This is a genomic window from Aquimarina macrocephali JAMB N27, assembly GCF_000520995.1.
Lineage (GTDB): Bacteria > Bacteroidota > Bacteroidia > Flavobacteriales > Flavobacteriaceae > Aquimarina > Aquimarina macrocephali.
Genome location: NZ_JACA01000013.1, coordinates 115343 through 173013, shown reverse-complemented (window position 1 = coordinate 173013; position 57671 = coordinate 115343). Strand labels below are relative to the sequence as shown.

At 34.1% G+C, this 57671-nt stretch carries 44 protein-coding genes (2 of these 44 running past the window's edge); 28 read left to right on the top strand and 16 right to left on the bottom strand.

Features of this window, described 5'->3' with window-relative positions:
• From Z054_RS0110195 to Z054_RS0110155, 9 genes are all read left to right on the top strand, one after another.
• Nucleotides 1–324, top strand: the 3' end of a protein-coding gene (locus Z054_RS0110195) for a DUF6734 family protein (protein WP_024769967.1). Its footprint begins 546 nt before the window's first position; 324 of the gene's 870 nt are visible here — the last part of the coding sequence; its start codon lies beyond the left edge, outside the window; it ends in the stop codon at nucleotides 322–324.
• 39 nt (nucleotides 325–363) lie between these two features.
• Nucleotides 364–1833, top strand: a complete 1470-nt coding sequence (locus Z054_RS30095; protein ID WP_024769966.1) for an eCIS core domain-containing protein — start codon at nucleotides 364–366, stop codon at nucleotides 1831–1833.
• A gap of 49 nt (nucleotides 1834–1882) precedes the next feature.
• Complete coding sequence (locus tag Z054_RS0110185; RefSeq protein WP_024769965.1) at nucleotides 1883–2533, top strand: hypothetical protein; 651 nt, start codon at nucleotides 1883–1885, stop codon at nucleotides 2531–2533.
• Nucleotides 2534–2560: 27 nt separating this feature from the next.
• On the top strand, nucleotides 2561–6454 hold the full coding sequence (locus Z054_RS30090; protein ID WP_024769964.1) for an eCIS core domain-containing protein: 3894 nt from the start codon (nucleotides 2561–2563) through the stop codon (nucleotides 6452–6454).
• A gap of 16 nt (nucleotides 6455–6470) precedes the next feature.
• On the top strand, nucleotides 6471–7034 hold the full coding sequence (locus Z054_RS0110175; RefSeq protein ID WP_024769963.1) for a hypothetical protein: 564 nt from the start codon (nucleotides 6471–6473) through the stop codon (nucleotides 7032–7034).
• A 95-nt stretch (nucleotides 7035–7129) separates the two neighbouring features.
• Nucleotides 7130–7948: a peptidoglycan-binding domain-containing protein gene (locus tag Z054_RS0110170; RefSeq protein ID WP_024769962.1), complete on the top strand. Its 819-nt coding sequence runs from the start codon at nucleotides 7130–7132 to the stop codon at nucleotides 7946–7948.
• Between the two features lie 11 nt (nucleotides 7949–7959).
• Entirely contained in the window at nucleotides 7960–9303 is a 1344-nt protein-coding gene (locus Z054_RS0110165) for an ATP-binding protein (protein WP_024769961.1), read from the top strand.
• Nucleotides 9304–9614: 311 nt separating this feature from the next.
• Nucleotides 9615–10598, top strand: coding sequence for a toll/interleukin-1 receptor domain-containing protein (locus Z054_RS0110160; RefSeq protein ID WP_024769960.1), 984 nt, complete (start codon nucleotides 9615–9617; stop codon nucleotides 10596–10598).
• A gap of 2 nt (nucleotides 10599–10600) precedes the next feature.
• Nucleotides 10601–11677 (top strand): isoaspartyl peptidase/L-asparaginase family protein, encoded by a 1077-nt coding sequence (locus Z054_RS0110155; protein WP_024769959.1) that lies wholly within the window; start codon nucleotides 10601–10603, stop codon nucleotides 11675–11677.
• A gap of 98 nt (nucleotides 11678–11775) precedes the next feature.
• On the opposite strand, the gene Z054_RS0110150 is transcribed toward Z054_RS0110155, so the two are convergent.
• Nucleotides 11776–11961, bottom strand: coding sequence for a hypothetical protein (locus Z054_RS0110150; RefSeq protein WP_024769958.1), 186 nt, complete (start codon nucleotides 11959–11961; stop codon nucleotides 11776–11778).
• A 392-nt stretch (nucleotides 11962–12353) separates the two neighbouring features.
• Between Z054_RS0110150 and Z054_RS0110145 the strand changes: the two genes are divergently transcribed.
• The 8 genes from Z054_RS0110145 (at nucleotide 12354) to Z054_RS30085 (ending at nucleotide 26512) form a co-directional block, all read left to right on the top strand.
• Complete coding sequence (locus Z054_RS0110145) at nucleotides 12354–13286, top strand: hypothetical protein (protein WP_152538520.1); 933 nt, start codon at nucleotides 12354–12356, stop codon at nucleotides 13284–13286.
• A 150-nt stretch (nucleotides 13287–13436) separates the two neighbouring features.
• The gene (locus tag Z054_RS0110135; RefSeq protein ID WP_024769956.1) at nucleotides 13437–18962 is read left to right on the top strand and encodes an alpha-2-macroglobulin family protein; all 5526 of its coding nucleotides are present in this window, start codon (nucleotides 13437–13439) and stop codon (nucleotides 18960–18962) included.
• A 59-nt stretch (nucleotides 18963–19021) separates the two neighbouring features.
• Nucleotides 19022–19534 carry a hypothetical protein gene (locus tag Z054_RS0110130; RefSeq protein WP_024769955.1) on the top strand — a complete coding sequence of 171 codons (513 nt, stop codon included), beginning with the start codon at nucleotides 19022–19024 and terminating at the stop codon, nucleotides 19532–19534.
• A 29-nt stretch (nucleotides 19535–19563) separates the two neighbouring features.
• Nucleotides 19564–19857 (top strand): antibiotic biosynthesis monooxygenase family protein, encoded by a 294-nt coding sequence (locus tag Z054_RS0110125; RefSeq protein ID WP_024769954.1) that lies wholly within the window; start codon nucleotides 19564–19566, stop codon nucleotides 19855–19857.
• Between the two features lie 81 nt (nucleotides 19858–19938).
• Nucleotides 19939–20709, top strand: a complete 771-nt coding sequence (locus Z054_RS0110120) for a 5'-nucleotidase C-terminal domain-containing protein (RefSeq protein WP_024769953.1) — start codon at nucleotides 19939–19941, stop codon at nucleotides 20707–20709.
• Entirely contained in the window at nucleotides 20699–21616 is a 918-nt protein-coding gene (locus tag Z054_RS0110115) for a bifunctional metallophosphatase/5'-nucleotidase (RefSeq protein ID WP_024769952.1), read from the top strand. The genes Z054_RS0110120 and Z054_RS0110115 overlap by 11 nt, the downstream gene beginning before the upstream one ends.
• A 43-nt stretch (nucleotides 21617–21659) precedes the next feature.
• On the top strand, nucleotides 21660–24011 hold the full coding sequence (pbpC, locus tag Z054_RS0110110) for a penicillin-binding protein 1C (RefSeq protein ID WP_024769951.1): 2352 nt from the start codon (nucleotides 21660–21662) through the stop codon (nucleotides 24009–24011).
• Between the two features lie 209 nt (nucleotides 24012–24220).
• A complete protein-coding gene (locus tag Z054_RS30085; RefSeq protein ID WP_024769950.1) occupies nucleotides 24221–26512 on the top strand; it encodes a GEVED domain-containing protein in 2292 nt (763 codons plus the stop codon).
• Between the two features lie 92 nt (nucleotides 26513–26604).
• Here Z054_RS30085 and Z054_RS0110100 read toward each other — a convergent pair whose 3' ends face one another.
• Both Z054_RS0110100 and Z054_RS0110095 read right to left on the bottom strand, forming a co-directional pair.
• Nucleotides 26605–27111 (bottom strand): YciI family protein, encoded by a 507-nt coding sequence (locus tag Z054_RS0110100; protein ID WP_024769949.1) that lies wholly within the window; start codon nucleotides 27109–27111, stop codon nucleotides 26605–26607.
• An 89-nt stretch (nucleotides 27112–27200) separates the two neighbouring features.
• A complete protein-coding gene (locus Z054_RS0110095) occupies nucleotides 27201–28922 on the bottom strand; it encodes a sensor histidine kinase (RefSeq protein ID WP_024769948.1) in 1722 nt (573 codons plus the stop codon).
• A 410-nt stretch (nucleotides 28923–29332) separates the two neighbouring features.
• Between Z054_RS0110095 and Z054_RS0110090 the strand changes: the two genes are divergently transcribed.
• Entirely contained in the window at nucleotides 29333–30778 is a 1446-nt protein-coding gene (locus Z054_RS0110090; RefSeq protein WP_024769947.1) for a sensor histidine kinase, read from the top strand.
• A complete protein-coding gene (locus Z054_RS0110085; protein ID WP_035091340.1) occupies nucleotides 30775–31176 on the top strand; it encodes a response regulator in 402 nt (133 codons plus the stop codon). The genes Z054_RS0110090 and Z054_RS0110085 overlap by 4 nt, the downstream gene beginning before the upstream one ends.
• Nucleotides 31177–31271: 95 nt before the next feature.
• On the opposite strand, the gene Z054_RS0110080 is transcribed toward Z054_RS0110085, so the two are convergent.
• The 3 genes from Z054_RS0110080 to Z054_RS0110070 form a co-directional block, all read right to left on the bottom strand.
• Nucleotides 31272–32177 (bottom strand): hypothetical protein, encoded by a 906-nt coding sequence (locus Z054_RS0110080; protein WP_024769945.1) that lies wholly within the window; start codon nucleotides 32175–32177, stop codon nucleotides 31272–31274.
• A gap of 221 nt (nucleotides 32178–32398) precedes the next feature.
• Nucleotides 32399–33457 carry an SH3 domain-containing protein gene (locus Z054_RS0110075; protein WP_084050240.1) on the bottom strand — a complete coding sequence of 353 codons (1059 nt, stop codon included), beginning with the start codon at nucleotides 33455–33457 and terminating at the stop codon, nucleotides 32399–32401.
• A 38-nt stretch (nucleotides 33458–33495) separates the two neighbouring features.
• The gene (locus Z054_RS0110070) at nucleotides 33496–33963 is read right to left on the bottom strand and encodes a CYTH domain-containing protein (protein ID WP_024769943.1); all 468 of its coding nucleotides are present in this window, start codon (nucleotides 33961–33963) and stop codon (nucleotides 33496–33498) included.
• A gap of 98 nt (nucleotides 33964–34061) precedes the next feature.
• Between Z054_RS0110070 and dinB the strand changes: the two genes are divergently transcribed.
• Complete coding sequence (gene dinB, locus Z054_RS0110065) at nucleotides 34062–35168, top strand: DNA polymerase IV (RefSeq protein ID WP_024769942.1); 1107 nt, start codon at nucleotides 34062–34064, stop codon at nucleotides 35166–35168.
• Between the two features lie 158 nt (nucleotides 35169–35326).
• Here dinB and Z054_RS0110060 read toward each other — a convergent pair whose 3' ends face one another.
• Entirely contained in the window at nucleotides 35327–36472 is a 1146-nt protein-coding gene (locus tag Z054_RS0110060) for a methionine aminotransferase (RefSeq protein ID WP_024769941.1), read from the bottom strand.
• A gap of 207 nt (nucleotides 36473–36679) precedes the next feature.
• Here Z054_RS0110060 and Z054_RS0110055 point away from each other — a divergent pair, with 207 nt between their 5' ends.
• Genes Z054_RS0110055 through Z054_RS0110045 form a run of 3 tightly spaced genes read left to right on the top strand, consistent with a single transcriptional unit; the run spans nucleotide 36680 to nucleotide 40134 of the window.
• On the top strand, nucleotides 36680–37351 hold the full coding sequence (locus Z054_RS0110055; RefSeq protein WP_024769940.1) for a succinate dehydrogenase cytochrome b subunit: 672 nt from the start codon (nucleotides 36680–36682) through the stop codon (nucleotides 37349–37351).
• Between the two features lie 14 nt (nucleotides 37352–37365).
• Nucleotides 37366–39381, top strand: a complete 2016-nt coding sequence (locus Z054_RS0110050; protein WP_024769939.1) for a fumarate reductase/succinate dehydrogenase flavoprotein subunit — start codon at nucleotides 37366–37368, stop codon at nucleotides 39379–39381.
• Nucleotides 39382–39387: 6 nt separating this feature from the next.
• Entirely contained in the window at nucleotides 39388–40134 is a 747-nt protein-coding gene (locus Z054_RS0110045) for a succinate dehydrogenase/fumarate reductase iron-sulfur subunit (RefSeq protein ID WP_024769938.1), read from the top strand.
• Nucleotides 40135–40390: 256 nt separating this feature from the next.
• On the opposite strand, the gene Z054_RS0110035 is transcribed toward Z054_RS0110045, so the two are convergent.
• Nucleotides 40391–42784 (bottom strand): M28 family peptidase, encoded by a 2394-nt coding sequence (locus tag Z054_RS0110035; protein WP_024769937.1) that lies wholly within the window; start codon nucleotides 42782–42784, stop codon nucleotides 40391–40393.
• A gap of 213 nt (nucleotides 42785–42997) precedes the next feature.
• Between Z054_RS0110035 and Z054_RS0110030 the strand changes: the two genes are divergently transcribed.
• On the top strand, nucleotides 42998–43468 hold the full coding sequence (locus Z054_RS0110030) for a CBS domain-containing protein (protein ID WP_024769936.1): 471 nt from the start codon (nucleotides 42998–43000) through the stop codon (nucleotides 43466–43468).
• A gap of 41 nt (nucleotides 43469–43509) precedes the next feature.
• Here Z054_RS0110030 and Z054_RS0110025 read toward each other — a convergent pair whose 3' ends face one another.
• The 6 genes from Z054_RS0110025 to Z054_RS0110000 all read right to left on the bottom strand — a co-directional run bounded on the left by Z054_RS0110025 (nucleotide 43510) and on the right by Z054_RS0110000 (nucleotide 50738).
• On the bottom strand, nucleotides 43510–44064 hold the full coding sequence (locus Z054_RS0110025) for a pyridoxamine 5'-phosphate oxidase family protein (protein ID WP_024769935.1): 555 nt from the start codon (nucleotides 44062–44064) through the stop codon (nucleotides 43510–43512).
• 57 nt (nucleotides 44065–44121) lie between these two features.
• Nucleotides 44122–44469 (bottom strand): DUF2116 family Zn-ribbon domain-containing protein, encoded by a 348-nt coding sequence (locus Z054_RS0110020; RefSeq protein ID WP_024769934.1) that lies wholly within the window; start codon nucleotides 44467–44469, stop codon nucleotides 44122–44124.
• A 64-nt stretch (nucleotides 44470–44533) separates the two neighbouring features.
• Nucleotides 44534–45436, bottom strand: coding sequence for a histone deacetylase family protein (locus Z054_RS0110015; RefSeq protein ID WP_024769933.1), 903 nt, complete (start codon nucleotides 45434–45436; stop codon nucleotides 44534–44536).
• Nucleotides 45437–45441: 5 nt separating this feature from the next.
• A complete protein-coding gene (metG, locus tag Z054_RS0110010; RefSeq protein ID WP_024769932.1) occupies nucleotides 45442–47508 on the bottom strand; it encodes a methionine--tRNA ligase in 2067 nt (688 codons plus the stop codon).
• 103 nt (nucleotides 47509–47611) lie between these two features.
• Nucleotides 47612–49222 (bottom strand): DUF1501 domain-containing protein, encoded by a 1611-nt coding sequence (locus Z054_RS0110005; RefSeq protein WP_024769931.1) that lies wholly within the window; start codon nucleotides 49220–49222, stop codon nucleotides 47612–47614.
• Between the two features lie 7 nt (nucleotides 49223–49229).
• Nucleotides 49230–50738, bottom strand: a complete 1509-nt coding sequence (locus tag Z054_RS0110000) for a DUF1800 domain-containing protein (protein ID WP_024769930.1) — start codon at nucleotides 50736–50738, stop codon at nucleotides 49230–49232.
• A gap of 209 nt (nucleotides 50739–50947) precedes the next feature.
• Between Z054_RS0110000 and Z054_RS0109995 the strand changes: the two genes are divergently transcribed.
• Nucleotides 50948–51844, top strand: coding sequence for a S66 peptidase family protein (locus Z054_RS0109995; protein ID WP_024769929.1), 897 nt, complete (start codon nucleotides 50948–50950; stop codon nucleotides 51842–51844).
• A 2-nt stretch (nucleotides 51845–51846) separates the two neighbouring features.
• On the top strand, nucleotides 51847–52206 hold the full coding sequence (locus Z054_RS0109990) for a YraN family protein (protein ID WP_024769928.1): 360 nt from the start codon (nucleotides 51847–51849) through the stop codon (nucleotides 52204–52206).
• 130 nt (nucleotides 52207–52336) lie between these two features.
• On the opposite strand, the gene Z054_RS0109985 is transcribed toward Z054_RS0109990, so the two are convergent.
• Entirely contained in the window at nucleotides 52337–54055 is a 1719-nt protein-coding gene (locus Z054_RS0109985) for a DUF3472 domain-containing protein (RefSeq protein ID WP_024769927.1), read from the bottom strand.
• Nucleotides 54056–54398: 343 nt separating this feature from the next.
• On the opposite strand from Z054_RS0109985, the gene Z054_RS0109980 reads away from it, so the two are divergent.
• On the top strand, nucleotides 54399–55517 hold the full coding sequence (locus tag Z054_RS0109980; RefSeq protein ID WP_024769926.1) for a helix-turn-helix domain-containing protein: 1119 nt from the start codon (nucleotides 54399–54401) through the stop codon (nucleotides 55515–55517).
• 79 nt (nucleotides 55518–55596) lie between these two features.
• Nucleotides 55597–56529, top strand: coding sequence for a virginiamycin B lyase family protein (locus tag Z054_RS0109975; protein ID WP_024769925.1), 933 nt, complete (start codon nucleotides 55597–55599; stop codon nucleotides 56527–56529).
• A gap of 153 nt (nucleotides 56530–56682) precedes the next feature.
• Here the strand turns inward: Z054_RS0109975 and Z054_RS0109965 are convergent, their stop codons facing one another.
• Nucleotides 56683–57671: the 3' portion of a serine hydrolase domain-containing protein gene (locus Z054_RS0109965; protein ID WP_024769924.1), read on the bottom strand. 202 nt of this gene lie beyond the right edge of the window; 989 of the gene's 1191 nt are visible here — the last part of the coding sequence; its start codon lies beyond the right edge, outside the window — the gene reads right to left on this strand; its stop codon occupies nucleotides 56683–56685.

Here is a 57671-nt window from a genome sequence, read left to right as displayed (position 1 = left end):
AAACATCAATTTAGTCCTTTGAAAAAGAAAGGATACGAACCAGTTATTCTGATAGAACAATATACACTTGCCTGTATGCTGGACTACGAGAACATTAAACCATCATTGCTGCTTAGTGGAAGAAGTATTAAAGAACATTCTAAGCAAGCTGAAGAAATCGGTTATAGTCATCTTTTTGGGGTAACAAAGTATAAGAAAAACATTATACAAGAAATAGAGTACAGATTGTTTAAAATCTTTCCATACTGGTATGATCAGGTTAAAACAGCCTTAGAAAAACAAAAAATAGTTCAAAAAAAATACTCCAATAATCAAGTAGTTTAAACACTATTTGATAATGTCTGAACTTAAAATAATAGAATCATGAGATTACAAAGGAGAAGAAAATCGAGCCCCAAACTACAGCAGGAAAAACCCTTTATTCAACCAAAGCTTAAGGTTGGGAAACCAGGAGATAAGCATGAGGTAGAAGCCGATCAAATGGCCGATCAAGTGGTTAACAATGCTAATGATTCTGGAAGTGCCGTTCAGAAAAAAGAAGCCATGGAAGAAGATAAGGTGCAAGCTAGTATGTTTAAAGATAAGAGTGAGGGAACAGTAAGAAGAAAAGAAGAAGAGGAACCAGTGCAAGCAATGGAAGAGGAAGAACCTGTTCAGAAACAGGAAGAAGAGGAGCCAGTACAAGCTATGGAAGAGGAAGAACCTGTTCAGAAACAGGAAGAAGAAGAACCAGTTCAGAAGATGGAAGAGGAAGAACCAGTTCAGAAGATGGAAGAGGAAGAACCAGTTCAAAAGATGGAAGGGGAAGAGCCAGTTCAGAAAAAAGAAAATATGCAATCTGGTAATGACAACATTGAATCCAGATTAAAAAGCAGAAAAGGTAAGGGGGTAAAGCTGGCGGGAGATATAAAAAAGGAAATGGAATCCGGTTTTGGAGCTGATTTTAGTGCCGTAAACATACATACAGATGCCGAAGCAGTACAAATGAGCGAGGCTTTGGGGGCACAAGCTTTTACCCATGGGAATGATGTTTATTTTAATGAAGGGAAGTATAATCCAAATTCTAAAGGTGGTAAACATCTATTAGCTCATGAACTTACGCATACTATTCAGCAAAAAGGGAAAGTAAAAAAGAACATACAGAAGCATTGGAAAAAAAACCAAAACCATAGTGTTGTAAACAGTAGAAAAGTAAAAGTTGATATTGACTTGGATTTTAAAGGTGCTGTGCTAAACAATAGTAGCAATACGACTCTTAATACTGCTGGATTGGCAAATGCAGCAAAAACTCAAATTGAAAGTAGCTTTAAAGGAAATATGACGAAAAGTATGTTGGGATTAGAGTTTGAGTATAATATAAAAACCACTGCAAATATTAGGGTTATTAGTAAGTTGACCGATCTTCAGTTTACTAAAGAGCACCTGTTTGTGATATTGGATGATTCCAATCCAATAATAAATGGCTACAGAGGAATTGGACCATTTTACGGAACAATAGTATATCTGAATGAAGGATCTGTTGGAGAAATGATTTCTGGAGCCAATCAAAAAACCATTCCACATGAAGTAGGTCATACTTCTGGATTAAAACATCTCATAGAAGAAAGTGAAGAGTCATCTATATTCGGAAAAGTAGTGAAAGAACTGCATGGAAAAATGAATCAAGACAATTTGATGTGGAGAGGAGGAGGTCATCCCACTTATAACACTCCATCAGAAAAACAAAACCTTACACAAGTTAATAAGGACCAAATGGCAACATTAATAGACAATATAAATAAAGGAAAATTAAATCAACTCAACTTTTTTGAATTCATGAATATCATAAAATAGAAAGAATCAGTAAAAAGGAGACATGTCTAACCATGTAAATTTTAAAATTATGAAAACATTATCAGATGATTTATACGTATACGAATTAGTATTGTTAGGCTTGGGAGTACTACTGTTTTTTATACTTAGTGTTGGACTTGTGTATTATATAGTTAAGAAAGAAGAAATCAAAAAATTATTATTCTTTTTTCCAATTTCAATTATAATGATTGGATATCCAAGTATTCAGGAGTTTACAATTTCTAAGGATAAAATAGCCTTTACTAAACATCAGAATGAGGTGATGAAAAATCCTAAAGATTCGGTAGCAAGACAAAAGTTTTCAGAGGTTACAGAAAAGTTAGAAAAACGTGCAAAAACTGCAGAAGACATAGTTCGAATAAGTGAAGCTAAACTATTATTAGGAAACTCAGAAGAAGCAATTGAATATGCAGATAAAGCTATTCAAGAACAAGAAAAGGAAAGATTAGAAAGAGAAATAACAAGTTCAGAGGTTCTTGATCGTACGCAAATAAGTACAACTACAAAAGCAATTCAGTTGAAGAATTTAGCAAAAATTCAGAACATAAATGTAAAAGAAGTAGATAAAAATGCTCTTCAAAATCAAATAAGAAATATAGAAGTTTCCAAGGATCTGGAGGCTGTAAAGAAAGTAGTCGCAAAAAAAACATTACAAAAATATCGGAGAAGTAATAATTAAAATTTAGACAAAACATTTTTATAATATATGTTTCGATCTGCATCGGTAAATACAGCAAGCGCTAAATCAGGTAATTCTTCCTTATTTCAAAAAGATAAGAATGAAGAAGGGTTTGTGCAACCTAAACTTACCGTTGGTAAACCCAATGATAAGTATGAAGTTGAGGCAGATAGAGTTGCAGATCAAGTGGTGGCAAAAACGTCAGAATCGACTACTCCTTTCTTTAGTCCGGCTCCTTTTGTACAACGCCAAACAGATGAAAAAGAAGGTGATGTTCAACAAAAACCGATTGCAGAAAGCATTACCCCGGCAGTTTTAAGACAACCTGAAGAAGAAACAGCACAAAAGAGCATAGAAGTCCAAAATAAGGGAGGAGTAAGTGATGGAGTATCTATGAAACCATCAGATCACTCGTCAACTAATTTTGATACGCAAAAACAGGAAGAAGAGGTTCAGGAAAAAGAAGAGGAAGAGGTTTCAGAAGTACAACATAAAAGTAAAATACTTCAAAGAAAAGAAATAGGTGTGCCTACTGTAACCAATACAATTGAATCCAGGATTCAAAGAGCTTCAGACAATGGTAAACCCATGAATAAATCGGTTAAAGGTTCTATGGAATCTGGTTTTGGAACAGATTTTTCTGGAGTTAAAGTTCATACAGATAGCGAATCTTCTAGTCTTAATAAGCAGATGAGTTCCAAAGCTTTCACCTATAAAAATAATGTCTTCTTTGGCGAGAATCAATATCAACCTGAGACTAAAGAAGGTAAACATTTGATCGCTCATGAGCTTACTCACGTGGTACAACAAGGACATGCTCAGAAAGGGGAAAATGCAGTTGCTACAGAAACTGTTCAACCTAAGGTACAACGATTAGGGATTAGTGATGCGCTTGATTATTTTGCAGATGCAGCACATAATATCCCTGGTTTTAGAATGTTCACTATTATTTTAGGGATCAACCCGATTAATATGAGTAGTGTGGATCGAAGTGCGGCCAATATTATGCGAGCTATTGTCGAGTTCTTACCTGGAGGAAACCTGATCACCAGAGTATTGGATAAATACAATGTATTTACCGATGCTGCAGAATTAATGAATCAAAAAATAGAAGCGTTAAATCTATCTGGAGCATCTATAAAAAAGGATATTGACGATTTTCTGGATGATCTTGGTTGGAGCGATATTTTTAATCTTGGCGGTGTCTGGCGTGACGCCATGGGGATCATCTCTAGACCTATAAATGCAGTAATTGAAATTGGTAAAAGTGCATTGTCATTTATATGGGATATTGTTAGAAAAGCTATCCTAACTCCATTAGCTGTCCTAGCACAAAATACTGACGGATATGACCTATTAAAAGCTTTGATAGGTGAAGATCCGATTACTAAAGAAGCCTATCCACCAACTGCCGAAAATCTGATAGGCGGATTTATGAAATTTATTGGCCAGGAAGAAATCTGGACCAATATACAACAAGGAAATGCTGTTGGTCGAGCATGGGTTTGGTTTCAGCAAACAATGTCAGGAATCAAAGCAATTATGTCTGCAATTCCTGGTACCATTATTACTACAATTAAGTCTCTTACCTGGGAAGACATCATTATACTTCCGAATGCCTTTATCAAAATAGGAAAGGCCTTTGCCAGTATCGCCGGTAGTTTTTTAAGTTTTGGGCTTTCAACGGTTATAGAACTTCTAAAAATACTATTTAGTGTAGTAGCACCAGGAGTATTAGTATATATAGAAAAAGCACAAGGAGCGTTTAATCAAATACTAGAAAATCCAATTGGGTTTGTAGGTAATCTGATCAACGCAGCTAAACTTGGATTTAACAAATTTGCACGAAACATTGGTAAGCATCTTAAAAATAGTCTATTGGATTGGTTGTTGGGATCTTTGGCTGGAGCTGGTATTTATATTCCTCAGGCGCTCAGCTTTCAGGAGATTATCAAGTTTGTATTATCTGTATTAGGGCTTACTTGGGAGAATCTGAGAGCCAAATTAGTGGAGCAATTAGGTGAACCTGCAGTGGTAGCATTAGAGACAGGATTCGAATTAGTAAAAATCCTGGTAACAGAAGGACCAGCCGCTGCTTGGGAGAAGATCATGGAGCATCTTAGCAATTTACAAGAGATGATTATTTCGGAGATCAGTCAGTTTGTAATTGTAAAAGTTGTGCAAAAAGCGGTAACCAAGCTTGTAACCATGCTAAACCCTGCAGGAGCAGTGATTCAAGCAATTATTGCTATATATGATACCGTTACATTCCTGATCGAAAAACTACAAAAAATAGCAAGTGTAGCGGCGGCTATTATAGATTCAATTGCAGCCATTGCAAATGGCGTCATTACACAAGCAGCTGCCAAAGTAGAAAGTACATTGGCTGGAATGTTAACCTTAGCTGTCAACTTTTTAGCAAAATTTACGGGATTAGATAAGGTCTCTGAAAAGATTATAGAAATCGTAGAAAAAATCAGAGAACCGATCGATACTGCCATGACCAATGTCGTTACTTGGGTTGTGACTACAGCTAAAAACTTCCTTAAGAAAATATTAGGTGGAGGAGATGAAGGAGAAAACCCTGAAGATAATGATGGTGTTGTTGGAGATGGAGAAATTGGTCAAGAAGTTACATTTAGTGATGGAGAAGAAGGGCATAAATTATGGGTTGAAGATGGAGGGTCTCCTGTGTTGAAAGTAGCTAGTGCTAATCCTAAAGCGGTGGGTGATAAGTTAAGTGAATGGAGTAATGCAATTAAGGATAAAAATTTCGAAGACAATAAAGAAACAGAAGTCAAAGGATGGATAAGTAGTGCACAAGGTTTAGTTACTGCAATAGATCAGTTGATTGCAACATATCAACAACAGGAAGCAACGGCAACACCTGAAAATGATGCTCCCGTAGAAGCAACAGATACCAATATAGAAAATAAACAAACTGAGCTTAAAGGGTTGCTTCAGAAATTGTTTAGTGCTTTTAATGAAGAAAATACCTTAACGGTAGAAGTATCGGAAAATGATAAGATTAAAGCTCCGTACAAAGGGAGTAAGAAGTTTAGAGCAGTGGTTAAGAAAGTGGATGACAGTAATGAAGATCCAGAAAAAAATAAGGTAGAACATCAATTTAATTGGGATAAATTGAAAGAGAGAAATCAAAACAATACTTTCCCGGATTTTAATAGTAAATGGGATTCTAAAGAAATAGAACCTGATACAGGTGGAACCAGCGAACATAGTGATTACAAACCACAAAATATTGTGCCGTCAGTAGAAGGTGATTCATTTGTGTTGAACTATGATTATGGCCCTGAAGGATTAGGTAAAGATGAACTCGAAAGTATAGAGGTTAAAATGAAGATTGATAATGTCTCTGAGAGAAAAATAAATCACTCCGTGACCGGAAGGAATTTAGGTATTAAAGCTTCTGGTTCCAGAGGGAGAACCGATAGTGCCGGAAAATTAATGAGGGAAGGTGTAGATACTACCAATTTGCCTCAAATGAATTCTGCTCATATTATAGCCGACTGGTTCCAGGGTAGTGGATATAAACAAGGATTAAATTTAATACTCACCAGTGATACTTATAACCAAACAACTATGGCTGGTGCCGAATCAAAAATTGTCGCTGGGATTCAAAAAATACAATCAAAACAAGAACCATTATTGATTACCTTTGACTTACAGGTAACAGCAGTTTATGAAGCTACCAGTGATGATAAAGTGGTAGAAACTCTTAAAGGCCTGAAATCTGATATGACAGCAGAAGCTTTAGCAGAGATGCATCAGGCTTTAGCAGGAGACCAGGATCCTAGACGATGTGAAAGCGTAACCTATGACGTATTAACGGTTAAAGCAGGAGGTGTTGTAGTACCACATAGTATTATTGTACCACCCTTAGGACCAGATGTTAATTTGTAAAATAAATAGTATATAAATGAAGGAAATTGAAGAATTTTTAAACCATTTTTTCGAAGAAGAACAAAAAATTTTGAATGCTTATTTAAAGCCCAATCTTGAAAATTATAACAACACTATTGACAATATTGCAAGATTCGTTGTTAGCAAACTTGAAAATGGTTTTGGGGCAAAATTAAACTCTTTGCGAGATGATTCTTTCTATGAGAGAGTAAAGAATTTTCCGTCTCCTCAAAAACGATTTCTATTTAGAATTGACCAATATGAAACAGATAATAATGATCATTTATATCACTGTTTTGCATCAGATAGTAATCCTGATGACTGGAAAAGTTATTTAAACTCATTTGTAGTTGGCAAGGTAGGAGGTGAACTTAAAATTTTATCAATGTTTTTCTTTTCTGATAAAGGTATGGGCGGTGAAAAAAAATGGCATTTCAATGCAGGAGAAGATAAATTTATGAATAAAGAGAATGGACAATATTTGTTGAATATAGAATCATTAGGTGATCGAATCGAAATCAATAGAATTACAGAACCTTCTGATGACGCAGATAGCATGAAAGAATATAATAAAGATTAAGTATTCAACCAGAAAACACCCCATAAAAGAACCGTTGTATACCCCCGAAAAAAGTCGGGATATAGCATTAGATTTATATACAAATCCATAGTAAGATGAAAAAAACGGCATATAAAAAGGAGTTGGTAATTAGAAATACACAGCAAAGAAATGGCTCTTCGAACAGTAGAAAAGAGGTAAGGAAGATTCAATCCTGGCTAACCTTATTTAGTATTCAACATCCTAGTAGTGGTACAGCAACCAGTATTGATGGCGATTTTGGTCCTGCAACCGAAAGAGCCGTTAAGAATTTTCAACGTATAAAAGGGGTGTCAGAAAATGGCGTAGTAGATCAAGGTTTGTTTAGTGAATTGTCTGCTAACTTAAAAGATGCTTTTGAAAGACCATTACAGAGTACTGATGTTAGAAGTTTGATTGCTGAAGTGGCAGAGAATCACCTACAAAATCATCCTTTTGAATTGGTTATTAATAGACAATCTAATAGTGGTCCTTGGGTGCGGAGTTATATGGATGGAGGTGATGGAGAAGATTTTTTTTGGTGTATGGGATTTGCACAAACTATTCTTGATCAGGCTGTAAGTCATGTGGGTAAAAGATTTACTTCGTTAATGCCTTCCACATTTAGTTGTGACTCGGTAGGTAATGCCGGAATTACAAGAGGATTACTTTTTAAAAATAAAGAAATCAGAAGGAATTCTGACTTAGTAAAACCTGGAGACTTGTTTTTGATTGAAAGTAGCCCGCTGGATTGGACACATACAGGAATTATAACATCGATCCAAGGTGATGTAATTGAAACCATTGAAGGGAATACTAATTTTCAGGGCTCTAGAAATGGTGTTACTGTGCGTAAACGGATGCGTAATTATATGAGATCTAAGATAGATGTATTCTCAATCGAACCTTTAACTTAAAATACCTGTCGATGGAACATGTTTTTACAAAAAATACTACTCATTTTAATGGCAAATTTTCCTTCTTACAAGAGGTGATAGAATATCGTTTGCGACACGAGTATACCAGTGAAGAAGCTGTTTTTCCTGTTTTTGATACAATGGTGTCAGATGATTCCTCGTTTTCTCAATTTGTCAACAAACTTGATTTGTCTCAAGAAGAGATCATTATTTTATTAACAGCATTAATTCCACATGTTTCGCCCTATTTTTTTATAGATATTATTACTGATTTTTTTCCAAATGGAGGTGAACTTCCAGAATTTGGTGGTGTAAAAGGGAAAAATCATAGAGGTATTATCCCTACCGGAGAAACTATTCAATTTATGTTAGCTGGCAAGGATCTGCAAAAACGAATAGAGGTCACATCCTATTTTGAACCTACCCATCCATTCGTGAAAAAAGGCGTTCTAAGATTAGATGCTGTACCTACAGGAGAGCCAATTATGAGTGGGCGATTGATTCTGGATCAGGAATATGTAGAGCTGTTTACTACAGGGAGAATGGTAAAACCTACTCTTAGTAAAGATTTCCCTGCCGAAAGGATTGAAACGTTGCTTTCCTGGGATGATCTTGTGCTTAATACAAAAACCCTTAACCAGATAAAAGAAATTGAAACCTGGCTTCAGTATAATCATGTGGTTTTGGATGATTGGAAGATGGGAACCAGAATTAAACCTGGATATCGTGTCTTGTTTTCTGGCCCTCCGGGAACCGGAAAAACCTTAACTGCTACATTGCTAGGTAAATATACCGGTGAAGATGTATATCGTATTGATCTTTCTATGGTCGTTTCAAAATATATAGGAGAAACAGAAAAAAACCTTTCTAGACTTTTTGATAAAGCTAAAAATAAATCCTGGATACTGTTTTTTGATGAAGCGGATGCCATTTTTGGTAAAAGAACGAATGTAAGAGATGCACATGATAAGTATGCTAATCAAGAAGTATCGTACTTACTACAACGTATAGAATCCCATCCTGGATTAGTTATTTTGGCTTCTAATTTTAAAAACAACATAGATGTAGCCTTTACTCGTCGATTTCAAACAATTATAGAGTTTGAAAATCCATCTTATCAAGAACGACAGTTATTATGGCAAAAAAACCTTCCTGCCGCTATAGCTTTAGAAGAAACGGTTGCGTTAGAAGAGATTTCCAAAAAATATGCGCTTACTGGGTCGAATATCATCAATATTATACAATATACCTGTCTTAAGACCATAGCCCAAAATCATAAGGCTATCCAATTAGAAACTATTCTCGAAGGGATCAAAAAAGAATATTTGAAAGAAGGAAAAATGATTACGATCTAATACCAAATGAATTATATGGGTTGTTTTTAATGTTTATTTGGTATAAGGTGCTGGTTTAGATTAAAACCAATACCTATCTCTTCATAAAGTATCATCATATTTCTAAATGCTATAGCTACAACTTTTTTCCTTTATTATCTATCAAGGCTTCATGGTTCTAAACACCTCTTTTTACGGTTTAAAAGTAAAACTTTTGTTGGAATATTTCCTATTAAAATTGGAAATATTCCAAATAAACAAAGTAATTTTGTAGTAGCGGTTTTTTAGTAAGAATTAGTCAGTTTTAGGTTAAAAAGAAAAAGAAGTCAGTGATGAAAAACAAGAATTATGAATATGATGTTGCGCTTTCTTTTGCTGGAGAGAATAGAGCATATGTAGAAGAGGTTGCAAATAGCCTTAGGATAAGAGGAATCAAGGTGTTTTATGACCTGTTTGAAGAAACAAATTTATGGGGTAAAAACTTATATGAGTATTTGTCCGAGATTTATCAAAACAGGGCAAGATATACGGTATTATTTATATCTGGGTTTTACAATCAAAAATTATGGACAAACCATGAGAGAGCCTCTATGCAGGCAAGGGCATTTCAGGAAAGTAGAGAATATATTTTGCCAGCTAGATTTGACGATACAGAGATTCCTGGGATATTGAAAACAGTAGGGTATATCAACTTAAAAGATAGAAGCCCAGACGAATTTGCTGGGCTGATCGAGAAAAAAATAAAAAAAGATCAAGCTTTTTTGAAAGGCAAATGGTCAAAGATCTCTACCCTGATTAATCCAAAACCTTTCATTTTTACTATTAAAATGGTAAATGAAAAAGAAGAATCGATTAAAAATGCCAAAGTAGTATTAGTGGCTAATAATTCTACATATCTTGAAGGGTTTTCTGATGAAAAAGGTCTTGCACATTTTATTATTCGAACACGTAAATTGTATACGGTGCTTATTGCACATCCAGAGTATCCTGCAGTATTGTTTAAAGATATTAACCCAAAGGAAGACATAGAAGTAACTGTTGAAAAATCAAAAGGATCGGGATCTATAATCCTTAATAAATCTGGTGAAACACCAGGAGTTATGGGCCGAATAAAACCTGTGTTAAAATCAAACAACAAAATATCACTATATGCTGATAATATAGCCATCGAAGGAGGACAGCATCAACCCTATGATATTGAGTTAAATAAATCAATAACTTTGGAAGATAATGGTGGAAATAGTATACATTTAACCTTCAGATTCTTTCAAGGGAGAATCGCTTTAATCGATTATTGTAAACACAAATTATCTTAATTATGAAAAGAGTAATTATCTTTTTTAGTTTTATTTTGTTTTTGGCATGTAAAGAACAGCCAAAGGAAACAGCAGAAACACCTATTGTTGAAACTGCTAAAGAGGAAATTAAAAAACCAGAAGATAGCTTTGGAATTGTAATTCATGGTGGAGCAGGAACTATCTTGAAAAAGAACATGACTCCAGAAAAAGAAGCGGCTTACAAAGCTAAACTTGAAGAAGCAATAAAAGTAGGACATACCATTCTTAAAAATGGAGGAACAAGCCTTGAAGCAGTTGAAAAAACAATAAACGTTCTTGAGAATTCTCCATTATTTAATGCAGGTAAAGGAGCAGTATTTACTAATGATGGGACTAACGAACTGGATGCTTCTATCATGGATGGTAGTAACCTAAATGCTGGGGCAGTAGCAGGAGTTAAAACAGTTAAAAATCCAATCAATCTCGCCAGAGAAGTAATGCTTAACTCTCCTCACGTTTTATTATCAGGGAGTGGAGCCGAATTGTTTGCTAAAGAAAGAAATCTGGAGATTGTTGATCCTGCATATTTCTTTACAGAAGATAGAATGAAATCGCTGGAGAGAGTAAAAGAAAAATTAAAAAACAAAGAAGCTAATAAAACAACCGCTTTTTATGATCCGTTTATAAAAGATTCTAAGTTCGGAACGGTAGGTTGTGCAGCATTAGATAAAAATGGAAATTTGGCAGCAGGAACCTCTACAGGTGGGATGACCAATAAAAAATGGAATCGTATAGGAGATTCACCAATTATTGGTGCAGGAACATATGCCAATAATGCTACCTGCGCAGTATCAAGTACAGGATGGGGAGAATATTTTATACGAGCGATGGTAGCACATGATATTTCTGCATTAATGGAATATAAAGGGCTTTCTCTTCAGGAAGCAGCAAAAGAGGTGATACAGAAAAAACTAACTGATCTTGGAGGTACAGGAGGGATCGTAGCAATTGATAATAAGGGAAATGTAACGATGGAATTTAATACTGCAGGAATGTATCGTGCCACAATGAATGCTACAGGAGAGCTTACTATAGGAATTTATAAAGAGAAAGAGTAGAATATACTTGTTAATATTCAGTCTATAAATACACACAAAAAATATAAAAAGGAGAACGATATCGTCCTCCTTTTTTATTAAAACGATACTATCATATTTTATAGCAATGGGGCTGGACATTCTGGGGTCCCATCACAACAATTATAATAATCAGACCAACAGCATCGTTTAACAGGATGCCATTCATACCTTCTGCAACCTCCGTCAGGTTCTCTTCCTCCATTAACTTGTTTTTGTTGAGCTTTACTTAATGCTTCACCTAAATTTGAAATTTTTTTTAACATAATTAGAGTTTTAAGATTATACTCCTATGACTATTTATAGACATTCATAGTATTTGTCTATTTTGTTTAGTGTAATTTTTATAGCTGTGATATAAATATATTAAATGGTTAATATTACTAAAGTTATAGTTTTTGAAAAGAGTAACTTTCTCTTTAACACAAAATTAGTACGTGAAGAAAAGATCACAATCACAGGTTTTCAATAGTAATGACTTCAGTTTATTAAAAAGGAAATAGCAAAGAAAGTTTTTAAAACATCAAATATTTTTAATGTATAATTTTTAGTATTAACTGAAAACAAGGGGTCTTAAATTCACTATTTTCAGGGGGAAACGAGGTCAAGAATCTAATTACTTTTATCAAATGATTACGCTAATATAAATGATAGACTAATGAAAAGAATATTGGTTTTTGTAATAATTTGTATGATGAACAAAGGTATGGCTCAAAATAAGGAAGATATAGTCGGTTTGTACGCATTAGGTTCTCATTCTCCAGAAGGAGGAAGTCATCTATTCGTTTTAGAAAATGGCAAATTTGTGATTACTTACTTTGGAGGAGTACAGGTAGGAAGTTGGCGTATAGATAGAGATCATACTTTCTTGTTTACCCCAAACACCAAAAAAAATGAATTCGAACTTTATGGGAGATATAATAAAAACATAAAGGACAGTTTAAAAATCTCTTTTATGGGGTTTGAAGAATCACGAAGTTTCGTGAGTTTAAAAAAATCAAAAGATGATCACTATGTAATGAAACAGGTATTTAATGATGAAGCTAACTGTTTTGGTTATCCTTATGTAGAAACTTTTAAAAAGAATACCGATATGATTTCTTTTATGGCCATAAATGAAGGAATAAATACTACTATAATTGATTTTAATATAAAAGGGCTTAATGATTTTATTGTTTATTTTTTTACTAGAGAAAATGAGACATACCCTTTTTATGCCATGTTAAAAGAAAATAAATTATATATAGATGAAAACGAATATTCAGGAAAACGACCTTTGCCAACAGAAGGAGAAGACATAGAATTTATTAGAGCAATAGCCAATAAGAATACTTCTGAAACTGTACTCCTTTATAACCCCTCATATAACCACTTTAAAGAGGATATTAATGCAAACCATATTTTTGATAAAGGAAAACAAGCATATATTGATCTAGAGTTTTATAAAGAAGGAAATGAAAATAGAATAGATGATGAAGCATTTTTTGATATGTCCATCATCTATAAGTATGAATTGTGTACTGGTAGCTATATTAAATCAGATAATTTCAAAATTGAAGATAAACCTATTTTTCAGGTTAATTGTAAATAAATGAATGTAGAAATGTTGGATGAAGATCAAAAAAATGGACTAAAAAACGGATTAAATAATAGAATTGAAATTTACAATATTAAGCAGGTTAAGATAGTGTAGAATACAGTTAAATAATTACTACCTTTAATCCGCTAAACATCGACTAATATGAAATTATCGCGAATTCTCTATCTGTTACTTTTTGTAACACTTGTATTTTCTTGTAAGAAAAAAGATGATCAATCCATAGCTGAGGCAAATGCTTCAGAATTAAACAAATATCAAGAATATATCTCAGATGTATCTTCAGGGGTGATTTCAGTTTTGGATAACGTATATGTGGTATTGCAAACACCAGTAGAAGGTTGGGATGATAATCAAGAACTGTCAAAAGATATACTCACTGTATCACCAAAGATAAAAGGTAAAATAATTGCTGTAAACAACCGAACTATTTCTTTTCAACCAGAAGAAGGGTTTGATGAGGATACGGCTTACACTTTTACGCTAGATCTTGAAGAATTAGTTAAAGATTTTGAAGATGATCTTGATGAAGAATTCGTCTTTACTGTAAAGACATTAAAACAACAATTTTCTATTATTACAGATAACCTTCAGTCGTATAGTAAAGATTGGCAATATATAGATGGAACAATAACATCAAGTGATCAAATGAAATTTGATGTAGCAAAACAACTTATTACTGCATCACAAAAAGGAAAAAAAGTAGCTGTAAAATTTAGCGAATCAATCGATAAAAGCCGTCAGTTTAGTTTTAGAATAGATAGTATTCAACGGTTTGAAGATGATTCTGAAGTAAATGTTAAATGGTCTGGTAAATCTTTTGATATCGATACCGAAGGCGAGGATGTATTAGCCATACCCGGGAAGAATAATTTTTCTATAATTAGTGTTTCGGTCGCTAATGTAGATAATCAATATGTAGAAATCAATTTTTCTGACCCACTAAAGAAAAATCAAAATTTTAATGGTTTAGTAACCATTTCTGGGACAAAAAATTTAAAGTATACCGTAAATGGAAATGTGCTTAAAGTATACCCAAAACAAGAACTTAAAGGAACATTAGAGGTGACTGTTTTTGAAGGGATTAAAAGCACAGATAATTACAAATTAAAGAACACATATACCGAAAATGTATCTTTCCAACAACCCAATCCGGAGATTCGTTTACTACAAAGTGGAGTGATTCTACCTACTTCAGATAATCTGAAATTTAATTTTGAAGCGATCAACCTTCGGGCTGTTGAGGTACAGGTAGTTAAAATCTTTGAAAATAACGTTCTTCAGTTTTTACAAAACAATAACCTTAATGGTTCTAGTGATTTGAGAAGTGTAGCAAGACCAATTGCCAAAAAACTAATTAATCTTCAAGAAAATCCTTCTTTAAATCTTAGTAAATGGAATGCTTTTGCAATTGATTTAAAAAAGCTGATTACACCAGAACCTGGAGCAATCTATAGAGTAGAACTAAATTATCGAAAAGCCTATTCGCTTTACAAATGTGATGGGGCAGCTGCAGACGATACCCCAATAAATGAATTGACAGATAATTATGACGAAGAAGAGGAATCCAGTTTTTGGGATAGTTCTCAATACTATTATGATGATTATTACGACTACAATTGGGAAGAAAGAGAGAACCCATGTAGCACTTCTTACTATAGAGATAAAAAAATAAGTGCAAATGTATTAGCCTCTAACCTGGGAGTAGTAGTTAAAAAAGGGCTTAATAATGCATATATGGTTACAGTTAATGATATTGTCACCACTAGCCCTGTATCAAATGTAAAAGTAACTTTTTATAATTATCAGCAACAAGAAATGGGAGTGGCGACTACCGATGCAGAAGGAATAACAGGTTTTGATGCAGATCGCCCTGCATATTTTGCCATTGCCCAATCGGGAAAACAGCAAACCTATGTAAAATTGAATGATGGGAACGCACTATCTGTAAGTAAATTTGATGTTTCTGGAGTAAGATTGCAAAAAGGAATCAAAGGATATATTTACGGAGAACGTGGTGTTTGGCGTCCTGGAGATACCTTGTTTTTATCTTTTATGCTTAATGATAATGCAAATAAATTACCAAAAGGACACCCGGTAAAATTCGAGTTACGTGATCCATACGGTAAAGTTACCTATCAGGAAACAAAGACTAATGGAACCAATAATTTCTACAAATTTGTTGTAAATACTTCTGATGAAGCACCTACTGGTAACTGGCAAGCCAAAGTTAATGTTGGAGGAGCTAGTTTTAGCAAAACACTTAAAATTGAAACCATAAAACCCAACCGCCTTAAGATCAAAACTACCTTTGATGATGAAGTTCTGGGGGCTAATAAGAACATACAAGGTAATCTCGAAGTGCTGTGGTTACATGGAGCGATAGCCAAAAACCTGAAAACTGATATCAATGTTCGATTCAATCCAGGTAAAACCAGTTTTAAAACCTTCCCAGGATATGTTTTTGATGACCCAACTCGCAGGTTTGGAACCGAAGAACAGGAAGTATTTCAGGGGCGAATTTCTGGCGAAGGAAAAGCAAGTTTTAACCTTAAACCAAAACTTGAAAATAAAGCTGCAGGAATGCTAAAAGCCTCTTTTATTACCAAAGTATATGAAAACGGAGGAGATTTTAGTACAGATGTCATTAGTAAAGATTTTTCACCATATAGTACATATGTAGGAGTAAATGTTCCTAAAGGCGATAAAGCACGAGGGATGTTGTTAACAGACACAAAACATAATTTTGAAGTTGTTTCAGTAGATGATAAAGGAATCCCTAAGTCGGTCAAAAATCTTGAAGTTTTTATCTATAAGGTAGATTGGAGATGGTGGTGGGATACATCAGAAGATAACCTCTCTTCTTATAATAGAGGATCATATCATAACGAAGTATTTAAAACCAAAGTAACAACCAGTAATAATGGTAAAGCAAATTTTAATTTCGAATTAAAATATCCTGAGTGGGGAAGATATCTGGTAAGAGTGGTAGATCCGAATGGAGGACATGCTACCGGAAAAATAATGTATATCGATTGGCCAGGCTGGGCTGGAAAATCACGTAAAAATGATCCTTCGGCAGCAACAATGTTATTATTTTCAACAGATAAAAACACCTATAATGTAGGAGAGAAAGCTATTGTAACGTTTCCATCTAGTGAAGGCGGAAGAGCATTAGTAACAGTAGAAAATGGTACAGAAGTACTGTCTTCGCAATGGGTAACCCCTCAAAAAGGAGAAACGAAATTCGAATTACCGATCGAAGAATTATACACCCCCAATGTGTATATTAATATTACATTACTACAACCACATGCCGATACAGCAAACGATTTACCAATACGCTTATATGGGATCGTTCCAATTTCTGTTGAAGACCCGAATACCAAGGTTCAACCTAAACTAACAATGCCAGATGTATTGCGACCAGAAGAAACGATTACGCTGAAAGTTGGAGAAAATAATGGTAAACCCATGACATATTCTATTGCTATTGTAGATGAGGGCTTATTGGATCTAACACGGTTTAAAACACCAAACCCCTGGAACAGCTTTTACGCTCGCGAAGCACTTGGAGTAAAAACCTGGGATGTGTATGATGATGTAATTGGCGCCTACGGCGGAAGTATCAATCAGGTATTTAGTATTGGTGGTGATGCAGAAGCTGGAGGCAGTAAATCCAAAAAAGCAAACCGATTTAAGCCTATGGTTGTTTTTGAAGGACCATTTGAACTTAAAAAAGGAGAGACACGTGCTCATAAGATTAAAATTCCAAAATATGTAGGATCTGTACGTACGATGATTGTAGCTTCAGATGCAGAAAAAGCAGCCTATGGTAGTGTAGATAAGACAACACCGGTACGCAAACCTTTAATGGTACTAACTTCAATTCCTCGTAAAATTACTCCAGGAGAAAAAGTAACAATACCAGTTACCGTTTTTGCGATGGAAAATAAAGTAAAAAACGTAACCGTTACCTTAAAGCCTAACAAAGGATTTACGGTAATTGGCGAGACGCAACAAAAACTATCGTTTCCTCAACCTGATGAAAAAATGGTCTATTTTGATATCGAAGTGCTAGAAGGAGCTTCTATTACAGATATTGAAGTAGTGGCTAGCGGCGGTGGAGAAAAAGCATCATATAAAGTTCCTATTAATATAGTGAACCCAAATCCAATAACGACAGAAGTCACTTCTATTGTTCTGGAACCTAATAGTGAGCAGGAAGTAGACTTTGCAGCATTTGGAATTGATGGAAGTAACAGTGCAACGATTGAGTTTTCATCATTACCACCAATGAATTTTGAAAGTAGATTAAGCTACCTGATTCGGTATCCACACGGTTGTGTTGAACAAACGACTTCGGCAGCATTCCCACAATTATATCTTGGTGATGTCTTCAATTTATCATCGGATAAAAAGCAAAAAATACAGAAAAATATAGAAGCTGCTATGTATAGACTTAAACGTTTTATACAACCAAATGGTGGGATGTCATATTGGCCTGGATATAGTAACCCTAATGATTGGGGAACTACTTATGCCGGTCATTTCTTGCTCGAAGCAAATAAACAAGGATATGTATTGCCAATAGGTTTTAAAAGTAACTGGATTAATTATCAGCAGCAGCAAGCCAAACGATGGAGAAGTGGTAACAATGACTTGGCACAAGCTTATCGATTATATACATTAGCACTTGCCGGGAGCCCTGATCTGTCATCAATGAACAGGTTAAGGGAGACATCAGGATTGTCTAATGATGCCAAATTGAGATTAGCGGCAGCTTATGGGCTAATTGCTCAGACAAATGCAGCAAACCAATTGCTTAATTCGGCAAATATTGATTTTCAACCTAGAAATAATAATCATTACACCTATGGGTCTACAAGTCGAAATCGGGCAATGGCACTAGAAACACTTGTAGCTTTAGATCAAAAAGTGAAGGCGCAGAAAGTGGCAGTGGATTTGGCTAAAGAATTATCTTCCAAAAATTGGATGAGTACGCAAACTACATCTTATGCATTAATGGCAATGGCAAAATATGCAACCTATGTAGGAGGAAAAGGTGTAAATGTAAACTATATTCTTAACGGAAAATCAACAAATGCTAATACAAACAAGACATTGGCAACTTCTGGTGATATATCTATTTTAAAAGACAATAAACTGGTGCTCAAAAACAATAAGGATAATACCATTTTTGTACAAATTGCAACAAGTGGAATTCTACCTGTTGGTAAGGAAAAAGTAATTCAAAACAAGTTTAGAGCAATTGTAGATTATAAGACCAGGGATGGTAATATAATTAATCCGATTCTATTAACTCAAGGAACAGATTTTGTGGCAGAAGTAACGATTACTAATACTACAGGTTCTAAAGTAAAAGATATTGCATTGACCGAAATTTTCCCATCAGGATGGGAAGTAGTCAATACTCGATTTACAGATTTTGGATCGTTTAAAGCTAATGCGGTAACACATACTGATATTCGTGATGATAGAGTGAATTTCTATTTTGACCTAAAACCAAATGAAAGTAAAACGATGACCATTTTATTAAATGCATCCTATCTAGGTAAATACTATCTGCCAGGTATCCAATGCGAAGCCATGTATGATAATGATTATCTAGTAAGAAGTAAAGGGAAATGGGTCGAAGTGGTGAAATAGATTAATTGATTTGGCTACAGAATAATCTCTTTAATCCGAATTAAAATAGTACAAATATTATGAAAAACCCCCTGCTTAAATACATAGCTCTCTTTGTCATAGGATTGTATTCTTCTCAAGCCATTGCATGTGATTGTGATTGTAAGGGAGATTGCTCATTTTCCTCAGTTTCGACAGGAGGGTTTGTTGCTCTGGTAAAAGTAATTGAGTATTCTGAATTTTTGGAGTTTGAAGATGATGGAAAATTGAAGAAAATACCTTTAGCAATGAAAGTAGAAGTTATTAAAAAATATAAAGGTGAAGATACTCGTAAAGTCATTCAAATTTGGGGAGATAATGGAATGCTATGTCGGCCATATACAGATCATTTTAAGATAGGGAACCATTATTTAATTGCTCCAAACAAAATTTGGAAGGACTCTGAAAATGGAAAAATGGATGATTATGATTTCTTTTCATGTGAGACTGGTTTTTTGGATGTTAATCTTAAAAAAAAGATGGTATATGGAACATATTCCAAAAACATAAATAAAATTTCATTAGATAAAATAGAAACCATTTTAAGTAAATAAAAATTGTTACCACAATAGTTGATAAAATAATGATTTTAGAGCAAGCAATTTTATATATAAAATCTGGAGAATCAGAAGCTTTTGAGCAAGCTTTTAACGAAGCCCAAAAAATAATTTCTGCTATGAAAGGATATATTAGGCATGATGTATTGAAATGTATAGAAGAAAATGACAAATATGTATTGTTGGTAGAATGGGAAACGATAGAAGATCATGAAACAGGTTTTAGAAAATCTGAAGAATATAAGGAATGGAAAAAATTATTACATCATTTTTATGATCCTTTTCCTATGGTGCAACATTATGCATCTATATTATCCTGATATAGCAAAGCGGTTATTTTAACTTAACCATAAAGCAACATATTGTTTTTTTTATTACCATTGTTGAAAAGTCGAAAATATATGAATACTAAGTTTTATAAGCTCTTAACAGGTCTTTTTTGCTTGATAATTGTTTGTTCCTGTAAGCAACAATCGGTTTCGGTAAATAAGATCTCAGCAATTCAACAAAAAATTGATTCTACAATAATTGCAGATAAAGCTATAGATTCATTTATTACACCTTTTCGAGATCATTTGAATAAAACTTTAGATGCTACACTGTGTATTGCTACAGTAGATTTAACTAAACACGATGGAGAATTAGAAAGCAAATTGGGTAACCTTACAGCAGATATTTCTTTACATCAGGTAGAACCGATTTTTAAAAAAAGATATAATAAAGAAATTGATTTTGTATTATTAAATCATGGAGGTATACGGGCACCAATACTCAAAGGACCGGTAACTGCAAGAACAGCTTTTGAAGTAATGCCTTTTGAAAATGAATTGGTGGTAGTAGAATTATCTTATGAAAAAGTACAGGAGTTAGTTTCTTATTTGATCGAAAAACAACGAGCACACCCTGTTTCTAATTTACGACTCAGTATTGTAAAACAATCAAAAGAAGTACAAAAATTAATTATTAATGGTGAACCATTACAAAACGGTAAAACCTATTTAGTGCTTACTACAGATTATTTACAACAAGGGGGAGATAGTATGAATTTCTTTAAAGATCCTATACAATTATATAAAACAGATTATAAGTTCAGAAATGCACTAATCGATTATTTTAAATCAATAGATACATTAAAAGCACAACTGGATAAAAGAATGAGATATGCAGAATAGAAGAATATTTATACAGAAAATAGCATCGGCAACAGCTTTTGCTACTTTAGGAGGAGTGAGTTTAGTATCTTGTGTTAGACCAGTATCAAAAAAGATAACAGTACTACATACCAATGATGTGCATAGTCAGATTGATCCACTACCAAACAATCATTATAAATACCCTGGATTAGGAGGGTTTGCCAGAAGAGCATCGATCATAGAAAAAGTACGAAAAGAAAATCTAAACACCATTTTATTAGATGCAGGAGATATTTTTCAGGGCACTCCATATTTTAATTATTACGGGGGTGAAATTGAATTTAAACTGATGTCAAAACTAAACTATGATCTTGCAACGATAGGGAATCATGATTTTGATAATGGAATTGATGGATTACTAAGCCAATTACCTAATGCCACTTTTGATTTTGTATCGGCCAATTACGATTTTAAAAATACGGTGCTAGATGGTATAGTAAAACCATATAAAATATTAGTAAGAGATGGGATTAAAATCGGAGTCTTTGGTTTAGGAGTAGAATTGGAAGGTTTAGTGAATAAAAATTTATATAAAGAAACTCAATATCTCGACCCTATTGAAATTGCTCAAGATATCACGAGGGTATTAAAAGAAGATCAGCATTGCGATCTTGTAATTTGCCTTTCTCATATTGGATATGATTATAAAAATGCTCAAGATAAAGTTTCTGACCTTCATCTGGCAAAAAAGACAAAAGATATCGACCTGATTATAGGTGGTCATACGCATACATTATTACCGAAACCAGTTATTATAGACAATTTAGTGGGGAAGAAAGTACTCGTCAATCAATGTGGTAAAAGTGGAGTGTATATGGGACAAATTGATTTTTATTTTGACACCAACGGGAGTAAAACAGTAGAAGGAAGGTCAATAGAGGTTTAAAATATTTTTTTTGAATAATTTATAGATTCATCCATAGTACACATTGTTTAAAAACGTAAGAAACTACATAAAAACTCATCCAAAACGCTTCATAATCTTTGGAGTAGTATTGGTTATATATTACTTTTTATTACCAAGACCACTATTTAATGATCCAACTGCTACAGTAATTGAAACCAGAAGCGGAGAATTATTAGGTGCTAAAATTGCAATCGATGGACAATGGCGTTTCCCTGAGACCGATAGTGTGCCCGAAAAATTCAAACGGTGTATCATCGCATTTGAAGATCAGCAATTTTATCGACATTTCGGATTCAACCCAGTAGCGATGGGGAAAGCGATTAACGAAAATATTAGTGCAGGTAAAGTGGTTAGAGGAGGAAGTACTATCACTCAGCAGGTTATTCGTTTGGCACGAAAAGGTAAAAAACGCACCTATTTTGAAAAATTAAAAGAATTAGTATTAGCCACACGACTGGAGTTTGGAACTTCTAAAGAAAGGATTTTGAAACTATACGCCTCTCATGCTCCTTTTGGTGGTAACGTAGTGGGGATTGATATGGCAGCTTGGCGTTATTTTGGATTACCCGCTCATCAATTATCCTGGGCAGAGACCGCAACACTTGCAGTATTACCTAATGCCCCTTCTTTAATCTATCCTGGAAAAAACCAAATTAGATTACTAAAGAAAAGAAATCGATTGCTTCATACCCTTTTAGAAGAAGAGACAATCGATTCATTGACATACGAATTATCAATAAGTGAAACATTACCTCAAAAACCTTATTTTTTGCCACAAACAGCTCCTCATTTGTTGGAAAGATTGGCAAAAGAACATAATGGTAAAAGAGTACAAACTACAATTGATCCAATACTGCAAAAACAAGTTAATCGAGTAGTTAGAAAACATCACGAGGTATTAAAACAAAATGAGGTGCATAATATGGCAGTTTTGGTTTTAGATGTTGATACCAGAGAAGTGTTAAGTTATATAGGAAATTCACCAACCGACAGAGCACATCAAAAAGATGTAGATATCGTCCAGGCAGGACGCAGTACGGGAAGTACATTAAAGCCATTATTATATGCCGCAATGATGGATAAAGGTGAATTGTTACCAGAACAATTGGTTTCTGATATCCCTACAGTAATTTCGGGATATAACCCCAAGAATTTTGATGAAGGTTATAGCGGTGCTGCTCCGGCAAATCGAGCTTTGGCTCGTTCTTTAAATATACCAGCAGTTCGGTTATTGCAACAGTATGGATTGCAAAGATTTAGAGATGAAATGAATGCGTTTCATATTAGAGATTTGAGATATGGAGCTGACCATTATGGATTGTCATTGATTGTTGGAGGAGCAGAAGGAAATCTTTGGGATCTTAGTAAAATATATGCTGGCTTTGCGGGCACGTTAAACCACTATCAAAGTACATCTAGTGAATACTTTACTCAAGAATTTACAGAACCAATTGTTTTGGCCGATAGAGAAGTAGACTTTGGTAAAAGCACACAACAAAAACCAGTGTATGGTGCCGGAAGTATTTGGTTAACTTTTGAGGCTATGAAAAAAGTAAACCGACCAGAGGGTGATGAAGCCTGGGAATTTTATGATTCTTCGAGAGAGATTGCTTGGAAAACAGGAACCAGTTTTGGTAACAGAGACGCTTGGGCAATCGGTGCCAGTCAAAAGTATGTAGTAGGAATTTGGATTGGCAATGCCGATGGAGAAGGAAGACCAGAACTCACAGGATTAAATTCGGCTGCACCTGTTTTATTTGATGTGTTTAATCTATTACCAAAATCTAAATGGTTCCCTGCTCCGTATGATGATCTGATTACTGTAACAGTCTGTACTAAAAGTGGTTTTCTGGCGGGTAGCAACTGCCCAACCAAACAAATGGATGTTCCTTTTTCGGGAACTAGAACCAAACCTTGCCCATATCATCAATTAGTGCACCTGGATACCGCGAAGCAATACAGAGTAAATTCTTCTTGTGAACCTGTTGCCAATATCATTCATGAATCTTGGTTTGTGTTACCTCCATTACAAGAATATTTTTTTAAAACAGGTAATGCAGATTATCGTTCTTTACCGCCTTATCGACCAGACTGTATAAAAGAATCTCAGGAACGAATGGATTTTATCTTTCCAAAGGCCAATAGTAGTGTCTACTTACCCAAAGGATTTGATGGTAAAACCAATGAGGTAATTCTTAAAATTGCGCATACAAATCCAGAAACTCGAGTGTTTTGGTATGTTGACAATGAATTTATTGGAACAACAAAGCAATTTCATGAAATGGCTGTGGCTCCAAAACCAGGAGTACATGTTATTACTGTTTTGGACGAAAAAGGAAATGAATTAAAGCGAAAAATGGAAATCAAAGAGTGATTTTGATTTAAACCCATAACTCTTCTATTTTTTCTCCGTAATCAACTTAAAAACACATTTATTAATAAAAACATAAAATACTGCAATTTTGTGTTAAAATAATAAAATTGTTAAATTTTGAACAGTTGTCTTAGTATCTTAGAATCAACATTTTACAGATTAGCTAGCGTTAATAATTAACGTATAACTCAACTTAACTCTTAAAACCAATGAAAAATGCAATTTTATTGCTTGTCATAGCATTATGTTCAAGCATTACCGCCTATTCCCAAATAGGCCAAGGAGGAGAACCCTTGTTCTCGAATGAACGTGTTTCAAAAACAAGCCAAATTCCTGGTGTAACATTGCCTAAACTGGATATAGCAAAACTGCTAAAGGAAGATGCTTTAGAATCAAGTAAAGACGTACCAATGCGTTTTGCGTATGCTCATAAAACGAATCTTAATCCAAGAAATTCGGGAAAATGGTATACCAATTCAAAAGGTGATCGTTATTGGCTGATTGAGATTGAATCTAAAGGAGCACTGTCACTTAATCTCACCTTTTCGAATTTTAAAATTCCAGAAGGAGGTAAATTATTTGTCTATAACAGAGATAAATCTGATGTTCGTGGAGCATTTACTTCTGCTAATAATAAAAACTCAAAACGATTGGGTTTAGCTCCTGTAAAAGGAGACAAAATCATAGTAGAATATTTTCAACCAGCTCAAGTAAAACAACAGCCAGATTTAAATATTTCTGCAGTTGCCCATGATTACAGAGGTATAATGACAATGGCAAAAAACTTTGGAGATTCTGGATCTTGTAATAACAATGTAGTTTGTGCAGAAGGAGATCCATGGAGAGATCAAATTAGATCAGTAGCATTAGCAATTTTAGGAAACGGAACAAGATGGTGCTCTGGATCTTTAATGAATAATACTGCAAATAATGGAACACCATATTTTTTAACAGCAAATCACTGTACATCTGGTCGTGACGTGACCAACTGGGTATTTGTTTTTAACTATGAATCTCCTGGGTGTAGCAATAACTCTGACGGGTCAACTAGTCAGTCTATTTCTGGTTCTCAAATGATGGATAGCGGCTCAGGTTCAGATTATGCATTATTAAAGCTTTCTTCTACACCACCTTCTGCATATAATGTATATTATTCTGGATGGGATGCCACGGGAAGTATTCCTACTAAAACTACAGGTATTCATCACCCTGCTGGTGATGTGAAAAAGATATCATTTGATAGTGATCCATCTTCAATCACATCATATTATGGAGGATCAGGATCAGGAACTACTCACTGGAGAGTAAGTGATTGGGATGATGGGACAACAGAAGGAGGGTCTTCTGGGTCTCCTCTCTATGATCAAAATAAAAGGGTTGTAGGTCAATTGCATGGTGGAGACGCTGCTTGTGGTAATAATTCACCAGATTGGTATGGTCGCCTCTCGGTGACATATCCGAATATTTGTCAATGGCTGGCTCCTGGATGTACTACCAAAATAGTGAATGGATATAACCCTGGCAGTGGTGGAGACACGCAGGCGCCTTCTGCTCCTGCAGGATTAAGTGCTTCTAATGTTACAGGAACTTCAGTATCACTTTCCTGGACTGCTGCTACCGATAATGTAGGGGTAACTGGCTATGATGTGTATCAAGGAAACTCAATTGCTACATCAGTAACAGGTACTTCTGCAAATATTACTGGATTAACGGCTAATACGGCATATCAATTTAGAGTAAAGGCCAAAGATGCAGCTGGAAACATTTCTGGATTTAGTAATACAGTTAATGTGACCACTACAGGTGGTGGTGGAGTTACTTATTGTTCTGCAAATGGAAATAATGCTTCTGAAGAATATATCAGTAGGGTTCAAATAGGATCTATTGATAAAACTTCTACCGCTGGAAGCGGAGGATATAGTGATTTTACATCAGAATCTACAAATCTATCCAAAGGAAGTTCAAATACGATCACAGTAACACCTACCTGGCCAGGCACAAAATACAATGAAGCCTACCGGGTGTGGATAGATTATAATCAGGATGGTGATTTTGCAGATACCGGAGAACAAGTCTGGACACAATCTGCAACTCAAAACGCAACCGTAAGCGGAAGCTTTACAGTGCCTTCATCTGCTACCAATGGAACTACTAGAATGCGAGTTACTATGAGATATAATACGTCTCCTTCTGCTTGTGGATCATTTAATTATGGCGAAGTCGAAGATTATACTGTTGTGATTGGTGGATCGCTAACTGCTAAACAAAATAATAATGTAACACTTTATCCTAATCCGGCTAGAAATATACTTAATATATCTTTCAATACAGAATCAAAAGAAATCTCGTATTCTGTAATAGATATTTTAGGAAAAACAATTATCTCAATATCAGGTGAAAATAAATCCACTATAGATGTTGGGCATTTGAAACAAGGAATTTATTTTCTGAAATTCACAGATGGAAATAATCAATATACTAAACGTTTTGTAAAGCGATAAAGTCAAACTAAAGCTAGCTAGTACGTAAAATACTGAAAAGAGAGTGGGATTCCTGAATGTAATCAGGAACTCCACTCTTTTTACATTTATACTTATCTCAAAGGAAATCCTTTTGCTGCCCACCATGGATGTATCTCGATCATTAGACGTCCGGATTTTACCATAGGATCCATATTAGCTAAACTATCTGCCATTTTTTGTGTTGGTGTATTGTAAATTGTGATTCCACGAATATCACCATCATCCCCAAAAGGCCCCGAAATATCAGCATACCCTTCTTTATACATTTTACCAAGATGTCCAAGATGTAGTTTTTGTAAACTATCTGCTTCTTCCTTACTTTGAGAACGATTGGGGCCTTTTTTTAAGAAAGCAATAAAATATTGTTGCATAATCACGGTATCACCAGTTTCTTCATCTATGTAGTCAAAGATCTTAAACCCGTTTTCTTGTAATTTTTCTTTGATTGATTTTACTGAAGGTTTTATTTCCTCGGTAACTTCTTTTGTATTCTTCGATTGCAGCGTGCTTTCTTCTTTAGGTTGTTGCTTACAAGAGAAAAGGGATAGTAAAGCGAAAAACATGAGTAATTTTTTCATTTTAATGAATTTTTTGGTCATTTCTGAGGTTAAAATAAAGAATTTTACTTGAATTTGGTAGTGTTACCAATTTAGTGACTAAAATAGAATTAGATAGTAATTTTAAATGTAGTGCCTTTACCAAGAGCACTCTCTACCTGAACCTTAGCATTATTCATATCTAAAAAATCTTTGGTAATCATTAAACCTATACCTGTACTACTTTCTCCTCCGGTACCTTCTTTTTTATGTGTAGTATTGTATTCAAAAAGCCTTTTTAACTCATGAGGGTCCATACCGATTCCCGTGTCTTCAATTTCAATGAGATGTTTGGTTTTGGATTGAAGTAGTCGTATTTGAATTTCTCCTCCTTTTTGAGTGTATTTTATAGCATTAGAAATGATATTTCTTAAACTAGCTAAAATCATGTTCTTATCGGCATGAATATAAGTGTCGTTGGTAAAGTAGTGTGTAGAAAATTTTAGATTTTTTAGATTTATAATAGGCTGAAAATATTCAGTGATATTTTCAAATAATTCGGTAATACTAAATAAAGATTTTTCTGGTTTTAACGCTAATAAATCATTTTTAGACCAACTAATAAGGTTTTCTAAGGTAAAATGAATAGAGTTGGTGTTTTGCTCAATAGATTTTATAATTTCCCTCAATTGAGTTTTGTTATAATTCTCAAAATCTTCTAGTATTAGTTTTAGAAGAACGTCCATGGTTCCTACTCCTCCTCTTACATCATGAGATATTAGAGACAGGAATTTTGATTTCATGATATTAAGTTGCGTTAACTGAATGTTCCTTTTAGAGAACGAATAAAAAAGCAATACAAGTAAAGTGGTGAATACCACTCCTGCTATTAGAATGATTAAAGGGTAAGGTGTTCTTTCGTTTTTTATATACGTACTTGTTGGATCAGCGACCAACACCCATTTTTTCCCCCATAAAACTGGTAAATCAAATTGATGGTTAAAATTGATCTGGGAATTGACCTGTGCAGATTGATAGGTGAATAAGGTGTCTTTAGAGGTTTCATTTTTTTGGTTGAGCAACATCACCTGGATTTCTTTAGGTATATTGGTGTTATTAGCAGCTTCAAAGATTTTCGAAAATTTAAAAACTCCAAGTACAAACCCTTTTAGATTTTCTGGATTATAGTTTTTTTTAGACTTATTTTCATTAAATATAGGTAGAAAAGCTAAGCACCCTTCTTGGTCTGTTTTTTCTTGGACTAGTTTTATATTTCCACTGATAAGGGGTTTGCCCATTAACTGCGAGGATTTTAGAGTGTTATACCGCTCTTTTTCTGAAGCTAAATCATATCCGAAAGCATTTTTGTTTTTTGTGAGAGGATCAACATAGTAAACAGGAAAATATTCTTTTCTGATTTTTGCATTTACCAATTGATTAAAACTGTCTTTTTCTGTAAACCTAAAATCAGAAAATTCTTGTTGATGATTTTTTTCATAAAGAGATCTCATTTCATGTTTTACCCAGGGAATCCATTCTAAAGCCAAAAAGCTGCTGTTTCTTTTGCGTATAGACTGGGATTCTGTGATAAATGTTTGATAACTAGAGCTTTTGTTTGATTTAAATAATGTGGATAGGGTATGTAAAGATTCTAGGTTTAACTCAAATTCTCTGTGAAGAGATGCTGCAAATTGATCAACTTCATTTTTAAATTTTATTTCAATTTTTTTTTGCTCAAGTATATAATAAGATCTTGCCAGAAGTATGGAGAGTGATAACCCTATAACCCAAATAACAGGAATACAATATTTAGAATCAATAAGAGATTTTAAATAATATTGTTTTCTTTTCATAATTTTTTAGAAGCTCAAAAAACCTTTTATATTAATGGGATTGTAGTAGTAAAAAGAAAGAACTCTTCAAGTGTTTTAAAAAGGTATATAAGCTTCAGAATTCTTAATAGGGGGTAATTTTCTTAATAGGGGTAATTTAAAGATAGTAATTATTATGTGGATTATGATTAATAGAAGGTGTAAATTTTATTTTTTTATTATTGACTTACAGTTGTTTATGTTGAGTTATTATAGTAACTTTAATACAAACATTATATCCCGATTACCCTCTAATGTTTTACCTTACCCTGAGACTGGTTTTTTAATATCTAAATATTAAAAAAGAAATAACTACAATGATAGTTTTATTAGGCTACTTCATTAGTAAACTCCAATGTCAAAATTTCATATAATACTGTAATGATAATACGATGAAAACAAGTTCTGTATATATAAAAAAAAATGTACTAAATAATGATCTTATCACAATAGTAAATGATAATGGATATTTTGTTGAGTCAAACCCTCAATGGTCTGTTTTACTAGGGTATGGCAAAAAGGAATTGTTAAGTATACCTTATTTAACTTTGGTGCATTATGAGGATAGGAGTAAAGCCAAACAGGCAATCGAGCGTCGACTGCAAACTTCTACTTCTGAACCATTCAAGATTAGACTTATTAGTAAAATGGGCGATATTATATGGTTTGAATGGATTATAACCAAAATTGGATATGAAGAAGGATTTTTGCTAATTGCAAAAGATATAACTCAAAAAAAATTAGAAAGATCTTCTGTAGAAGCAGATTTAATTGCTTTAAAACTTAAAAATAGACAATTAGAAGATTTATTTAATCTAAGTCAGGATTTAATAACTATTTCAAATCCTGAAGGGTATTTTACCAAATTAAATCCACAATGGAGTAAAACTTTAGGATATACCGAAACAGAGTTAATGGATAGTCCTTATTTAACATTTGTTCATCCAGATGATCGACAAAATACTGTTGCAGAAGCCGCAAAACAATTTGATGGCACTACTATATTTAATTTTAGGAATAGATACCTTACTAAAACGGGAGAAATTGTTTGGTTGGATTGGAATGCCACTGCATTGGATCATACCGGAGAAGTATTTGGAATTGCCAGAGATATTACAAAAGCAATCAGACAAGAACAAAAAATAGAAGCGACATTACAAGAATTAATAGCAAAAAATAAGCAATTAGAGGACTATGCCTATATTACTTCTCATAACTTAAGATCACCAGTTGCTAATATCTTTATGCTTACCAAATTTTTAGAAGACAGTACTCTTACAAAAGAGCAAATGAACTATACGGATATGATCAAAAATTCTGCAGAGGTACTTAATAAAACAATGAAAGACTTGATAAATGTGGTACAGATTAACGAATCTACTGATATGACTATTCAAAATATCTCTCTTCAGGAAACATGTATTGAGGTAAAAAGGCAATTAAGTGCAAAAATCATGGAGACTCAGGCAAAAATCATTACTAATTTTGAAATTGAAGAAATTTCCTATTCGATTGCTTATCTAAGAAGTATATTTCTTAATCTTATTTCAAACTCTCTAAAATATTGCTCTTCTAAAAGAAAGCCCGTCATTTATATTTCTTCAGAAAAAACAAATAATAGAATTCAGCTGATATTTAGAGATAATGGTTTAGGGATTGATTTAAATAAATATGGAGACAAAGTGTTTGGGTTTAGAAAAACGTTTCATAAAAATGCTAATGCCAAAGGATTGGGGCTTTTTATAATCAAATCTCAAATTGAAGCCTTAAAAGGAACAATATCCATTGATAGCGAGCTTGATAAAGGAACTAAATTCACTATAAATATTGTGTTATGATTAAGGAGAACCATATTTTATGTCTTATAGATGATGATAATATTCATCAGTTTATTATAAAAAAGATCGTACATAAGCTTAGTCCTAATCAAAAACTACTTGTATTTTCTAATGGAGAAGAAGGTATTAACTTTATAAGATCAACAATAGGAAAAATAGAGAAGTTACCAGATTTAATTTTACTGGACATAAATATGCCTGTTATGGATGGATGGGGGTTTTTAGAAGAGTTTATTACAATCACTCCAGATATAAAGAAAGAGATTATTATCTATATCTTATCATCATCAGAAAACCCTACAGATAAGGAAAGAGCTAAAAAATTTGAATTGGTTTCTGGATATCTAATTAAACCCATTAATGAAACTCAATTGGAATCACTATTAGAAAGCGTCTGATATAGTACGTTTTCTATTCCTATCAAATACAATATATGTTTGATGGAGTTATCAAACATATATTGTATTTGATGGGAGTAATTCTATACCAAATACTATCGAGAAGTATATACTAATCCAAATGAAAAAACGGATTCTTTATTATAATTTCTACCGTCTAGAGTAGCACCGTAACCAGCAGAAATACCTACAGCATTTTTGTAAACGGGAACATAAAAATCAAAAGAAAGATTTGTGAAATCTACTTCAGTTTCAGGTAAAATAGCAGCCCCTCCTGCATTGCCAAATTCTGGAGTGCCAATATCATATCCCGAAATAGAGTTTTGTATATTGAGTTTGGCATGTACATAAAGAAATTCATTATAGTACCCTATTTTGGCACTATACAACATGGCATTGGGGATATCAAAATTATTGCTGTTACGGATACTGTACCCAAATTGTAGTTCACTAAATATTTTGAACGGAGTACTATATTGAAATATAGCTGAGCCATTAACAGTGGTAGCTTCATTGCCTAGAGAAAGTACACCTCCTCCTTCATAATTTCCTACAGGGAACGTTACTCCAGAGGCACCTCCCAGGGTTACTTGAGAAGAATTATCGAATTTTTTCTCCAGAACTTTAGCTTTTAGAAAAACTCCTAAATCCTGAATTCCATCTATCTGAGCTACATTTTGAACGGGATCTAGCACTCCATCTTTACTTTCGACACTAATGTATGGTAGAGTAAGGGTTGTAGATAACCAATTTGTAATGGCATATTGACTATAAAAAGAGATAATAGAAGAAGAAATTTCTCCTAAACCAGCAGGGTTTCCTTCAGATAAAGTAGACCCCCTATAGAACTGATCATAACTTTTGTATCCATAACTGGGAGCTAATGTAAAAGAATTCTTTTTAGGATAAAATCCATTTACAGGGATTTGCCCTATAGCATTTAAAAATGGCAAAATACATAATGTGACCCCTATTAGGGATCTTTTAGATTTGTGTAACATAACTGTAATTTTGGTTAATAAATAAGTAGGCTTAGCCGTGCTTATCCAGTTCACCTTACCAGCACCATATGTTACTCTTTTGTTAAGGTTTATTAAGGCAATGTTAATTGAAGTTAAAGACCTATTAACCTTACTTTTTTACCATAATTAGTTTGGTTTTTTACTTGGTTGAGAAAGAGTATTGAGATTTTACATATTTGTTTTACCAAAATAGTAATCAATTATAGTACTTTTATTTTTACATATTGATGGTAATGCTCTTTGAATCCTTCATTTTCTCCGAGTTGTAACGACATTACCTTCATACAAAATTCGTCTTTGTTGATCCAAAAAATACTATTGTCCTCGTAAGAATGAAACCATTTTTGAAAAGAAACTGATAATCTCCTTGTATAGTTATCCTTGTCTATATCATATACATAAAGATCTGTTGGCTCTAAGGTTTGCCCATCTATAGAGGCGGTGACCATTTTTTTCCAATTTGGTGAAATAATTGGTTTTTCAGTAAGAGTATCTTTTCTAGCCGTAATTTTATTGATTAATAAATGTTCACTATATCCTATGTAATCCCCTCGAATTACATGAGTGTTTAAGTTATCAATAGCCCCTACATAGTGATAAGATACATCACCCATATCTCTTTCATTTATATCTATTAGTGAGACAACTCCTTGATCAGTAGGTATATCGATTTTTCCATTGTTTTTTTTAATCTCTAACGTATCTTCTCTAATTGTGATGCCATTCTTTTGATTTTTCTTTAACTCCTCATAAGTTTTTTTGGAGATTAGTTCTAAAGTGAGATAATTATCCAGATCAAAATCACTCTCCTCATTATAAGAACGGATGAACTTTAAATCAGCGTTGGATAATCGATATGACATGGGGTTTTCTTTGGTTAAAAATCCATCAAAGGCATAACCTTTTATTGTAGTTATTTCTTTTGAATATATCAGTACCCATTTACCATCAATTGTTTTTGTGCCCTCCTTAACCTGAAAAGTATGATCAGTTTCTTCGATAATTTCAACAGGAGTCCCATAATCCAAAGTACTTATCTTTTCGGCATTAATATCAGGTTGTCTTCTCACGCTAAGTCCGCTAGTCGCCGTTACATAGTAAAACATAGTATTTTTTACTTTTTCTGAAGTCGGTTCTGTATTGTTTTGGCGATCGATTTTATCCTGAACCTGTTGATTTTTTATACTCCTGGCATCCTTACAATTTAAGAAGGATATAGCAACAAGCAGAAGCATTATGAGATTTAAAAATTTCCTCATTTCATTAGTTTTTAAATTATTTTAAAGTAAAAAATAGTTTACCAGGTTGTGTATGGTTTTTTACTTAATTGAGAATTATAATATTTTCGATTCCCCGTAACTTCTTCTCCTAACCAATCTGGTTTTAGGAATGTTTCATTTTCATCTTCTAATTCAATTTCAGCTATGATGAGATCTTTGTTTTTTCCAAAGAATTCATCGACTTCGTAGGTGTGGTTTCCTAGAGAGATTTCATATCGTATTTTTTCGATGATTCCTTTTTCACATAAAAGCATCAATTGTTCTGCTTCTGATACATCAATTTCTTTTTCCCATTCAAATCGAGAAGTCCCCGAAGTATTGCCAATTCCTTTTACAGTGATAAAGGCGTATTCTCCTTTGATTCGAATACGAACTGTTCGTTCTGGGTCAGTATTTAGAAATCCCTGTGTAATACGAGTACTTTTTTGTGCTTCATTTTTAAAAGTTTCAGAGGTTACCAGAAATTTGCGTTCTATTTCAATCATGACTAGTTATTCGGTTATTTTAGACGATGTAGAAATCTTTTATAATTAGAGATAAAGATATTATAATTTGAATCATCAATATCTATTATTTTTGTAGAGTGGAAGAGTTGGGTACATATAGAAAAATCATACATGTTGATATGGATGCATTCTATGCTTCGGTAGAGCAATTGGATAATCCCGAACTTAGAGGGAAGCCATTGGCCGTAGGAGGAGGAGGAAAACGAGGTGTGGTTAGTGCAGCTAGTTATGAGGCCCGTGTATTTGGTGTACGATCTGCTATGCCTGGTTTTAAAGCAAGGAAACTATGCCCTGATCTGATTTTTGTTAGACCTCGATTTGATCGGTATCAAGAGATTTCTTCTAAAATCAGAAAAATATTCTTTGAGTATACAGATCTGGTAGAACCTTTATCATTGGATGAGGCCTATCTAGACGTTACCGAGAATAAAAAGGGAAATCCCAGCGCAACACTAATTGCTCAGGAAATCCGAAAACAAATTTTTGAGGAGGTTGGATTAACCGCTTCTGCAGGAATATCGATCAATAAGTTTATAGCCAAAGTAGCGAGTGATTATAATAAGCCCAATGGACAAAAAACAGTAAACCCCGAAGAGGTAATCGAATTTTTGGAAGATCTGGATGTTAAAAAATTCTATGGAGTGGGGAAAGTTACTCGAACAAAAATGTACCAGATGGGTATTTATACCGGAAAGGATTTAAAATCGAAATCAGAAGAATTTTTAGCACAAAACTTTGGTAAATCAGGAGGACATTACTACCGTATTGTACGAGGAATTCATTTAAGTGAGGTAAAACCCAACCGCGAGCGAAAATCCCTGGCGGCAGAACGAACCTTTAGCGAAAATATAGCTTCAGAAATCTATATGCTAGAGCGATTAGAAAATATAGCAGAAGAACTTCAAAAACGCCTTAAACGAAGTAAGGTTGCTGGTAGAACAGTGACTCTAAAAATTAGGTATAGCGATTTTACACTACAAACTCGAAGTAAAACACTGCCTTATTTTGTAAGCGATACCGATATCTTATTAGAAACCGCAAAAGAGTTATTGTATCAAGATAAGATGAAGAACTCTGTGCGATTATTAGGGATTTCACTCTCTAATCTTAATACAGGTAAGGAGAAGAAAAAAGAAAAGGAAAAAGAAGAAGTAGAAATTATTCAGTTACGATTTGATTTCTAAAAAAGTGTTGGTTGGAGTATTTTTCGCAATAAAATGAAGAAAAATGTATTTTAGGAAGCTCAGCAGGGCTATTGAGAATAACTTTTTTAGCACAAAAATCACTACTCTCGATACAATCCTTCTTTCGGTCTGACCACTCGAATCGATGTGATTTTAAATCAAATCTTACACAAAATCTCTGCTGCATGTTTTAAAGTTTCTTCAGTTTTGGCAAAGCAGAAACGGAGTACATTATCATCTTTCTGATTCAAGTTAAAAACGGATACCGGGATGGATGCGATTTTATGTTCTTTGGTTAGCCTTTCAGCGAAAGCTATATCACTTTCATCAGTGATAACAGAATAATCCAATACCTGAAAATATGTTCCGGATGCCGGAGTAAACTTAAAACGAGAATCGGTAATCATAGATAGGAAAAAATCTCGTTTTTCTTGATAGAAATCAGGAAGGGAAAGATAATTTTCGGGAGCTTTTAAATATTCGGCCAACGCATATTGCATAGGATGACTGCTAGAAAAGACATTAAACTGATGTACTTTTCTAAATTCTGTCATTAATTCTTTTGGAGCCAGGCAATATCCCATTTTCCAACCGGTAGTGTGAAATGTCTTCCCGAAAGAAGCAGTAATAAAAGCACGCTCTGCTAATCCAGGAAATAAAGCAGCACTTTGATGTGCCTGCCCATCAAAAATAATATGTTCATATACTTCATCACTTAATAAAATAATATCTGTATTCGTTACTAATTTTTCTAATTGAAGCATATCTTCTTTAGACAAAACGCTCCCACTGGGATTATGAGGAGTATTGATAATGATCATTTTGGTTTTAGAAGTAATTTTGGCAGCTACTTCTTGCCAGTCTACACTATAATGAGGCGCAGACAACTGTACCGGAACGATCGTTCCGCCAAATAATTCGATAGATGGCTCATACGAATCATAAGCAGGTTTAAAAATAATCACTTCATCACCAGGGTTTATAAAAGCCGAAATAATAGTAAAAATAGCCTGTGTAGCACCAGAAGTTATAGTAATATCGGTTTCAGGATGATAATTACTACCATATAGCGAGTTGGTTTTTTTAGTAATAACTTCTCTTAAAGAGAGTAATCCAGGCATTGGTGCATATTGGTTATATCCATTTTGCATGGCCTGAGTTACCAAATCAATTAGTTTTGGACTTGCCTCAAAATTTGGAAAGCCTTGAGATAGATTTAGCGCTTCATGTTTATGAGCTAATTGGTTCATTACTGTAAATATGGTAGTTGAAACCTCTGGAAGTTTGGAATTGATATTTTGCATAAGGTAAAATTAGCATAATTGTAAAAAAGAGCATTGTTTTTTATCTAAAGTTAATTCTGTATTTCAATCGTTTTAGTATTTAACAATGAACAAAGTTACTTTCTTTTTTATATTCATTATAAATAGTGAAATAAACCCATGCTAAAGCTTGGCTAAAAAAGCATTGAACCCTATTTTTGCTTCACAACTAATTAAACATTTTAAATAATGGGTGGATTGATAAAATCTTCAATAGCTAGAAAAGTAGCCATGGCACTTTCGGGACTTTTCTTAGTTTTCTTCTTATTACAACACTTTACCATCAATTTTACTTCAATTTTCAGCGCAGATACATTTAATGAGTTATCTCATTTTATGGGTACAAATCCGTTAGTTCAATTTGCATTGCAGCCTGTACTTATTTTTGGAGTGGTTTTTCATTTTGTGATGGGTTTTGTATTAGAAATCAAAAACAAGAATGCCAGAGCGGTTAAGTATGCGAAATATAGTGGAGGAGCTAATTCTTCATGGATGTCTAGAAATATGATTTATTCTGGATTAGTGATTCTTGCATTTTTAGGGTTGCATTTCTATGACTTTTGGGTTCCAGAAATAGTACATAAATATATAGAATTTGCACCAGAAGATCCAACACGATATTATCATGAATTGACTGTAAAATTCGAAAGCCATGTTCGTACCATACTATATGTGGTTTCATTTGTGTTTTTAGCATTGCATTTGTGGCATGGATTTGCATCTTCGTTTCAATCTGTAGGATTTAATAATAAATACTCGATAGCAGCAACCAAGTTTGCTAAAGTATTTGCAATTGTTATTCCTTTAGGTTTTATAATTATTGCATTAATACTTCATTTTAATTATGTGCTAAATCATTAAAAAACACCACTAGTATGTCAATTTTAGATTCTAAAATACCTGAAGGTCCACTGGCAGATAAGTGGACAAATTATAAAAATAAAATTAACCTGGTTAATCCGGCGAATAAGCGAAACATCGATGTTATCGTTGTTGGTACTGGATTAGCAGGAGGAAGTGCGGCTGCTACATTGGCCGAGCTTGGATATAATGTGAAAACATTCTGTTATTCTGATTCTCCTCGTCGTGCACATTCGATTGCAGCACAAGGAGGAATTAATGCAGCAAAAAACTATCAGGGTGATGGTGATTCTGATTACCGATTGTTTTATGATACTGTAAAAGGAGGAGATTATCGTTCTCGTGAAGCTAATGTATATCGATTGGCTGAAGTTTCAGGAAATATTATAGATCAGTGCGTAGCACAAGGAGTTCCTTTTGCACGTGAATATGGCGGATTATTAGATAACCGTTCTTTTGGAGGGGTATTGGTATCTCGTACATTTTATGCCAAAGGACAAACAGGGCAGCAATTACTTCTTGGAGCATATTCTGCAATGAATCGCCAGATCAACAGAGGAAAAATACAAGCTTTTAACCGTCACGAAATGTTAGATTTAGTGAAGATTGATGGAAAAGCTCGTGGAATTATTGCTCGCGATCTGGTTACAGGAGAAATAGAACGTCATTCTGCTCATGCTGTGGTATTGGCTAGTGGTGGATACGGAAATGTATTTTATTTAAGTACCAATGCAATGGGGAGTAACGTAATGGCAGCATGGAGAGCACACCGTAGAGGAGCTTTCTTTGCAAATCCTTGTTATACCCAGATTCACCCAACCTGTATACCAGTATCTGGAGATCATCAGTCTAAATTGACATTAATGTCTGAATCACTTCGTAACGATGGACGTATATGGGTGCCAAAAAGAATGGAGGATGTAGAAGCTATACGTGAAGGTAAATTGAAACCAACACAGTTGTCTGAAGAAGAAAGAGATTACTATTTGGAGCGTCGTTATCCAGCTTTTGGTAACCTGGTTCCGCGTGATGTAGCTTCGAGAGCAGCAAAAGAACGTTGTGATGCTGGTTTTGGAGTGAATAAAACAGGAGAAGCTGTATATCTGGATTTTGCATCGGCTATCCAGCGATACGGAAAAGAAAAAGCAATGACCTCTGGTATGCATAACCCTTCTAAGGAAGAAATTACGAAGATGGGAGAGGAAGTTATCGAAAGCAAATATGGGAATCTATTTCAGATGTATGAAAAGATTGTAGATGAGAATCCTTATAAATCTCCGATGATGATCTATCCTGCTGTACATTATACAATGGGAGGTCTTTGGGTAGATTATAACTTACAAACTACTATACCAGGATGTTACGCGGCAGGAGAAGCAAATTTTTCTGATCACGGGGCAAACCGCCTTGGAGCATCAGCATTGATGCAAGGGCTAGCAGACGGGTATTTTGTGTTACCATATACGATTGGAGATTATTTATCTAGTGATATTCGAACAGGAAAAATCCCAACAGATACACCAGAATTTGATCAAGCCGAAAAAGAAGTTAAAGATCGTATCGAGAAGTTAATGGGTGGATCAGGAGAACATTCTGTAGATTATTACCATAAGAAATTAGGTAAAATCATGTGGAATAAATGTGGAATGTCTCGTAATGAGAAAGAACTAAAAGAGGCTATCGAAGAAATCGCAGTACTACGTGAGGACTTCTGGAAAAATGTAAAAGTTCCGGGAACGGTTAATAGTATGAACCCAGAATTAGAAAAGGCAGGAAGAGTAGCTGATTTCTTAGAATTGGGAGAGTTATTTGCCAAAGATGCATTAAATCGCAATGAATCTTGTGGGGGACATTTTAGAGAAGAATCTGTAGAACAGTCTGGAGAACAAAAAGGAGAAGCACTTAGAGATGATAAAAGCTTTAAGTATGTATCAGCGTGGGAATACAAAGGAGAGCCTAAAGATGCCGAACTGCATAAAGAAGATCTGGTCTTCGAAAACATTGAATTAAAAACACGTTCTTATAAATAAAAAGCTATGAATCTTACATTAAAAATATGGCGTCAAAGTGATGCTGATTCCAAAGGAAAGTTAGTAGACTATAAAATTTCTGGAATAGAAGGAGACATGTCTTTTTTAGAAATGTTAGACGTGTTAAATGAAGACTTGATCAATAAAGGAGAGGAGCCTGTAGTTTTTGATCATGATTGTAGAGAAGGGATTTGCGGAGCCTGTTCGTTACAAATCAATGGAGAGCCTCATGGACCGGATCGTTTAGTAACTACCTGTCAATTGCATATGCGTAAGTTTAACGATGGAGATACTATTTATATAGAGCCGTTTAGAGCAAAAGCATTTCCTGTAGTAAAGGATTTAATGGTAGACCGCTCTTCTTTCGAGCGTATACAGCAAGCGGGAGGATATATTTCTGTTAATACTTCAGGAAATACACAAGATGCAAATGCTATTCCTATTCGTAAAGAAGATGCAGACGATGCTATGGATGCAGCAACTTGTATCGGTTGTGGTGCTTGTGTAGCTGCATGTAAAAATGCTTCGGCTATGTTATTTACTTCGGCTAAGGTTTCGCAATTTGCATTGCTACCACAAGGTCAGGTAGAAGCTACAGAACGTGTATTGGCAATGGTAAACCAAATGGATGAAGAAGGATTTGGTAACTGTACCAATACTGGTGCTTGTGAAATCGAATGTCCTAAAGGGATATCATTAGAAAATATAGCACGAATGAACCGTGAATATTTAAAGGCAAGTATGAAAGGATAATCACTTTCTTTAAGTTCTAAAATAGAAACCGAGGTATATAATACTTCGGTTTTTTTATGAAATAATTTTTTCAGGATATTGATAATATGCTATTTGATATTAGTTGTTGGGGTCGATTAGCCATTTTTGGACCATTAAAGATGGATTTAAGCCAGTTTCTTCATGGGTTGAAGGATTTTCTCTTAATTATACAAAAAACAATTATAGAGGTCGCAAGAATCATTTTTTGAATGCCGAACTTATTTAGTACATGAATTTATTCATTGATTTCTTGAGATTGGATAGGCGCATTGTCTAATGTGAGTGTGGTATCAATTTTCTTCTCTTGATACTCTTCTATTGCAAATCCTTTTTTAATAACTACAGCATCATTCATTACAAATGGTTTGGGCATCATATTTTTATTTCTCGAGGGAATTGAGAAATGTTCATTTGTAAGTAAATCATATGAGGATTCATATAAAACAAATTTTGGTAATGAGTCCTTATGAAATTGCATTTGTAATTCTAGTGGTTCATTTTTGCTCACATAATAAGTAAGCAGGTTTTGACTCCATCTTTTTGTAAATGCATTATAGGTTTTGCCATCAGAGTAGTCAAAATCAATTGCTGTTTTACCATTAACTCGTAAAGTATCAAAATTAAATAAGGTTTCGGTATATAAATCAACCCTTTGTATATCTCGCTGAGGTGCAATACAGAGTTCTAGATGTCTTAAGTTTCCGATTATGGTATCTTTACTGATATCCAATTTTGACTGACCTATACTTTTGACAGGTGCCTGATTGGCATAAGCAAAAGACCTTCTGTATTTACTTTGTAGTGTGTTTGCATTATAAGTTTCGGCAATGTTTTCTTCTGGATTGATATAGTTTTGTGTCCAGGAATCAAGAATATTATCATAAGAAGCCCAAACGGCCTTATTTTGATCGGTATCCAAGATATAGACAAGACTATTAGGCTTTTGTCGTTTTTCGGTAAAATCTGATTTTATATGAGCAGCAATAAAGAAAACTAAACTTAGGAGAAGACATAAATTGCCAAATAGTTTTTTTCTTTTGTAGAATCCAAATACAGGAATTAATACACCAAACAACAGTACTGATAATACAGCAGAGACAAAAAGAATCTTTAAGCCTAAAGCCACGGGAAAAGATACAATAAAAGGAGATACGATAAAGATAGCTGGTAGTGCCAAAACAACCATTAATATTGGATTAGGTCTTTTTTGCCGAATAAGAACAACTAATGATATCAATCCAAATAATACAATGATTATAAAATAGCTTGCACCTTTAAGGTATGAAGCCGCCAGGGCACAAATAACCAACCAAACAAATAATGGCCCTATAAGTAAACTAGCTTGATTTTTACTTTTACTAAATCGGGCATATACCTTAAAACAAATGGCTATAGATAATAATACAAAGACAGCAATATACTGATAACCATTATAAGTAAATCCATGTTGAATTTCATTGTAATGAGGATAGATAATCTTAATCAACTGCCATCCTCCAAAAGTTAAGCACCCTGCAAGTATCAAGCATAAAAGGAAAGCACCTAATCCTACTAAAACTTCTCTGAAATCTATTCGATATGCAAATTTTCCATAAAAAATTAATCCTATAAATAAGATAATTGCAATGATCAATAAAATATATATCCAACTAAAAGGATATTTAACAAGGTTAAAAATTGGAGCATTAAAATAAATATAATCCCGATCAGATTTAAGGGTATCCAGATCGACTTCAGAAAAGTAGGAGAGTAGAGGCATAAGGTAACTCCCTTGATGTTGTAATGTGTTTAGGTCTAGGTTTTGCCATGTGTCATTGGCTGTATGATAATCAAAATGATCATCGATAAAAGCAAAGTTGAATCCTTCGATATTTCCTTGCTCTCTTAAAACTGTAAGATCGGTATCATTAGGTAGCATTTTGTATATGCTATAAGCAAGAGAGTTAGTAACAGGATATTTTACACCAGCTTTAGAGAATTCGCTAATCATTTTTCCATTCTTACCATTAGTCTCTATAAGCATATAAGAATTACCACCACTTCCTCTGGCTTCAAAATTAAGAGCAAGTCCTACATCTTTGGCCCAGGGATGTTCTTTCACAAAAAGATCTGCCCCATTAAGCCCAAGCTCCTCTCCATCTGTAATACAAATAATAATATCATTTTTCGGAACTTTATTGGTAGATAAATATGCTCTGATTCCTTCAAGGATAGTTGCGACTCCGCTACCAGCATCACTAGCTCCATATGAAGAATGTGGCGAACTGTCATAGTGAGACATGAGTACCAACGACTTTGTAGAATTACTACCCTTAATCTTTGCAATGATATTTTTGGGTTTGCTTATTGTTCCTCCATCAGAAATAGAAATACCTTCTTGAATTTCGGGCTGCAGTCCCAGTTTTTTTAATTCATCCAGGATATATGTTTTCGTTTCTTCATGTGCAGAACTACCCAGGTAGTGGCATTCTTTAGAGATGTTTTTTACATGTTCTAAAGCACGAAGTGTAGAAAATTCCTGTTTAGAGGTCTTGAGATCTGTTATTTTTTGTGGTTTACTGCTGTAAAATGTGTAAGCTAATGAAATAAAAATGAGGAGTAACGTAAGTAAAGAGGGAAACTTTCGCATGTGTGAGTATTGATTTAGGCTAAAGGTAAGAAATAAGCTACAATTATTAAAAATATACCTTCCGAAATGATAATTGATGATTTCATTCAATAGTTAAAAAATGATACTGATAAAGGTATAAAAATTAGATTTTAATTACATTAAAATTAAAGTCTAACTTGAATAAGTTGTTGTAAATCACTATATTTAAGATTCACTAAATCACTAGATATTATGGGAATAATCAGTTTTCAAGGAGCTCGCTCTAAGACGAAGAAGCAGGATGAGACATTAATAAAAGTCTCTGATTATATGACAAGAGATTTGATTACATTTAGTCCTGATCAACCAGTAATGGAGGTTATCGAGACATTAGTAAAGCATAAAATATCAGGAGGACCTGTGGTTGATGATCATAATCAATTATTAGGTATTATCTCTGAAGGCGATTGTATCAAACAATTAAATGAAAGCCGATATTATAATATGCCTATTGAAGATACCAGAGTAGAAAAATTTATGGTTAAAGATGTAGAAACAATAGATGGTAATCTCAATATTTTTGATGCAGCCAATAAATTTTTACAGACCAAAAGAAGACGCTTTCCTATTCTGGAAGATGGTAAATTAATTGGGCAAATTAGTCAAAAAGATGTAATGAAAGCAGCTTTGAAAATGAATAGCCAAAATTGGAGAAATCGTTAATCAACATTATCAGAAGCTAAGAATAGCGGATTTAATAATTCTTATTTTTTATCAGAACCCGTTATTCTTGTTTCGAAACCATCAATACTAAAAGCATTCTTTTCTTTTTGATAATTTTCTAATCGCTCTTCTCCTTGTTTTTCAGACCAGGATTTTAATTGTGTTCTTTCTTCTTTAAAATCCATAAACGGAACAGCATATCCGCAAGAGGTTTGTACCATATCTACATGCATCTCAATAATTTGCCGGGAACCAATGGTCTTCGGGAATAGATGAATATGGTTATGATATGTTTCATCTTGTTTATGAAATATACTGGCAGTTCCGTATAGTCTCAAGATTAAAGGTTTTCCTTCAAAAGCACAGAATAGAATAGTCATTCTATTATTTTTTATTACATGAGCGGCAGTTTCATTTCCACTTCCTGTAAGATTAAGCCATACAATTTTGTTTGGTCCAATAACCCGAAGTGTATCCATTCCCTTGGGAGAAATATTAACCCGTCCTTCATTGGCTGCTGTTCCTACAAAGAAAACTTTTTGTTTTGCTATAAATTCTTTTAATTCTGAGCTTATCTCGGTTAGTATTTTTGCCATTTTCTTAAGGTTATGATCTATTTATCTTGGGTAAGCGATTCCAGAAATAGGATCATTTTAATTTCTTTTTACAACTGCATAAAAATCATTCTCTAGCGGGAGATATCCTTGATCATATACAAAATAATAGGTATTTCCGGTTTTGGTAACATAAATACTGGTAAAATGCTGAAAATCAAAACCCATAGTCATTAGTTTTGTTTTGGTGGTTTTAGTCTTATCTTTTGGGTTTAATTCTTCAAGGATACGATAGTTTTTGCGTAATAAGTTATTGATATTGCGTATCAGGTTTTTGCTATCCTTGTTGAGCTGATTGTTATACGCATTACGACAATAATCACTACAGAATTTTTTATCTGCTCGACCAATGATTTTGTCACCACATACCGGACATTCTTTTTGCATTTAAAAAAGTATTTGATGTCGAAGATACAATAAATATCCGTTTACAAATGATTAACATAAGGTATTAAAAGAAAATATCTTGTGCTAATCTGTAGGTGTTGGCGTGCGCTTCTATAATGGTTTTAATGTCTGGAGAATAGCCACCTCCCATAGAACACATTACTGGGATGTCAAGATCTTTGCATGTCTGAAGTACAAATCTGTCACGTTCTGTACAACCAGACAGAGTGCATCCTAATTTTCCTAATTTATCGGTAGATAAGATGTCTACACCACTCAAGTAATACATAAAATCAGGTTTCTGATCATTAATAAGTTGAGGAAGAGTTTCTTTTAGAATTCTTAAGTATTCCTGATCTTCGGTTTGATTGGGAAGTTCAATATCCAGATCTGATTTTTCTTTTTTAAATGGATAATTGTTTGCTCCATGCATCGAGAACGTGAATACAGTATCATCACTTTCGAATATTTCTGCAGTTCCGTTACCTTGGTGTACATCAAGATCTACGATCAAAACTTTTTTTACCAAATTATGTTGTAAAAGATATCGTGCTCCAATAGCTTGATCATTTAGTAGGCAAAATGCTTCTCCACGATCTGTATACGCATGATGAGTACCGCCAGCAATATTCATAGCGACACCATATTGTATGGCATATTCTGAAGCCTTGATAGTACCATCGGCGATAATCATTTCACGATCAATGAGCTCTTTTGATAGCGGAAAACCAATTTTTCGAGCTGTTTTGGGATCTAACGATAATTCGATAAGACTTTTATAATAGTCTTTTGTATGGACTGCCAGAATAGGTTGCGCATCTGGAATTTCAGGCTCGAAGAAATTCTCTTCTTTACAGGTTCCTTCATAAAGCAATTGTTTAGGCAATAGCTCGTATTTAACCATCGGGAATCGATGCTTTTCTGGCAAAGGATGAGTATAAATTGAGTGATATGCTATTTTAAGCATATAATTTAACTAACAATTGCCCCGGGATTTACACCACTCTCGTCAGGGTTTAGAAATACCAGTTTCCCTTCTGGGGTCTCCGTCATTAAGATCATTCCTTCGCTTTCTACACCTCTTAATGCTCTTGGAGCAAGGTTAACCAAAACCGTTACCTTTTTACCTACAATTTCCTCTGGAGAAAAGTGTTCTGCTATGCCTGAAACGATCGTTCTGGTGTTAATTCCTGTATCTACTTTAAGTACTAAAAGCTTTTTGGCTTTAGGCATTTTCTCAGCTTCGATGATAGTCCCAACACGGATATCTAATTTGGCGAAATCATCAAAAGTTGCTGTATCTTTTTGTGGTTCTACCACTTTATTTTCAGCTTCGTTAGCTTTTTTAGTTGCTTCCAATTTATCTAATTGTTTTTGGATTTCAACATCTTCGATTTTAGAGAATAACAATTCTCCTTTTTCGATTTGATGTCCTGCTGGAAGAAGTACCTCTTTTGTGGCAACTTCATTCCATGTAGATTCTTGATCAAGTCTCGAAAAACCAAGAATTGATTTTAATTTCTTTGAAGTGAATGGTAGAAATGGCTCTGATAGTGTAGCTAATGCAGATGCAATTTGCAATGCAACATACATAATAGTTTTGGTACGCCCTTCGTCTGTTTTAATCAATTTCCAAGGTTCTTCGTCTGCCAGATATTTGTTCCCTAATCGAGCAACATTTAGTAATTCCTGGCTGGCTTCTCTAAATCGATATCGTTCTATAGAACTCGAGATAACCGCAGGATAAGCTTTAAGCTCTGCTAAGGTTTGCTCATCAACTTCAGAAAAAGTACCTGGTAATGGTACCACACCATCATAATATTTATTGGTCAATACAACTACTCGATTGATAAAGTTTCCGAATATGGCAACCAATTCATTGTTATTTCGAGCCTGAAAATCTTTCCAGGTAAAGTCATTGTCTTTAGTTTCGGGAGCGTTGGCAGTTAATGCGTATCGTAATACGTCCTGTTGATCAGGAAATTCTTCTAGATATTCATGTAACCATACCGCCCAGTTCTTCGAAGTAGACAGTTTATTACCTTCGAGATTTAAGAATTCGTTTGCAGGTACGTTTTCGGGGAGTATATAACTCCCTTCTGCTTTGAGCATACTCGGAAAAATAATACAGTGAAAAACTATATTATCTTTTCCTATAAAATGAACTAATTTGGTGTTCTTATCTTTCCAGTAGGGTTCCCAGTCTTTTCCTTCTCGTGCTGCCCATTCTTTGGTAGAAGAGATATATCCTATAGGAGCATCAAACCATACATATAGTACTTTTCCTTCTGCACCAGCTACTGGAACAGGAATTCCCCAATCCAAATCACGTGTTACTGCACGAGGACGTAATCCATCATCTACCCAAGATTTGATCTGGCCATATACATTGGTTTTCCAATCTTTTTTATGCCCGTCCAGAACCCATTCTCTTAGAAAACTCTCATATTGATCTAGTGGTAAAAACCAGTGTTTGGTTTGTTTCAAGATAGGTTCTGCTCCAGAAATCGTAGATTTTGGATTGATAAGATCTGTTGCATTAAGAGAACTACCGCAATTTTCGCATTGATCACCATATGCTTCTTCATGGCCACACTTAGGGCAAGTACCTACTACAAATCGATCTGCCAGAAATTGCTCGGCTTCTGGATCGTATAATTGTTCTGATGTTTCTTCTATAAATTTACCGTCATCGTATAATTTCTTAAAAAATTCTGAAGCGGTTTCATGATGAATAGGAGCAGAGGTTCTTGAGTAATTATCAAATGAAATTCCAAAATCATTAAAAGACTTTTTAATGATTGTATGATACTTATCTATAATTACTTGTGGTGAAACTCCTTCTTTTTTAGCTCGCATAGGAATAGCAGCACCATGCTCATCACTACCACAAATAAAGGCAACATCATTGCCAGTCATTCTAAGGAAACGTGAGTAAATATCTGCCGGGATATAAACCCCTGCCAGGTGGCCTATGTGAATAGGACCATTGGTATATGGTAAAGCTGCTGTAATTGTATATCTTCCCGTCGTGCTCATAATGCTAAAAAATAAGGCACAAAGGTAATAAAAACACTTGCAAAATATAACCCCTACATCATCCAATTATTTTGAATGAATGTAAGGGTTACATTAATCTATTTTATGAAATCAAAATTGATTTGCTATAATTACCGTTATTGGTCTGAATCTGATATACATAAGGGCCAGTACTTAGCCTTGTATTTGCAGATAGTTTTACATCAATAACATGCTCTCCTTCTGTTAACACCTCATTTCTTAAGGTAGCTACTTTTTGCCCTATCACATTATAAAGCGCTATATCTACATGAGTGGTTTCTGGATTTGCAATATTTATATAGGTTTGACTATCACTATAGGTAACAATGTGAGTGATTCCTTCTCCATCGATAGGAATATTAGGATTAATACCTGAACAATTGAACCCTAAGTCTAAGGATTCAAAGGAGCCGTCCAGAAGGACTCTTCCTACTGTGTTTTCATCAATACACAACCAATCTTTCATTACGGTAGCATAAACCTGCCTGAAATCTGTAGTGTTAAATACATTACCTCCACGGGTTAAGTTCGATAAATCTGGATGTTCCCCAGCAAAACCATTTCCGTTAAGGGCAGAACCAAAAAACATGGTTGGTGCTGCAGTACCATGATCTGTTCCCAGAGATCCATTTTCTCTAAATCGTCTACCAAATTCAGACATAGTCATAGTAAGTACTTTATCATCCCATCCTGCTGCGGTAAGATCTTTATAGAAGTTACTTACTGCTTCAGAAAATGAATTAAGAAGCTCCTGGTGTCTTTGTATTTGATTGTTATGAGTGTCGAACCCACCTAGAGTTACTAAATATACTTTGGTTCCCAGATTTCCTTTGATTAATCTGGAAATAACACTTAATTGTCTACCTAGGCTATCATCGAGATACCCGCCAAAATCAGTAGATCGTTCGTATGCTGCACTAATTACATCGGCATAAGTAAATGTAGTGTTTGTAACTTCTCTAAGATGTCTTACTCTGTCATCATAAGTACATTCTCCAAGACCATCTGTACTATATGAAGTCCCATTTTCTGCAATCTGTAGTAATCTTCTGGGATCAGAAACGGCAAAAGAGAAATCATTCTCTGGCCCTTTAAAAATTAAGTTTCCTATACTTCCTATCTGTATAGAAGGAGGACTGGCTGGTGGGTTAAAAATATAATCGGGGTAAATTTCCTGAAAATATCTTCCCATAAAACCAGTTCTGTCTTCTTCTTCTAGATTGGTATTAGCATAGATATCAGAACCTCTAAAATGAGATAAAGATGAATCTTCGTAGCCTACACCATGAACGACTCTCATTTGACCATCACCCCAAACACTTTCTAATTTGTTCATTGGTTTTGGCATAGCATAATCATCATCAAGCGTAATAAATTCACTTGGAGGAATTTTTATAAGAGGTCTGGCATTGGCATAAATATCATAATCATAAACAGGTATAATGGTATTAAATCCATCATTACCTCCTTGTAACCTAACAAGAATTAGAATATTGTCATTTGGTGCCTGGCTAAGGGCTATTGATAAAGGGGAAGGTCGTGAAACCGAAAGAGGAGTGTTCCCTAGCATCATTGATCCTCCACCAACAAGGCCTAATGCCTGAAGGAAAGATCTTCTGTTCCATTTTATATGGTCTTCTGTATTACAAGACCCGTCTTTTTTTATATTTTGGGAGTGATTAGTTTCGCACATAAGATTTCTATTTAAGTTGGAATTCAGGGATTTCTGCAATGTAATCTAGTAGAGCAGCAAATTGCTGAGGTACTTGAGGAAAACCTAAAGTCCACGTACCATCTTCATAATAATTGTCAGGGATACCATCAATCTTAAAAGCTCCTAAGGCTTCAGCAAAAGTAATAGCATCATCAATCCCTCTTGGAAAGAAATAATTTAGAATAGTTCTTACCACAAGATCTACATCTGCAGTAGAGACTAGGAGATTTCCATCGCTTTGTTCACCAATTGGCATTCCTACCACAAAATCTCTGAACTGATCTTGATTTTGGGTCCATGCCCGGCTTACAATATATCGAATACTTTCCCAGCGACCGATCAATAAATCGGGGCTAATCCAGTCGTCATCACCTTGCCAGCCTTCAACATCTATGGGGTTTAATACATCTTGCCCCAATGTGCGTACTGTATTTCGGTAAAAATCGATGTGATCTACGTCTGCAGGTAGTGCAAATCCTAATTCATTAAAAAAACTTATGTTTAAATCACAAGGGCTTTTGATAATTGCCCCTATAGCTTCTATATTAAAAAAATGTTCACTTTTAAATAATTGGCGAAGTACTGCTGCTATTTGATAACCGCTTGTAATAAAAGTTTGCACCATTTGGGCAACAATAGCATCATTACAAGTAGGGCTTACAAAATAGGTGTACAGTTTTGCACAAATAAAGGTTGAAACTTGATTACTTCTTTGTTGAAATAAAATATTAACAACATCGTCATAGGTCCAGTTTCCGGTTTGACCGAAAATAGTTTTGGAGTCATTACTAAACTGCCCTGGATCAAAAAGAACATCTCCCCAGGTGATATCATTTGTATTGACATATCCGGTTAGCGCTTTTGCTGTTTCCTGAATATCATCTTCTGTATATGCATTGTCTACACCAAGGGTAAAAAGCTCATATAGCTCTCGGGCATAATTTTCATTAGGCCTATCCCTTATATTTTCATCGCCGTTAAGATATACCAACATGGCATTCGATATACCTATATCGTATACAAAATCCCTAAAATTCCCCAATGCATGCATTTGAAGAAGATTATAATACTGAGATTGATATGCGGGGCTACGATAGGTGTCATCTTCGGTGACAAAATGGTTGCTCCAGAACAATGTAAGACGCTCTCTTACCTTATTTTGAATCAAATCATTTATCATTTGATTTTTTCCTTGGGTTCGATAGAATCCAATATCGTTATTTGGGTTAGCTGTCTCGGCAGCTTCAAATTGATCTCTATTCCATAAACCCCATGCTGGAGGAGGAGTGGCATTTAGAGCAATAGCATTATCGATAAGCTGATCAACCAATGCAGAAGGATTGTTTTGAGCCAAAGCAGCCAAAACCTCTGCTTTTGATGCTCCAAAAGCAATTCTACGATACAAATGATTTATTTTGCTTACGTTCCAGGGGTTTCCTGGAGAAGGCACATATTCTGCTAGGGAAGCAAGATTACATGAAGTATCCGACATCATAGGCAATAGGGTTTAAAAGTAGAGTAACGGGGACAAAATTCCTTACAATATAATAGATTATAACGAAAGTATTTGTTAATTAGTATTGTAAAATAGAAAAATTAAGAAAAGAATCATAAGAAATAGTTGCGACTACCTGTAAAATAAATGCTTTTTGTAAAGAGAATTCTATTTGACTACAATTAAAAAAATAAAAACTGATAACTAAAATGCGAAAGCCCGATTTTGTTAAAACAGGAGATAAAATAGCTATTGTTTCTACTGCAAGAAAAATTAACCTAAAAGAAATAAAAGAAGCTATTGCAATATTAGAAACATGGGGGCTAGTAGCTATATTAGGTTCGACAATAGGAAAAGAAAATAATCAGTTTGCAGGATCAGACCGAGAACGAGCATCTGATTTTCAAAATATGTTAGATGATAAGGAGATTAAGGGAATATGGTGTGCAAGAGGAGGGTATGGAACTGTAAGAATCATCGATAAAATTGATTTTTCAAGTATTCTGAAATATCCAAAATGGATTATAGGATATTCTGATGTTACTGTGTTACACTCTCATCTGCATACATTAGGTATATGTTCGTTGCATGCTCCTATGCCAATAGATATCCATAAAGGAACAGAGGCATCGATGGTTTCATTAAAAAATACTGTTTTTGGTGAAAAAATTAGGTATAATATTCCTTCTTCTAAAAAAAATATTCTGGGAAACTGTAAAGGTCAGTTAATAGGAGGAAATTTATCTATTTTATATTCTCTATGTGGTTCTGCATCTTCTTTGGATACTTCTGGTAAAATTTTATGTATAGAGGATCTGGATGAGTATCTTTATCATATCGATCGTATGTTGCAAAATCTTAAACGTAACGGGTATTTTAACAACTTATCTGGATTGATTGTTGGAGGAATGACCAAAATGCATGATAATAATGTTTCCTTTGGCAAAAAAGCTAAAAGGATTATTCTCGATAGTGTACAGGAGTATGATTTTCCGGTGGTGTTTAATTTTCCAATGGGGCATGTTGAGGATAATAGAGCTTTGATTATGGGTGCAGAAGCTTTTTTACAAGTTCATAAGGATCAAGTAACATTAGAATATATATAAGTATGGCAGAACATAATGCTCTTGGTAAAAAAGGAGAAAAAATGGCGGTTGATTTTCTTATCAAAAAAGAATATACTATTCTGGAAAGAAATTATAGGTATCTGAAACATGAAGTTGATATTATTGCCAGAAAAGACAATACTGTGGTTGCTGTAGAAGTAAAGACGCGAAGCACACCCGAATTTGGTAATCCTCAGGATTTTGTAAAACCTAAACAAATACAATCTCTGGTCAAGGTCATTGATTATTATGTTACTGACCAGGATTTGGATGTAGAAGTACGTTTTGATATCATCGCTATTATAAAAAATAAATTGGGCACTAGGATAGAACATCTGGAGGATGCATTTTATCATTTTTGAGAATACTATGCCTTTATAAAATTTGTAATCCTTGAATATGAAATAGAGAGGAAAAAACTCAGTAATTAAAAAAATAAGGGGCCACTTTATAAGCCCCTTAAATTATTTTATTATTTTGGATTGAGTTTGTCTATTTAACAACAAACTTTTTTATTAAACTTCCTTCTGACTTAATAATATATATGCCTTTTGTTAAATCGGAAATATTAATTTCAGAAACACTTTGTGTAGAGATTTCTTTATGAATAACTCTTGTTCCCTGAATGGTATACACATCTATATTGGTTTTTTCTTGTATGGCATCATTTATTCGAATATTTAAAATACCTAACTCATAATTTGTATACAGAGATAAATTTGTCTGAATATCGTTTTTATTTTTTACTGTTGAAATAGAAGTGAATTTAAGCCTTTGGTTATTACCACCATGATACTCATAAATGCCAACATTTGCGTTATTGTTTACTCCAAAGGCATCTATGGACTTCTGACTTCTAGAATCTATAACCTTATAAATATTTGAGCCAAGCGAATTTATTTTCCATTTTTGATTTGCCCCTCCGTGATATGTGTATAGCCCTATATTGTCACCATTGTTTTGTCCAAAAACATCCAAAGATTTTCTGCTATTTACATTTATTATTTTGTATATATTATTACCTAAATTGGTTACTTCCCATTTTTGTAAACCGCCTCCATTATAGTTATTGATTTGAACATTAGAACCATTAGAATCTCCTTGAGCAGTCAAAGCTTCTCCATTGTGCTCAAAAGTGATTTTGTAAGTGCCACTTGTAAGAGTACTATTATTGACAGTTATAGAGTGTTTACTTATTCTTCCTAGGATGTCTTCTAGTATAATTTCTACAACACTTCCTGAAGAAGCCGATATTGATGAAGATCTAGTTTCTGGGGCAATTACGGATTTTACGATGCTACCATCTACTTTGATTGTATACTTAAATTGAGGAGTTGAAGATACAGGTACATTCCATGAAATATTTGTAGAAGATACGGATTGTATTGAAAATGAAATAGAAGGATTTGATGGCGTAGAATTTGTATCAGTATTAAAGGTAATAGGAGGATTACCAGAAAAGCTTGGTGATGTATTACCTCCACTTTGCATAAAATAGATTCCACCATCAACCCCTGCATCTACAGCGTTGGTGTAATTTGACGATCTGGGTTCTACATTTCGGTTATAAGTACCTTGGCCCATGGGTACCCAGATTCCATTTGTTTTTCTTTTAAAACCATCTTTCATTTCAAAACGTCTTTTATGGATTCCGGTACTAAGCCAGTCTTCCAAAAAAGCATTTGTAGTGCCATTAAATGTTACTCCGCTAACTGGATAATTCATTGTGACCATATGATACCATTTATTTTGAGAATCCCTACGAATCCAAAAACCAAAATATGTGTGAGAACCTACATTCCAACGACGAGTTACTACAGTATTCCATTCATTAAGATTCCATCCAATAGTAGGATTCATAGATTTTAACCCTGTTCCTTCACCTCCAAAATTTTCAATAATTGTACCGGGACCAACATAGTCGGCAGTAATGGTCTGTCCATTACTGGGATCCCAAATCGAATAAATAAAGACATGTCCTTTATCTGGGGAGTCCTGAAAACCACAGTATGCGCCTCCTTCACTACCCGCATTCCATTGCATTGTACAATAATAGGTAGCGTTGGTAGTGATGGTTGATCTTACGGTTTTCATAAGGATATCACCTGAGCCATTATCATTCGCTCTAAAATGAGAAGACGGAGCAGAGTTTTGCGCAGAAGAAAAATTAATTATCGAAATTAAAACTAAAAATAATATTGTGTTTTTCATAATATAAAGATTGTTAAGTGTTAGTTGGTTTTATGAAGACATTTTTAATGTTCTGATGTTGTTCAAATATCCTTATAATGATTTAGTAACATGTGGATATTTTAGTCATATATCTCTAGATTTTCGGAATTTTGTGATTAGAATCTTAATACTATGGTTTGAAAAAAGACATATGCTAGCTTAAGTAGATTGTATTAAACCCTTGTCTTGATTGAATATATCATTATGGAGTAGAAGGAGATAGGTTATATATTGTTTCTCTTTTAAAAGTGCGATATGATCCATTCGGTCGAAAAGTATAAGATAATGTGATAGTTTTGTAGTACACAATAATTATTTGTTAATGCAATCTTTCGAATTTATTGATCTTATACTTTTTTTTGGAATTAGCCAAGGTGTTTTTTTGGCGGTTACTCTTCAGATTATTAAGAATAAGAATAAAGCGGCAAACAGAATACTTTCTATAATGTTAATGCTTTCTGTTTTTATGCTTTTGGGCAGAATGATTTTTTTTAAGTTCTTGACTATAAGATTGTTTCAATGGTCTATTCTTATTGATTCGGTAATTTTCTTATTTGGGCCGCTATGTTATATGTATAGTAGACGATTGATATTTTTTAAAAATGATACGTTTAGACTTTCTTGGTTTCACTATATACCTGTTGGTTTTCATCTTTTATTTTCGTCTTACATTTTTTCTTTTCAAGTAGATGATTTTTCAGATAAGTTATCGTCAGGATTTTTTAGAATACCTTTTTTAATTATTGAAGGAGCTGGGATTGTTTCTAATATATACTATTGGGTTCTTAATGTGAAAATTTTGAAAATATATATTCGTAAAGAGAAAAATCATGTTTCTTATACTCAAAGTTTGGTGTCGTTTTTCAAATTTTTTCAAATCTCAATCTTTATTGTTATTACGGTTTGGATGATCAGTTTTATCTCAATGAATTTTTTTAATTATTCTATAAAGTTTATTAATTATAACTCGGTTTGGAGTACAATTTCGGTATTCATATTTGTGATCGGATATTATAGTCTTAAAGAACCAGAATTGTTTAGGATACCGTTTCATAAAGGAAAAACAAAATCACAACAACGCATACCTCAAGATCAGATTATTTCTATAGGAAAAGAACTAAACAGACTCATCGAAAAAGAAAAGATTTTTCTAAAATCTGATTTAACGCTTCGTGACCTCTCTCTAAGATTACATACATCTACTCATAATATTTCATGGTATCTCAATCATGTATCAAAAAGTAACTTTTATGATTATATTAATCATTTTAGGATACAGGAATTTTTATCGAAGATAGATAATAACGAACACCTTCATCATACTATACTTGCCATCGCTATGGAAGTAGGGTTTAATTCGAAATCTACTTTTAACAAGGCCTTTAAATTAGAGGTTAAGGATACGCCAAGAAATTACATTAAAGGATTAAAGGCCGCTTAAAATAAGTGTGAATTGATCCAAACCGTCGATTTTTATGAAGTGCCTATATACTTTAGAGCAAACTTAAAAATCATTCAACATGAAAACATGTATTAGACACATTAGTATAAAAGCATTGATGCTTTTTGTTTTATCCTCAATATCAATCACACTAATTTCTTGCTATGGAGATGGGATTGATCCAGACCTTGAGGTAGAAACCGTGGTTTCTCCTTTTTTTGGTAATGATGCTGTTAGTGTAGATAAAGATGGCAATATTTATGTCTCTGAGTTTGGTCAGTTTGCAGGAGCAAATGGTAATGGAACGAGAGTTTTTAAAATATCAAAAAATGGTGATGTTACAGAATTTGCATCAAACTTAACGGGTCCATTAGGGAATGCAATTGACCTACAAGGTAACCTGTATGTTGTTAACAGTAGTGGTGGTGGATCAGGAGAGATTCTTAAAATTACACCAGATGGTACACAAACTGTAGTGGCAACCATTAGTGGTTTCCCATCTGGGCTAACTCTAGATCATGATAATAATCTATATGTATCAAATTTTGGAACTCCAACGGTTCATAAAATCACTACAGAAGGAGAAGTAACCGTGTATGCATCAGATCCAAAATTAGCGGGTGGTGTAGGGATCGATTTTGATCGTAAAGGCAATCTAATTGTTGGCAATTTTGCTACAGCAGATATTTTATCTATAGATCCAGAAGGAAATGTTTCTCTTATTACGACTATTACCGATGCTGTGATTAATGGCTTTGGAATTGGGTATATAACTGTTATTAGAAATACGATTTTTGCTACGGGCATTGGGGTACATAAGATATTTAAAGTTTCTATGGACGGTACAATAGAAGAATTTGCTGGTACCGGAGATGCTGCTCAAACGGATGGATTACTTAAAGAAGCTTCATTTAATGGCCCTAACGGAATTACCTCTGATCCATACCATACAGCGATGTATATATCAGAATTTGGAGGAACAGGAGGAGTGAGAAAAATTAAATTTTACTAAAACATCAAAGATGTTAGGATAAGACTCATTAACACTTCTATTTTGAAATAAATATCATAAAATAAGCCCATGCAAATAATGTATGGGCTTTCTAAATTTTTTATAACACTTAAGATGAGTAATAAAGCTGATAAAATTAGACTTTTCATAATGTTAAGGTTTATGGATAAAAAGATGTATTAAATCGTAGACGTATTTAAAAAGATTTGAAGGAGATTCGGTTTTGTTGATTAATAAAGAGATTGATGCATTGTATTCTGGGAATAGTACAAAGATTGATGTTGCTCCTGTTGCCATACCGGCATGATGAAATATCTGAACCGGATAGTTATCTTTAAAAACAGATTCCGATGCATGACTCCGCCAACCAATGGCATAACTTTGCTCATTTATTTGTCCATTTGTTAAGGTCACTGGTTGCGTAAGGGATTGTACAGTTTCTTTGTTTAGAAGTTTATAATTTAGAAATGCATTTCCTAAGGTAACAAGATCTGTTGGAGTTGCTATAAAACCACCACCAGCCCATTTATTGCTGTTGTTTACCTTGTATACTTCTTTGTATTCATTGTTTTCTACTTCATAGAATTTTGATAGATTTTCTGTTTTAGAGGAAAATTTTTCAACATCAATATCTATACTTAAAGGCTTAAATACAGAGGTTTTCATAAAATCAGGAAAATCCATTTTTGCAGCTCCTTCAATCATTGCACTAAGCATGGTATAGTTATAAGTACTATAGCTAAAATCTGTACCAGGAGAGAATAATAAATCATCATTATTGAATACAGCGATACTTTCTTTGATATTAGGGTATTCATCATTGTTGTAATATTCCCAAATAGGGAAACAAAAACAGGTTCCGTAGTTACGTATTCCCGATGTATGAGAAGCAAGTTGTTTTAATGTTATCTCAGAAATACTTTTACTTGCATATGGGACAAATTCTTTGACTTTAGAATCAAAGCTTAGTTTCTTGTTTTGGAGAAGAACTCCTAACCCAATTGAAGTCACAGCTTTTGAAGTGCTTCCTATTCTAAATTTTGTTTCAAGATTTGCTTTAGTTTTCTTCTTGAGGTTTGCATAACCAATGGCATTAGCCCAAACTATTTTTCCGTTTTTACCAACGGCAACAGAAATTGCAG

Bases quoted from the DNA above. Each gene is read 5' to 3' on its own strand.
- Z054_RS30095 (WP_024769966.1), top strand. From the start codon at position 364: ATGAGATTACAAAGGAGAAGAAAATCGAGCCCCAAACTACAGCAGGAA.
- Z054_RS0110185 (WP_024769965.1), top strand. From the start codon at position 1,883: ATGAAAACATTATCAGATGATTTATACGTATACGAATTAGTATTGTTA.
- Z054_RS30090 (WP_024769964.1), top strand. From the start codon at position 2,561: ATGTTTCGATCTGCATCGGTAAATACAGCAAGCGCTAAATCAGGTAAT.
- Z054_RS0110175 (WP_024769963.1), top strand. From the start codon at position 6,471: ATGAAGGAAATTGAAGAATTTTTAAACCATTTTTTCGAAGAAGAACAA.
- Z054_RS0110170 (WP_024769962.1), top strand. From the start codon at position 7,130: ATGAAAAAAACGGCATATAAAAAGGAGTTGGTAATTAGAAATACACAG.
- Z054_RS0110165 (WP_024769961.1), top strand. From the start codon at position 7,960: ATGGAACATGTTTTTACAAAAAATACTACTCATTTTAATGGCAAATTT.
- Z054_RS0110160 (WP_024769960.1), top strand. From the start codon at position 9,615: ATGAAAAACAAGAATTATGAATATGATGTTGCGCTTTCTTTTGCTGGA.
- Z054_RS0110155 (WP_024769959.1), top strand. From the start codon at position 10,601: ATGAAAAGAGTAATTATCTTTTTTAGTTTTATTTTGTTTTTGGCATGT.
- Z054_RS0110150 (WP_024769958.1), bottom strand. From the start codon at position 11,961: ATGTTAAAAAAAATTTCAAATTTAGGTGAAGCATTAAGTAAAGCTCAA.
- Z054_RS0110145 (WP_152538520.1), top strand. From the start codon at position 12,354: ATGAAAAGAATATTGGTTTTTGTAATAATTTGTATGATGAACAAAGGT.
- Z054_RS0110135 (WP_024769956.1), top strand. From the start codon at position 13,437: ATGAAATTATCGCGAATTCTCTATCTGTTACTTTTTGTAACACTTGTA.
- Z054_RS0110130 (WP_024769955.1), top strand. From the start codon at position 19,022: ATGAAAAACCCCCTGCTTAAATACATAGCTCTCTTTGTCATAGGATTG.
- Z054_RS0110125 (WP_024769954.1), top strand. From the start codon at position 19,564: ATGATTTTAGAGCAAGCAATTTTATATATAAAATCTGGAGAATCAGAA.
- Z054_RS0110120 (WP_024769953.1), top strand. From the start codon at position 19,939: ATGAATACTAAGTTTTATAAGCTCTTAACAGGTCTTTTTTGCTTGATA.
- Z054_RS0110115 (WP_024769952.1), top strand. From the start codon at position 20,699: ATGCAGAATAGAAGAATATTTATACAGAAAATAGCATCGGCAACAGCT.
- Z054_RS30085 (WP_024769950.1), top strand. From the start codon at position 24,221: ATGAAAAATGCAATTTTATTGCTTGTCATAGCATTATGTTCAAGCATT.
- Z054_RS0110100 (WP_024769949.1), bottom strand. From the start codon at position 27,111: ATGAAAAAATTACTCATGTTTTTCGCTTTACTATCCCTTTTCTCTTGT.
- Z054_RS0110095 (WP_024769948.1), bottom strand. From the start codon at position 28,922: ATGAAAAGAAAACAATATTATTTAAAATCTCTTATTGATTCTAAATAT.
- Z054_RS0110090 (WP_024769947.1), top strand. From the start codon at position 29,333: ATGAAAACAAGTTCTGTATATATAAAAAAAAATGTACTAAATAATGAT.
- Z054_RS0110085 (WP_035091340.1), top strand. From the start codon at position 30,775: ATGATTAAGGAGAACCATATTTTATGTCTTATAGATGATGATAATATT.
- Z054_RS0110080 (WP_024769945.1), bottom strand. From the start codon at position 32,177: ATGTTACACAAATCTAAAAGATCCCTAATAGGGGTCACATTATGTATT.
- Z054_RS0110075 (WP_084050240.1), bottom strand. From the start codon at position 33,457: ATGAGGAAATTTTTAAATCTCATAATGCTTCTGCTTGTTGCTATATCC.
- Z054_RS0110070 (WP_024769943.1), bottom strand. From the start codon at position 33,963: ATGATTGAAATAGAACGCAAATTTCTGGTAACCTCTGAAACTTTTAAA.
- Z054_RS0110060 (WP_024769941.1), bottom strand. From the start codon at position 36,472: ATGCAAAATATCAATTCCAAACTTCCAGAGGTTTCAACTACCATATTT.
- Z054_RS0110055 (WP_024769940.1), top strand. From the start codon at position 36,680: ATGGGTGGATTGATAAAATCTTCAATAGCTAGAAAAGTAGCCATGGCA.
- Z054_RS0110050 (WP_024769939.1), top strand. From the start codon at position 37,366: ATGTCAATTTTAGATTCTAAAATACCTGAAGGTCCACTGGCAGATAAG.
- Z054_RS0110045 (WP_024769938.1), top strand. From the start codon at position 39,388: ATGAATCTTACATTAAAAATATGGCGTCAAAGTGATGCTGATTCCAAA.
- Z054_RS0110035 (WP_024769937.1), bottom strand. From the start codon at position 42,784: ATGCGAAAGTTTCCCTCTTTACTTACGTTACTCCTCATTTTTATTTCA.
- Z054_RS0110030 (WP_024769936.1), top strand. From the start codon at position 42,998: ATGGGAATAATCAGTTTTCAAGGAGCTCGCTCTAAGACGAAGAAGCAG.
- Z054_RS0110025 (WP_024769935.1), bottom strand. From the start codon at position 44,064: ATGGCAAAAATACTAACCGAGATAAGCTCAGAATTAAAAGAATTTATA.
- Z054_RS0110020 (WP_024769934.1), bottom strand. From the start codon at position 44,469: ATGCAAAAAGAATGTCCGGTATGTGGTGACAAAATCATTGGTCGAGCA.
- Z054_RS0110015 (WP_024769933.1), bottom strand. From the start codon at position 45,436: ATGCTTAAAATAGCATATCACTCAATTTATACTCATCCTTTGCCAGAA.
- metG (WP_024769932.1), bottom strand. From the start codon at position 47,508: ATGAGCACGACGGGAAGATATACAATTACAGCAGCTTTACCATATACC.
- Z054_RS0110005 (WP_024769931.1), bottom strand. From the start codon at position 49,222: ATGTGCGAAACTAATCACTCCCAAAATATAAAAAAAGACGGGTCTTGT.
- Z054_RS0110000 (WP_024769930.1), bottom strand. From the start codon at position 50,738: ATGATGTCGGATACTTCATGTAATCTTGCTTCCCTAGCAGAATATGTG.
- Z054_RS0109995 (WP_024769929.1), top strand. From the start codon at position 50,948: ATGCGAAAGCCCGATTTTGTTAAAACAGGAGATAAAATAGCTATTGTT.
- Z054_RS0109990 (WP_024769928.1), top strand. From the start codon at position 51,847: ATGGCAGAACATAATGCTCTTGGTAAAAAAGGAGAAAAAATGGCGGTT.
- Z054_RS0109985 (WP_024769927.1), bottom strand. From the start codon at position 54,055: ATGAAAAACACAATATTATTTTTAGTTTTAATTTCGATAATTAATTTT.
- Z054_RS0109980 (WP_024769926.1), top strand. From the start codon at position 54,399: ATGCAATCTTTCGAATTTATTGATCTTATACTTTTTTTTGGAATTAGC.
- Z054_RS0109975 (WP_024769925.1), top strand. From the start codon at position 55,597: ATGAAAACATGTATTAGACACATTAGTATAAAAGCATTGATGCTTTTT.